Origin of the sequence: Moritella viscosa, from assembly GCF_900120065.1 — a bacterium.
Lineage (GTDB): Bacteria > Pseudomonadota > Gammaproteobacteria > Enterobacterales > Moritellaceae > Moritella > Moritella viscosa.
Map to the genome: position 1 here is coordinate 1 of NZ_FPLG01000055.1, position 43,601 is coordinate 43,601.

The 43,601-nt window shown below is 41.1% G+C and carries 36 protein-coding genes; 14 read left to right on the forward strand and 22 right to left on the reverse strand.

The features are described from left to right. Positions 1–33: 33 nt before the first annotated feature. Positions 34–1,116, reverse strand: a complete 1,083-nt coding sequence (locus BT797_RS09680; RefSeq protein ID WP_244534164.1) for a hypothetical protein — start codon at positions 1,114–1,116, stop codon at positions 34–36. Positions 1,117–1,432: 316 nt separating this feature from the next. Here BT797_RS09680 and BT797_RS09685 point away from each other — a divergent pair, with 316 nt between their 5' ends. After that, positions 1,433–2,308, forward strand: a complete 876-nt coding sequence (locus BT797_RS09685) for a DMT family transporter (RefSeq protein WP_075471870.1) — start codon at positions 1,433–1,435, stop codon at positions 2,306–2,308. 148 nt (positions 2,309–2,456) lie between these two features. Continuing rightward, complete coding sequence (locus BT797_RS09690; protein WP_075471872.1) at positions 2,457–3,350, forward strand: DMT family transporter; 894 nt, start codon at positions 2,457–2,459, stop codon at positions 3,348–3,350. Between the two features lie 53 nt (positions 3,351–3,403). On the opposite strand, the gene BT797_RS09695 is transcribed toward BT797_RS09690, so the two are convergent. From BT797_RS09695 to cobW, 8 genes are all read right to left on the reverse strand, one after another. After that, positions 3,404–4,183, reverse strand: coding sequence for a glycine betaine ABC transporter substrate-binding protein (locus BT797_RS09695; protein WP_045111622.1), 780 nt, complete (start codon positions 4,181–4,183; stop codon positions 3,404–3,406). A gap of 261 nt (positions 4,184–4,444) precedes the next feature. Continuing rightward, positions 4,445–5,047: a cob(I)yrinic acid a,c-diamide adenosyltransferase gene (gene cobO, locus BT797_RS09700; RefSeq protein ID WP_370429908.1), complete on the reverse strand. Its 603-nt coding sequence runs from the start codon at positions 5,045–5,047 to the stop codon at positions 4,445–4,447. Positions 5,048–5,064: 17 nt separating this feature from the next. Then, a complete protein-coding gene (locus BT797_RS09705; RefSeq protein WP_075471874.1) occupies positions 5,065–5,706 on the reverse strand; it encodes a histidine phosphatase family protein in 642 nt (213 codons plus the stop codon). 8 nt (positions 5,707–5,714) lie between these two features. After that, entirely contained in the window at positions 5,715–6,269 is a 555-nt protein-coding gene (gene cobU, locus BT797_RS09710) for a bifunctional adenosylcobinamide kinase/adenosylcobinamide-phosphate guanylyltransferase (protein ID WP_075471876.1), read from the reverse strand. After that, positions 6,266–7,051: an adenosylcobinamide-GDP ribazoletransferase gene (locus BT797_RS09715; protein WP_075471878.1), complete on the reverse strand. Its 786-nt coding sequence runs from the start codon at positions 7,049–7,051 to the stop codon at positions 6,266–6,268. The genes cobU and BT797_RS09715 overlap by 4 nt, the downstream gene beginning before the upstream one ends. Further along, positions 7,048–8,076 (reverse strand): nicotinate-nucleotide--dimethylbenzimidazole phosphoribosyltransferase, encoded by a 1,029-nt coding sequence (gene cobT, locus BT797_RS09720; RefSeq protein WP_075471880.1) that lies wholly within the window; start codon positions 8,074–8,076, stop codon positions 7,048–7,050. The genes BT797_RS09715 and cobT overlap by 4 nt, the downstream gene beginning before the upstream one ends. Positions 8,077–8,109: 33 nt before the next feature. Then, positions 8,110–12,048: a cobaltochelatase subunit CobN gene (gene cobN / locus BT797_RS09725; protein ID WP_075471882.1), complete on the reverse strand. Its 3,939-nt coding sequence runs from the start codon at positions 12,046–12,048 to the stop codon at positions 8,110–8,112. Next, entirely contained in the window at positions 12,048–13,142 is a 1,095-nt protein-coding gene (cobW, locus tag BT797_RS09730) for a cobalamin biosynthesis protein CobW (RefSeq protein ID WP_075471884.1), read from the reverse strand. Before cobW ends, cobN begins: the two co-directional genes overlap by 1 nt. A gap of 166 nt (positions 13,143–13,308) precedes the next feature. On the opposite strand from cobW, the gene BT797_RS09735 reads away from it, so the two are divergent. From BT797_RS09735 to BT797_RS09755, 5 genes are all read left to right on the forward strand, one after another. After that, positions 13,309–14,421 carry a sirohydrochlorin chelatase gene (locus tag BT797_RS09735; protein ID WP_075471886.1) on the forward strand — a complete coding sequence of 371 codons (1,113 nt, stop codon included), beginning with the start codon at positions 13,309–13,311 and terminating at the stop codon, positions 14,419–14,421. 419 nt (positions 14,422–14,840) lie between these two features. Next, a complete protein-coding gene (locus BT797_RS09740) occupies positions 14,841–17,243 on the forward strand; it encodes a TonB-dependent receptor domain-containing protein (RefSeq protein WP_045111629.1) in 2,403 nt (800 codons plus the stop codon). Between the two features lie 80 nt (positions 17,244–17,323). Further along, on the forward strand, positions 17,324–17,929 hold the full coding sequence (locus BT797_RS09745; protein WP_052678384.1) for a heme acquisition protein HasA: 606 nt from the start codon (positions 17,324–17,326) through the stop codon (positions 17,927–17,929). A gap of 156 nt (positions 17,930–18,085) precedes the next feature. Then, positions 18,086–19,831, forward strand: a complete 1,746-nt coding sequence (locus BT797_RS09750; RefSeq protein WP_075471888.1) for a type I secretion system permease/ATPase — start codon at positions 18,086–18,088, stop codon at positions 19,829–19,831. Next, positions 19,824–21,131 (forward strand): HlyD family type I secretion periplasmic adaptor subunit, encoded by a 1,308-nt coding sequence (locus BT797_RS09755; RefSeq protein ID WP_045111631.1) that lies wholly within the window; start codon positions 19,824–19,826, stop codon positions 21,129–21,131. The genes BT797_RS09750 and BT797_RS09755 overlap by 8 nt, the downstream gene beginning before the upstream one ends. Positions 21,132–21,216: 85 nt before the next feature. Here the strand turns inward: BT797_RS09755 and cobM are convergent, their stop codons facing one another. The 11 genes from cobM to BT797_RS09810 all read right to left on the reverse strand — a co-directional run bounded on the left by cobM (position 21,217) and on the right by BT797_RS09810 (position 31,967). Continuing rightward, positions 21,217–21,978 carry a precorrin-4 C(11)-methyltransferase gene (gene cobM, locus BT797_RS09760; protein WP_045111632.1) on the reverse strand — a complete coding sequence of 254 codons (762 nt, stop codon included), beginning with the start codon at positions 21,976–21,978 and terminating at the stop codon, positions 21,217–21,219. Then, a complete protein-coding gene (gene cobJ / locus BT797_RS09765) occupies positions 21,975–22,751 on the reverse strand; it encodes a precorrin-3B C(17)-methyltransferase (protein ID WP_075471890.1) in 777 nt (258 codons plus the stop codon). The genes cobM and cobJ overlap by 4 nt, the downstream gene beginning before the upstream one ends. Then, positions 22,748–23,539 carry a cobalamin biosynthesis protein gene (locus tag BT797_RS09770; RefSeq protein WP_045111634.1) on the reverse strand — a complete coding sequence of 264 codons (792 nt, stop codon included), beginning with the start codon at positions 23,537–23,539 and terminating at the stop codon, positions 22,748–22,750. The genes cobJ and BT797_RS09770 overlap by 4 nt, the downstream gene beginning before the upstream one ends. A 2-nt stretch (positions 23,540–23,541) precedes the next feature. Beyond that, positions 23,542–24,267 carry a precorrin-2 C(20)-methyltransferase gene (cobI, locus tag BT797_RS09775; protein ID WP_045111635.1) on the reverse strand — a complete coding sequence of 242 codons (726 nt, stop codon included), beginning with the start codon at positions 24,265–24,267 and terminating at the stop codon, positions 23,542–23,544. Continuing rightward, a complete protein-coding gene (locus BT797_RS09780; protein ID WP_045111636.1) occupies positions 24,260–25,579 on the reverse strand; it encodes a bifunctional cobalt-precorrin-7 (C(5))-methyltransferase/cobalt-precorrin-6B (C(15))-methyltransferase in 1,320 nt (439 codons plus the stop codon). The genes cobI and BT797_RS09780 overlap by 8 nt, the downstream gene beginning before the upstream one ends. Beyond that, a complete protein-coding gene (locus tag BT797_RS09785; protein WP_045111637.1) occupies positions 25,580–26,221 on the reverse strand; it encodes a precorrin-8X methylmutase in 642 nt (213 codons plus the stop codon). A 46-nt stretch (positions 26,222–26,267) separates the two neighbouring features. After that, positions 26,268–27,050, reverse strand: a complete 783-nt coding sequence (locus BT797_RS09790) for a precorrin-6A/cobalt-precorrin-6A reductase (RefSeq protein WP_045111638.1) — start codon at positions 27,048–27,050, stop codon at positions 26,268–26,270. Between the two features lie 5 nt (positions 27,051–27,055). Continuing rightward, complete coding sequence (locus BT797_RS09795; protein WP_045111639.1) at positions 27,056–28,153, reverse strand: cobalt-precorrin-5B (C(1))-methyltransferase; 1,098 nt, start codon at positions 28,151–28,153, stop codon at positions 27,056–27,058. Positions 28,154–28,157: 4 nt separating this feature from the next. Continuing rightward, complete coding sequence (locus BT797_RS09800; RefSeq protein WP_075471892.1) at positions 28,158–28,844, reverse strand: urease accessory protein; 687 nt, start codon at positions 28,842–28,844, stop codon at positions 28,158–28,160. 4 nt (positions 28,845–28,848) lie between these two features. Next, a complete protein-coding gene (locus BT797_RS09805; RefSeq protein ID WP_045111641.1) occupies positions 28,849–30,165 on the reverse strand; it encodes a cobyrinic acid a,c-diamide synthase CobB in 1,317 nt (438 codons plus the stop codon). 62 nt (positions 30,166–30,227) lie between these two features. Continuing rightward, positions 30,228–31,967 carry an ATP-binding protein gene (locus BT797_RS09810; RefSeq protein ID WP_075471894.1) on the reverse strand — a complete coding sequence of 580 codons (1,740 nt, stop codon included), beginning with the start codon at positions 31,965–31,967 and terminating at the stop codon, positions 30,228–30,230. A gap of 432 nt (positions 31,968–32,399) precedes the next feature. Here BT797_RS09810 and BT797_RS09815 point away from each other — a divergent pair, with 432 nt between their 5' ends. The 4 genes from BT797_RS09815 to BT797_RS09830 all read left to right on the forward strand — a co-directional run bounded on the left by BT797_RS09815 (position 32,400) and on the right by BT797_RS09830 (position 36,024). Continuing rightward, positions 32,400–32,993, forward strand: coding sequence for a histidine phosphatase family protein (locus tag BT797_RS09815; protein ID WP_052678386.1), 594 nt, complete (start codon positions 32,400–32,402; stop codon positions 32,991–32,993). Positions 32,994–33,001: 8 nt separating this feature from the next. Further along, positions 33,002–33,952, forward strand: coding sequence for an adenosylcobinamide-phosphate synthase CbiB (cbiB, locus tag BT797_RS09820; protein ID WP_075471900.1), 951 nt, complete (start codon positions 33,002–33,004; stop codon positions 33,950–33,952). Positions 33,953–34,045: 93 nt separating this feature from the next. Beyond that, positions 34,046–35,056: a threonine-phosphate decarboxylase CobD gene (gene cobD / locus BT797_RS09825; RefSeq protein WP_045111643.1), complete on the forward strand. Its 1,011-nt coding sequence runs from the start codon at positions 34,046–34,048 to the stop codon at positions 35,054–35,056. 371 nt (positions 35,057–35,427) lie between these two features. After that, the gene (locus tag BT797_RS09830; protein WP_045111644.1) at positions 35,428–36,024 is read left to right on the forward strand and encodes a lipopolysaccharide kinase InaA family protein; all 597 of its coding nucleotides are present in this window, start codon (positions 35,428–35,430) and stop codon (positions 36,022–36,024) included. 150 nt (positions 36,025–36,174) lie between these two features. On the opposite strand, the gene metC is transcribed toward BT797_RS09830, so the two are convergent. Beyond that, a complete protein-coding gene (gene metC, locus BT797_RS09835) occupies positions 36,175–37,362 on the reverse strand; it encodes a cystathionine beta-lyase (protein ID WP_045111645.1) in 1,188 nt (395 codons plus the stop codon). 199 nt (positions 37,363–37,561) lie between these two features. Beyond that, positions 37,562–38,935: an alanine/glycine:cation symporter family protein gene (locus BT797_RS09840; RefSeq protein ID WP_045111646.1), complete on the reverse strand. Its 1,374-nt coding sequence runs from the start codon at positions 38,933–38,935 to the stop codon at positions 37,562–37,564. Between the two features lie 421 nt (positions 38,936–39,356). Here BT797_RS09840 and BT797_RS09845 point away from each other — a divergent pair, with 421 nt between their 5' ends. From BT797_RS09845 to BT797_RS09855, 3 genes are all read left to right on the forward strand, one after another. Beyond that, a complete protein-coding gene (locus BT797_RS09845) occupies positions 39,357–41,057 on the forward strand; it encodes a methyl-accepting chemotaxis protein (protein ID WP_075471896.1) in 1,701 nt (566 codons plus the stop codon). 104 nt (positions 41,058–41,161) lie between these two features. Continuing rightward, positions 41,162–42,685 (forward strand): NfeD family protein, encoded by a 1,524-nt coding sequence (locus BT797_RS09850; protein ID WP_075471898.1) that lies wholly within the window; start codon positions 41,162–41,164, stop codon positions 42,683–42,685. Continuing rightward, positions 42,666–43,472, forward strand: a complete 807-nt coding sequence (locus tag BT797_RS09855) for a slipin family protein (protein WP_045111647.1) — start codon at positions 42,666–42,668, stop codon at positions 43,470–43,472. The genes BT797_RS09850 and BT797_RS09855 overlap by 20 nt, the downstream gene beginning before the upstream one ends. The last annotated feature ends 129 nt before the right edge of the window (positions 43,473–43,601 follow it).

Consider the following 43,601-nt stretch of genomic DNA (forward strand, 5'->3'; position numbering starts at 1 on the left):
TAAGCTAACAATCTTTGAGTGAGTCGACTAAATTTATTTATCTTTCAGCAACAATATCCGCGCTTCAAAATAATCAGGAAAGGTACGGTAAGTATTAATATAATCATCCCAGTTTTTAAAATAACCGCCAAGGTAGTCTAGCTGATATTGGTTATTTTCAAATGCTCCGCCCGTATCGGCTAATACGGTTAAACGACTTTCACCATTGTGGGTCAGCATAATTAACTTACCTAAGCCTAAATGCGCTAAATCACCTGCGACTGTCACTAATGGATAAACAGGGATCTTATGATTAGCATCTTTACCATAACCCATCACAGACTCGGTTTTCTTAAAATACCAGTAACGCCCCTGCTGCTCTTTTTTCAAGTTACGCTGGTAGCCAATGCCGTTATTACGATGGACATTAAAAAACTGACTCGTAACGCCATTAGAATCTGACTCTATATCGACTTTTACTGTACCCTGCATTAATGAATCTTCTAGGTCATAACGCGACAACCACACCATAGGCTCAGCCAAGCTATCTTTATCTAAAATACCCGTTAACACATCTTGCTTAGTTAACTGATGACGAATTAATCCACGCTCTGCATCGCTCTGCTCTAACGTTAAGCCTTGTTCATCATTTGGCAGTGCATATAATGCATAAGGAGTTTCAGGAGTTTGCTTTGCAGTCCCTTTTGCAAGTTTAATATAATATTTAGTCAGCAAAATTTTATCATCAGGGATATTTTTCAATAAGGGTTTATTTTTGGCAAAGCCCTGCGCTTGATTTTTATCTGGCATCCAACGGATCACATCAAAGTGTTCGGTAATAAAATCAGCATCCATTAAACGGCTTACAGTGCCCGCTAATTTATCCGCTTGCTGTACTTGGCAAATAAAATTAAGGGTCCGCTTTACTCTTTTTAAATCACCACCAAATTGCGCAGTCATACCGGCGGTAATAATACCAGGGTCGTAATTTTCACCTAAAGCAAGGTAATCCACCGTACCTTTAGCCACATTGCAGAGCTCTGCAGTAGATGGAGTAACCATTTTGCCAATAACAGGACTTTTTTCTAACAGGTAAATACGCTTTACTGATGATTTTACTACCGTATCTAGGTTCATGTTTTGGTTACTTGCAATTACAGTGCTCGCATAAGAACTCCAGGCCACCGAAACATTTATGGTTAAAAAAAATAAAGTACTGAATTTCATTGTTTTATAAATCTCGCTGTCATTGGTCGCTATAAAATATCAGTCATGGTGATTAACGCGAGTAAATGTTTACAAATGTTTATTTATCACACCGATGTAAATCTAATCATCAAATTTAAAAGACAAAACTGTAATGCAATTTAGACAAAATATAAACTCTAATGCTGTGAATTTACACTTTACTGACATCTATAAACCCATACAAAATTAATTAAGGTAACCATCAATGCACTTTTTAATCATAACAAACTTGGTATGGGCTTTTTCATTTAGCCTTATCGGCGTTTATCTGGCGGGTCAGGTTGATGCTTGGTTCTCGGTATTATTCCGTATTGGTTTAGCTATGCTGGTATTCATCCCATTCTTAAAACTGGGCAACTTATCACGTACCACGATTGCTAAAGTGATGGCGATTGGTGCTTGCCAGCTGGGTATTATGTACGGATTTTATTATCAATCATTCCTACTCTTATCAGTGCCAGAGGTATTACTATTTACCGTATTCACCCCGATTTACGTAACCTTAATTGATGATCTATTACATTCTCGTTTCAACCCTTGGTATTTAGGCACTGCTATCATCGCAGTATTAGGTGCTGTAGTAATTAAATACGCAGGTATTAACGAAGGTTTCGTAGTTGGTTTCCTTGTTGTACAAGGTGCGAATATTGCCATGGCGATTGGTCAGGTGGCTTATAAAAAACTATCTGAAAATGAATTAAAGGACGTTAAACATAGCGAAGTGTTTGGCCTGTTTTATATTGGCGCATTCTTGGTTGCCTGCATCGCATTTATGTTACTAGGTAGTACAGAAAAAATGCCCTCGACGACAACACAATGGGGTGTATTAACTTACCTCGGTATTATCGCATCGGGCTTAGGTTACTTCATGTGGAATAAAGGCGCATGTTTAGTGAATGCAGGGACATTAGCCGCCATGAATAACGTGCTCGTACCGCTAGGCTTGTTGGTTAACCTGGTGATTTGGAACCGTGATGCGGACTTAGTCAAATTGGCGTTAGGCGGCGGTATTATTTTGCTATCACTGATATTTAATGAAACAGTAGTTAAACAGAAAATAAAACAAAAAGCATTAACGTAATAGACTGAGCGTTAAAAGAATCTAGGTGGTCTCTCTTTAGATGGGATCACTTAGACTGCTTTATCTACCTATCACCCTACAAATAAGTACTTACCAATAACACTTTATTCTCTGCTACAATCGCTCTTTTATACGCAAGCAGATCTCCATGTATTTTTTACTCCCGCTACTTACCGTTATCATCTGGTCAGGCAATTCGATTGTTAATATCTTATCGACCAATGTTATCGCACCCGAAACAATTTCCTTCTATCGCTGGTTTATTGCCTTAATGACACTGACGCCTTTTTTGATCAAACCAGTATGGAAAAAACGCCAAGCGATTAAACCCTATTTACCTAAATTAGCATTTCTGGCATTACTGGGCATGGCGATCAATCAATCCCTCGCCTACTTTGCTGCAGCGACCACGACAGCAACACATATGACGCTGATTTTTGCCTTAGTCCCGTTATTAAGCTTGATGTTTAGTGTGCCACTACTCGGCATTTCACTGACTAAGAAAGCATTACTCGGCGCTGCTATTTCGATGACAGGTTTGGTGTATATGTTAAGCCACGGTCAAATCAGTAGTTTACTGTCTGAGGGTGTTAATATCGGTGATACCTACATGCTGATTGCAGCCAGCAGTTACGCCCTTTACGGGATTCTACTCAAACGCTGGCGCTTACCATTTAATAACTGGATTGCACTATATGTACAGATGCTATTTGCCGTCATCATTTTAATACCAGTACTGACGTACAACGGCCAGGTTAGCCTGAGCAGTAAATCATTACCGCTAGTGTTATATGCCGCGATCCCAACGTCGATATTAGCTGCTTGGTTATGGATGCAAAGTATTCATTATCTCGGCGCAGATAAGACTGCAATGTTCATGAATTTATTACCGGTATTTACTGCGATCATGGCGACCTTTATTCTTAATGAACAGCTATCAAGTGAGCAGTTTATCGGTGGGACATTGGTATTAGCTGGGGTAATAATGACGCAGTTAAAATCGAAAAATGTGGCAGGAAAAGTAGTTACAATTCCGTCTTAGTGTAAGCGACAAAAATAGTTAAGGGGTTCTCCCCTTAACTAAGTACTACATTATTATTTTTGTTCAGTTAACCATGCTTTAGTTACGTCATCCAAAGACTTTCCTTCGCGGGAGACCTGATAGTCGAGCGCTGCAATAATCTCATTTGAGAAGCGCAGTGAGTCTAATTTATTAATTTGGTCTTGGCTAAAATACGATGAACGATCTTGTCGAAGTAGTAATACTGCGCGGTCAACAATGCCCAATAAACCTTTTGGTTCGGCAATCTCACGGATCGTATATTTATGGTGTAAAAACTGAGGTTTCCATAGCGGAACTACCACCCACTCTTTATTCGCTACAGCTTGTTCGAATGCATTAAAGCAATCTTCTTCAGTACCTGTATAGAACTTATATCCAACATCATTGAGATTATATTCATCCATCATCTGAATCGAAAATCGCGTTATCCCTGCCCCAGGGTTAATGCCTTGGATGTCTTTTTTCATACGGGAAAGCACTTCAGGTTTAAGTAAATCATCAACCTCAGCAACCGCCTCTTCCGGTATATAGTCTGGTACCCCCCAAAGTGCATACGGTTTATAATGCAAACCTAATTCAAGCAATGGTTCAACCTCTTCGACATCGGATTTATAAATGCCATGACTGGACGGGAGCCAAGCGGAAGATAGCATGTCAACCTCTCCAGACTTCAACTTAGCAAAGTTTTCTTGATGCGGAGAATAAATACGCTCGACTTCAAAGCCCATATCTACCAAGACATTAGCAACAAGTGAAGCTGTTACACGGTGGAAAGAAAGATCGGTAACTCCAATGGTAATTTTATTTTGCATAATTGTATTCTCTTTAGGTCTTGGCGTATTAACGCAGTGACTAAATTAGTACTAGAAGGTATGCAGTTAAATTAGCAAAATTTTTGATCATCAAAAAGAGGGGATCGTTTGAATGACTATCAAAAATAATTTGATAGTCATTTGTGATACAGCTGGATATGCTAATGTTTGGATTATCACATTTGGTAAGATACACGACGAATATTTAAAGTCAGAGTATCTGCAGAATTCATTTAATAGGCTTAAACTATCTAAATAGAGCTACCAATCAACGCCTTTTCTAACTTTAATGCCAGCTCTGAATGCATGCTTAGTATCTTGAATATCACTCACTGTGTCAGCCATTTCAATTAACTCAGCACTTGCTCGTCGGCCAGTGACAACCACAGATTGCTCGCGCGGACGATTCTTTAATGCATTAAGGATTTCATCTTTCGGTAAATACTCATAACTTAACATGTACGTTAATTCATCCAGCAGCACCACGTGGATATCAGGGTCTTTTAAAAATAGCTTAGCCTGTTCCCATACAATCTTAGCAGCTTCAATATCGACCTCTCGGTCTTGGGTATTCCAAGTAAATCCGGTGCCCATCACTGCAAAAGGCACATCAAGCTTTTCTAACAGATTACGTTCACCGCAATCCCATTTACCTTTAATAAACTGCACCACTGCCGCTTTATATCCATGGCCGACACAACGTGTAACATTACCAAAACCCGCCGTTGATTTACCTTTACCATTGCCGGTAATAACTAGCATAATACCGCGTTCTTCTTTTGCTTTTTCTACGCCTTTCTCAACCTTGATTTTACGGTTACGAGACTTACGTAAATGCTTTTCTACTTCGGTCATTCCTGTCATTATTTTACCCTATCCTGTCATTCCATTTTTTGGCAATTTTGTTGTTTTTGAACCACAACTTTATTGGTATAACCCAATTGCGGAAAATGTTCGCCTTCGTGGGCGAATACGCTAATGTGGCTAATGCTGGCATACTCAATTTTAATCCGCTGAAATTGCACACCGTGCAGATAGTCTATTTTTAAACACCACGCGATTAACGTGCGTATTACCCCAGAATGTACAAACAAAGCAATACGTTTACCTTGATACTCTTGTAGTACATTCAGCAGCGCAACCTCAACACGTTGCGAAAAGTCCGCTAATGACTCCCCATTAGGCGGCGTATTATTAGCTGGGTCGATAAAGAAATTATGCATACCTTGCGGGAAATCATTATGCAATGCCTGATAAGACCGGCCATCCCAATCACCAAAATCAAACTCGACAAAGTCAGCGCTGATATGTAAAGGTAATTCCTGTTGCGCTGCGATGTGCTTAGCGAATAATGCACAACGCAGTAAAGGTGACGAGATCATCACATCAATATCAGTCAGCCCGGCACAATTGTCTAGCATTTGCTGCCAACCTAATTCAGACAACTCGGGATTAGTACGACCTAATAACGCGTTACGAATTTGTGGTTCACCATGACGCACTAAATACAACTCTGTCTGCATCCACCCCCCTAACCTTTTAACACTAACGGTAATCCAGCCACAACCAAGGTGCTTTTATCTGACACCTTAGCAATTGCTTGATTTAGCCAACCAGCATGATCAACAAAACTGCGGGACAACTCGCCCATTGGCACTATTCCACTACCGACTTCATTGCTGACAATGACACAATCGCCATCAAACTCAATTAAAGTTGCGATAAATTTCTGGCGTTGCGATTCAAATTCAGCAAAGTTATCAGAACAGATCCAATTGCTTAACCACAAGGTCATACAGTCAATTAAGACCACCGCATTGGTGCCCGATAATGTTTGCAAACAACTCGCCAGTTGCAAAGGCTCTTCCACCAGCGACCAATCCTGATCACGTCGTTGCTGATGTAAGTCAATGCGTTGCTGCATTTCATCGTCATAGATGGTTGCGGTCGCCAGATAAATTAATTTTTTAGCCGTACTTTGCTTATGAGGACAGTGCTTACCAAGGCTTTGGCTTAATTCACCAGCGAGGGTTTCAGCATAGACGCTCTTGCCCGAACGAGCACCACCAATGACTAAATGGATCATCCTTGTAGTCCTATAATTAATACCATATAAATTAATAACTCACTGAGTTGTTGCGCTAAACCAAGTAAATCACCGGTAATACCGCCTACTTGTTTATGCACAAAACGACGAAAACAAAACACAAAAATCACTAATATAAACAACATTGGCAAGATTAATTCAGGCAGCAGTAATAGCGGTAAAAAGCCTAATATTAAGCTGATATATAAATCATTGCGTTGCTTAGGTTCAGCGACAGATTTAGATTTAGTATCCGCAGTTTCACGTACGTAAGGTGAGATAAACATCATCACAGTTGCTACAGTCCGACTCAACGGATGAGCAATAAGTAATGCCAGCATGACGCTGTTATAACTAGAGAGACTGATGTTGCTATAATTCAATAACAACGCAAACTTAATCGTTAATACAAACCAGATGGCAATCGCTCCATAACTACCAACCCGCGAGTCTTTCATAATCGCGAGTTTTTGTTCACGCGTCCAACCGCCACCTATGCCATCAGCCGAATCGATTAGACCGTCTTCATGAAATGCACCAGTAAGCAATACGCCAGTAAACATGGCAAACAAGATCGCAATGTCGACACTAAAATAAAGTTGAGTAAAGTAATATACCGCACTGCAACAGCCACCAATTAGCCAGCCGACAACGGGAAAGTAGCGACAAGATTGATTTAACTTCTTGGTACTAAAATCCAAATTAGCAGGCACTGGAATACGAGAGAAAAACCCCAATGCTAACCAAAACAGCGCTAACTCAGCCTTGAGTCTATCTATCATACTGCGTCAATACCAGCGGCTTCAAAGCTCGCCATATCATTATAAAAACTGGCTGCTGCTTGTAATAATGGATAAGCTAATGCCACACCAGTTCCTTCACCTAAGCGTAAATCTAACGTAAGTAACGCATCAGCATTAAGGTGTTTAAGCATTAATTGGTGACCTTGCTCTTGTGATTTATGACAGAACACCATGTATTGCTGACAATTAGGCTCTATCATCACAGCTAACATTGCTGCAGCAGTGGTAATAAAACCATCGACCATGATTATGCTTTGACGCTGCGCCGTTGCTAACATAGCACCTGTCATCTGCACAATCTCAAAACCACCAACGCTGGCCATAATGCCCATTGCCGAATCAAGTTTACCTTCATGCAACGCCATCGCCTGTTTAATTAACGTAATTTTCTTAGCATAAGCGTCATCAGAAATCCCAGTACCACGACCAGCGCATTCTTCAACTGATAGCTGAGTAATAGCAGACATAATTGCAGCAGCAGATGAGGTATTTCCTATTCCCATCTCACCAAAGCCTAATACATTACTGCCATTATCCAAATGTTTAATCGCCACATCAGCACCAAGCTGCAAACCTTGCTCAACGCTAGCTAATGTCATCGCAGCTTGTTTGGTAAAGTTAGCCGTGCCATTACCTAGTGATTGCATGGTTAAACGCTCATCCGTTACAGGTAGTAAAATCCCCGCATCAATCACGTCCATGGTAATTTGATTACTGTGACAGAAACAATTAATTGCCGCACCACCGTTCAGAAAATTTAACACCATTTGCTGCGTCACAGCTGACGGTGCAATACTAATGCCTTCTTCTGCAATACCATGATCACCAGCAAACACCAAAATTGTTGGCTGCTTAAGACTAATTGTGTCTTTGCCCGTGATTAATGCTAATTGCAACGCTAATGATTCTAACGCCCCTAATGCACCTGGTGGTTTAGTTTTATTATTGATCTTGTTTTGAATAAATTCTTGGTCAGTGCGATCCAGCATTTTAACATCAAACATACGGTACCTTTCATCCATGTAAATAAAATCGTTTTAATTCGAGCTTTCTTTTTTTGCATCTAGGTCTAACAACAAGGATTGTAATTTTCCACTGTATTCGCCCGGTTCCTGCCATAATCCACGTTGGGTTGCTTCTAATAATCGTTCTGCCATTTCTTCTAACGCATTAACATTATTTTCTTGCATAAAGGCTTGGTTTTCTTGATCAAAAATCAGTGCGTCAGCCACTTTTTCATATTGATAATCATCAATCAAATTAGTTGTCGCATCATAAGCAAACATATAATCAATACTGGCCGCCATTTCAAACGCGCCTTTGTAGCCATGTTCACGCATGGCTTCAATCCATTTTGGATTTAATACACGAGAACGGATCACGCGGTTTAACTCTTCCTTTAAGGTTCTTATCTTAGGCATTGCCGGATTAGAGTGATCGTTATGATATACCACGGGCATTTCATCTTTTAATACCCGAACCGCATTGGTCATGCCCCCCTGAAATTGATAATAATCATCAGAGTCGAGTAAATCATGTTCACGGTTGTCCTGATTCTGCATCACCACATCAAGTTGCGATAAACGGTTTGCAAAGGCGCCTCTGGCAATCACGCCATCAACATCCTCAGCCAAACTGCCGTAAGCATAACCCCCCCAATTCAAATAAGCATCAGCCAAATCTGATTGCAGTTCCCAGCAACGTTCGTCAATCAGCCCTTGCAACCCCGCGCCATAAGCACCTGGTTTACTGCCAAATACCCGATATGACGCTTGACGTTTGGCATCATCGGCCGTCATACCTTGTTCAGACAACTCGCTTATCCGCTTTTTGATATTTTGTTGAATGGTATTTTGGGCACCGGGATCGTCATAATTCGCTAATGCCAATACCGCAGCATCAAATAACTTCATCACATTAGGAAACGCATCACGAAAAAAACCAGATACCCGCAGCGTCACATCAACACGAGGACGACCGAGTAATGCACAGGGTATAATTTCAAAATCGATAACTCGTTGTGAACCTTGCGCCCAAATAGGTTTAATACCCATTAATGCAAATGCCTGCGCAATGTCATCACCACCAGTACGCATGGTTGCCGTCCCCCAGACTGACAGGCCTAACTGTTTAGGATAATCACCATGCTCTTGTAAATGGCGCTCAATCACTGCTTGTGTTGAACGCTGACCAATCGCCCACGCTGCAGGTGATGGTATTGAACGATTATCTACCGAGAAGAAATTACGTCCTGTCGGTAAGGTATCCAATCGACCTCGCGTGGGAGCACCACTCGGCCCAGGTTTAACGAACAAGCCTGCTAACCCATCTAATAAGGCTGAAATTTCATTCTCTACACTTTGTTCTAATGCGATTAATAAGGTGTTTTTAACATAACTAAGCTGCTGTATCGTACGTGGCAACTCAGTCATTAATTGTTTGTATTTTTCAACATCTTTACGCTCATCAGAGATTAATACGAATGCACTGACTAATTGTATCGCTAACAACTCTAAACGTTCACGAGTATCAAACTCTGTTCGCCAGCTATCATCGCAGAGCTCAGCCAATATAGATGGTCTTGCACCTTGCCAAACATCACTACTGGCCGCAAGCGGATCAAATTCATCACTATTGTGGTGTGAATTAAGATTCTGTAAGTTAAGGTCTAAAGCAAGATTGTGTAATATGCCCTGACTATGAGCCTCTTTACCGCGTGGTAACCGTAATAAGGCCACGATGGTATCACTGAGTTTATCCGTTTGTGGCAATACCCCAAGAATATGCAGTCCGTGACGTATTTGCGCTTCTTTAATATCACACAAGTAAGTATCGAGTTCGGCAAACATATCATCGTCACTATCACCGTAGCTACCACTATCACCACCGAGTTCCTCGGCAACGTGTGAGCTTTTCACTGCATCAACAATCGCTTCACGTAACCAACGTTCGCGTTGTTCATCCATGCCCATCGCTTGGTAATATTCATCCACCAGCCCTTCTAACTCAGCCAGTTCACCATAAACTTCAGCTCGGGTCATCGGCGGCATTAAATGATCGATAATAACCGACTGAATACGACGTTTAGCCTGCGCGCCTTCTCCTGGGTCATTCACAATGAAGGGATAAAAATTCGGCATCGGTCCCAGTACTAGATCAGGCCAACATTTCTCAGATAGCGCATTGCCCTTGCCCGGTAACCATTCTAAATTACCGTGTTTACCCACATGAATAACAGCGTCAACTTGGTAGCAATGACGTAACCAAAAATAAAAAGCCAAATAACTGTGTGGTGGAATTAAATCGGGATCGTGATAATTAGCCGCTAAATCAATATTAAAACCACGTGCAGGTTGAATGCCCACAAATGTTTGCCCTAAGCGAATACCAGATAACATTAAGCGCCCGTCACGGTATTTAGGGTCTTGATCGGGACCACCCCACTTATCCCAAATTGCCTGCTGGTTCTCAATCGGCAGTTGTTGAAAATGCTGCATGTATTCATCTACAGTGATACTTTGCCAACAGCCTAAGTGATGTAAGGTTTCAGGGTTATTAGTAATTGACCCGAGCAACTCATTAATCAGAGCAGTGCCGTTTTCAGGTATATTTTCGACCGGATAATCAGCCGCAGCTAACGCCGTTAAAATATTCACAGTCGATTCGGGTGTATCTAAACCAACACCATTCCCAATGCGCCCGTCTTTGGTCGGGTAATTAGCAATAATCAATGCGGTGCGTTTATCTTGGTTGGCTTTTATCGATAACTGACAATATTTAAATGCCAAGGTCACCACAAATTCAGCCCGTTCGCGGTGTAACTGATATTTAACGATGGCGGTTTGACAACGTTCACTAAAATCAGCCGTCGTTTTAAAACTCACAGCCCGAGTCTGAATGCGACCATCCATTTCAGGCAGTACCACTTGCATGGCAATATCACGGCTGCGTAACCCCTGTTTGTAATCCAACCAATCTTGCTCTGTACTACTCGACAGCACTAACTGTAACACCGGAATATTTAAACTAAAGGGAGAAATAAATGAGCTAGGCTCTGCGCTTAAGTCTGGACTGGCGGCTCGATTACAAGAAAAGCCTGTGGTATTGATAATAACTTTAGCTTGTGTTTGTAAAAGTAACTCATTCACTAACCTGATAGATTCATCATCTTTCAACGATTGAATAGCAATCGGTAATGGCAACATGTTCAGCTGCTCAATACAATCGATAAGACCATCAAACATCGCGGTATTGTCACTTTGTAAATGACTTCGGTAAAATAATAACAAACAAATTGGTCGTTCTGATTCACTCACATCAACGCTGTAAGGTACTTGTAGCCAACGCTGCTGCCAGTCATTTAAGCTGACTTGCTGATAGTATTGTTGTTCACCTCTTAACACTGACTGTATTGCTTTTGGCATATACAGCATGCAGTTGGGTAACGTTTGTGGCTGTCGCCATGCATAATCTTGGTGAAGATATTGACTGGCTAGATGATGATACAGGTTACGAATATTCGCTTCGCCACCCTCACGCAAATAACGCCACACAGCCACCGCTGCATCACGGTCAACGCTTGATGCTGAAAACAGAACCTCATCCGGGCTGTCATCTCCAGGAACAATAATGAGCTGACGAGGATTTCTGACCGAACTAGCCGCTAACCAATCCTGTAATTGTTCAAAACCATACTGCCAATAGTTTTCACCGCCCAATAAAGACACCACAACCACTTTCGCGTGGTCGAGTACTTTATCTTGATAAAGATCGAATGCGGCAGGTTTTAATAGCTGCATCCAATTGGCTAACCGGATAGAGGGAAAATTAAGTTCCAATACCTCTACACCACTGGCTAATGCAGCCAGTGAACTATCGGCGGCTGACAAAATAACAATATCCGCAGGTGATTGCTCAAGATCAATGATACCTTCGTCATCAGTGAAACCACCGGGTTGCGCCGCCAATAAATGCATTAGGCAGTGACAGCTGTATCAATAACTGTTTGCTGTAATGCAGTTTCTAACACGCTACGGTCAAGGTGTTTGCCAATAACGACAAGTTGAGTCTGACGTACTTCATCAGCATTCCACATGCGGTCAAAGTGCACATCAAGGCGCTCACCCACAGCTTGCAATACCTGACGCATAGGTTTACCCGGTAATGCCGCAAAACCTTTGGCGCGGAAGATATTATGTTCGGTTAATAATTGCGTTAAAATCTGTTGTAAACGTGGACCATCCACTTCACCAAACTTTAAGACAAAAGAATCGAAGTGATCGTGGGCATGGTCGTGATGTGCACCATGGGCATGATGATGATCATGGTGGTTATGGATATGATTAATTTGCTCTTCAGCAGCAGCATCTAAGCCAATTATCACGTCGAGGGCAATTTCACCATTGCCGACATAAATCGTTTTAACTGCATCTGGTACCCTATTAGCAACGACGGTTTGAACCTGTTCACGCTCTGCTTCGGTAAGTAAATCGTTTTTACTCACGACCACTAAGTCTGCTGCACTTAATTGATCATCCAATAATTCTTGTAAACTTGGATCGTGATCTAAGCTTTCATCTGCCAAACGTTGTGCTTGAACCTTGTCTGCATCATTAGCAAAACGACCCGCTGCAACAGCTGGACCATCAATCAGTGTAATAACCGCATCAACGGTACAATATTGCTTTATTTCCGGCCAGTTGAATGCTTGAACCAGGGGCTTAGGTAATGCAAGACCACTGGTTTCAATAAGAATGTGGTCGATATCATCACGACGTGCGACCAACTCTTTCATCACAGGTAAAAACTCTTCTTCTACCGTGCAACAAATACAGCCATTAGCTAATTCATAAATACCGTTCTCACCCTGGCTTTGCGATGTTGCTTCATCGTCACAGTCCAATGGGCAGCTACGTAATAAATCCGCATCAATATCCAGTTCGCCAAATTCATTAACGATAACCGCGATACGTTTGCCTGCTGCTTGTTTTAAAATATTAGAAAGTAATGTTGTTTTACCACTACCAAGAAAACCGGTAACAACGGTAACGGGAATTTTGTTTAATTGCATGTATAGCTCCAAACTGCCATGTTGGTGAGCGAAAAGTGCTGAAATTATAATTTGAGACCTAGGTTATTACAATGTTTGTTTATTGCTATAAGTTGCAGCCTAACGCTATAAAGCATTATCAGTGTTTAACTATTTTGTCGTATACTTGCGCGCAGAGGTATTTATCATGACAACAATTGCAACATTGCCTGAAACTTCAGGTGTTCTTATTTGTGGGCACGGCAGCCGTGCGAAAATCGCTGAAGAAGAATTTTCTTTATTAGCAAAGGGACTAAAAGAACGTCATCCGGAATTGAAAGTTGAATATGGCTTTCTGGAATATTCTGCGCCGAATATGCATACCGCGCTGGATCGTTTAATGGCACAAGGTGTCACTAAAATCCATGCAGTACCAGGCATGTTATTTGCGGCAACCCATGCCAAAAATGACATTCCATCAGTATTAACAACATATCAAGCAAAGCACCCTAATTTAACTATCGAATACGGTAAAGAATTAGGTTTGCATGAAGAAATGATTTTAGCGTTCCAACAACGCATTCTTAATGCACTCGGTCACGACACTATCCCAGCTGCAGGTGAACTGTACGATACAATGCTGGTAGTGGTTGGTCGTGGTACATCGGTTGTTGATGCCAATGCAGATGCCGCAAAACTGACTCGTATTGCTTGTGAAAATCTGGGTTTTGGTTGGTCTGAAACCGTTTATTCAGGAGTCACTTTTCCGTCTGTAGGGCGTGGGTTAGAAATGGCATTAAAACTGGGGTTCAAAAAGATCGTGGTTGCACCTTATTTCTTATTCGGTGGCAAGCTAATCGACCGTATCTACAATTACGTTGATAAAGTGGCAAATGAAAATCCTGACGTGGTGTTTTTAAAAGCGGATTACTTACGTGCACAAGATCATGTGATCAATACTTTTGAACTACGTATCAATGAGACTATTACCGAACCTGTTCCAAACGTGACGCTAATGGCCGACTTCCAAGCGCGTTTAGCACGTGGTGAAGTTGATGTTCACCACCATCATGCTGAATTTAAGGCTGAAGGTGAGCACAGTCATGAGCACAGTCATGAACACAGTCATAGTCATGACCATTCGCACGACCATGACCACAGTCATTCCCATAGTCACGGCCATCATCATGCGCCTTACAAACATATTGCCCACCCACATGGTCCACGCACCATGGTGAATGACAATATTTGCGGGTACTTCATGAGTCAATTACCAGAGCATGTAATTGCCGAAGAAAAAGCAGTTGGTGAGAAAAACTAGAAGCAGTGATTTTTTTACATTACTGAATGACAGGTTTTGAACAGCATATGAAACGAGCTTAACGGCTCGTTTTTATATATTAACAGCCTCAATAAAACGAAACCTTAATACTCAGTAAGACAGCTAACACTCAATAATTTTTCCATAATTAATAACCGATCTATAAAAATAAATTACGCATTCAAATTGCACATTATTCAAAACTCCCTCCATTTATAAAATAACCATAATTGGTTAATTATATGATTGACATTACTTTCATCTAATGGCTTAATTAAGCCACTAAATACAAGTGCAAATAGATCGCATTCGCATTCAGGGGTCGTTAATATAAACATTAGCCGAATAGTATTACTGGCACCAATGTTACCGCTATCACTAATGCTGGTAAATATGGATATATAGGATTAACAACAATCATGTACAACAATAAATCAAAATTAATGCTCTGCATCAGTGCTGCTTTATGCACTAGCAGTATATTTTCACAAGCGTTAGCCAGTACGACAGTATCAACCGCTGACGAGTCTGCGAGCGTAGGACATACTCTTGTCACAGATACGCTAGATATCGACCATGTACAGGGCACAAAAAAAATAACGATCGACAAAGCAGAGCTGGATGCGACCTCACACCGTCATGCGGCAGAAATGCTGCAAGACGCAACAAGTGTTTATACTCCAATGAGCTATGCCAACCCGATGCTAAGCGTCAACATGCGAGGAGTACAAGATTTTGGTCGCGTAAATACCAATATTGATGATATGCGCCAAAATTTTCAGAAAAGTGGTTATCAAGATCAAAACGGGTCTTTAATGGTTGATCCTGAACTACTTCAGTCAATTGATATTAATAAAGGAGTGTCATCGGGTGCGGGTGGTTTGGGGACTATTGGCGGGCAAGTTAACTTTAGAACCGTTGATTTTGACGATGTGATCAAAGACGGTGATGATGGCGGTATTATTATCCGTGGTGAAACGGGTGTTGGTAAATGGTCAAACGGCAACAAAGTAAAATCAAGCTTAACCGCAGGTTACAATATAACAGATAACGTCGCTGTCATGGGTGCTATTACCAAAACCAAAACCGGTGATTACCGGATGGGAACAAAAGGCAAAAGCATGATAAGGCCGGGGGCAGTTGACCGCGTATTGAAGCGCAGGATTCCAACAGAATTTGCAGTGCCAGAACATCTCCTTGATACCTATAAAACAGGCTACTCAATAGACTCTATATTGGGTAAAATACGCTGGAATATTACTGAACAGCAAAGCCTTAAGCTCAGTTATATTAAAACAGAATCTGAATTTAATAACGTCAATTATATTGCGGATCGTGTAGATGAAAAATTGCATTACTGGGTTTTACAAGGTAATTCTCAAATAACTAATGAAAATATTAGCCTTGATTACAGTTTTAAATCAGATAGTCCGTGGTTGAATCTGAATGCTAAGGTGTATAGATCAAATACTAAATTGGATGAATTCTTCCCCAAATCATCGAATATTACTCAGATGGGGCAAGGAATGTGTCTATCAAATCCTGATGGGTATTACTTTATGACTGCTAAACGCTGCTCAGCCCAAACATCGACCTTTGAAACAGAAACTTATGGCGTAATTGTTAATAACCAATCCTTTATTGATTTTGGTGATACCCTCTTTAGTGCTAATTATGGTTTTGAAGGTCTGCGTGATACAACCAAACCACGGGAAATCAACGGACCCGACGGTGCAGCATCAGGTATCGCGTCCACACCAGACGGTCGTCGTGCATTAGCAAGTATATACTTAGATACTCGCCTTGATTATCAAGAATGGTTATCTTTATTTGCCGGTGTTCGCTACGACAGATACAATTTACAGGGTGATGCTCGTGTAAACACAAAAATGGGGGAGATAAACCCTACCGGTATAGATGAAACGTTCACGGTTGACAACACAGATACAGGCGTTTCTCCTACGTTTGGTCTATCATTACGTCCTTTTGATTTTATGGAAATAACATCTAATTATGGCAAAGGTTGGCGGCCACCAAGTTTAACAGAAACCCTTTTAGCAGGAGGAACGCCAGTTTCAGGTTTATTTGCAGCCGTTCTTATTCCAAGTACAGAACTTAAAGCTGAAACCTCTACAAACCTTGATCTGGGTTTAAAATTTAACTTTAAGCAAGTGTTAACACAAGATGATGCCTTAACATTCGCACTGTCTCATTACCGTACCAAAATTGACGATTATATGGTTATGCATTTAGGCGTGATAACTAATGATGTTGCAGCGACCACAACACAAGCGTTTGTGAATAGAACCGATCCAGTGAAAATAAAAGGATCTGAATTAGCCATTAATTATGATGCTGGCTTTATTTATGGTGGTTTAGCTGGCTCTGTCATTGATGTTGATGAGGGTGATCAGTGTTATAACCCGCACGTACTACCAAATACGCAAGGAACAATTCCACAAGCACCATGTGGTCGTACATTCTACTCACCTTTCCCTAGTCAAGATAAGTTAACCGCTTATTTAGGTACTCGTTTATTAAACAGAACTCTGGACGCCAGAATCACCATGCGGAGACTTTTCGATAGAGATAATCTCTTAGACATCAAACCTAAAGAAGAACGACTCCTCAATGAAACTTCAGGCATAGGTTATACCCTATGGGATTTAACCCTAAAATATACGCCTGTTGAATCACTTGCCATTAGCTTATATGGCCGTAACCTCACGGATCAACAATACAGCAGTGCTCTTGGTGCATATAGAGCTGTGATCCAAGCCCCTGGTCGCAGTGTTGCAGTTGGCGTTCAATATCAGTTTTAATTAAAACGAAAATAAAATTTTGATAATGATGAAAATCCCCCTGAATGTCTCAGGGTGGTAATATAAGGAAGGAGTAACACATGTCACTTAACTTAACTTTTACTGACACTTTTGTTAATACAGATTTCAATAATGACGGCATTAAAAACAATACCCTGAATGATTATTTTGGTTCACTTGAAGGAACCATGTCTTTTAGTCCGTTTGCATTATTTGGTTCATTTAATGGCGGTACCTTTTCGGGTTCTCAATTTGGATTAGAAACCAATAAATCAGGTTCAGATAATGCCTTTGTCGCTTCGGCTGCTGATGGTGAGAGCATAACCTATAGCTTTTTCTCTAACCCTAGCCATACCCTATACGGAGAGTTAGACAGTCTGGATTTTGGCGTTGGATTAGACAAATCAGGTCCAGAATGGAGCACTGACAGCTCTATGCTGGGCATTAATGGTTTATCTGAATTTATCAATGATGGGATAGACGATGCCGGCAATATCATTGACCGAACTACCGGTAGCAATGACGTGCATAATATCGTTTGGGGGTTAATGCACGGTGATACATCAGCACTCGCAACGGTAATGAGTGAGGCAGGCGTTGATCTTAATGGCGCAATTACCACGGCCGGTACCGTGAGCTATGCAGCTGCCGCAGACACAGTCGATTTAATGGAACTTGCTGCTTAATTGATACTAAGTTACTTCAAGATACTATATCAGAGACGAGTTGGGCAAGCCGAACGAAGGCATCTTCGGCGTTATGCTGATTGTGCATCTGGATGTAGCTTGACTATATCATGACAAAGCCAGCTAGTTTAGCTGGCTTTTATTATCTGAGATATTATGAATCAACACGGTTTTTTAAAAATATATCTGACACGCTCAAAGCGAATATTAGCGCATATCGCCTGCTTTACTGCTGTCACTAATATTCTTATGTTAGTCCCTTCTATTTATATGCTACAAATCTATGACCGCGTATTATCTTCGGGTAATACCTTTACTTTATGGATGCTCACGATATTAATGATGTCACTAATATTCTTGATCGGGGGGTTGGAATATATCAGACAAATTGTATTACTTTATTTGGGTAGCGGATTAGATAAAGAAACGGCACCACGAGTTTACAGTGCGGTATTTCAGCAGAAGCTCACTGGCAGTAGTCAAGCTCAAGTCAATGCGCTCGACGATTTAAGCACATTACGCCAGTTCATTACCGGACAGGCTCCCGCTGCATTTTTTGATCTACCTTGGTTTCCTATCTACCTCATTGTACTATATTCCTTCCATCCTTTACTCGGACATTTTGCATTATGCAGTGCAGCAATATTAGTATTATTTGCCTATCTCAATGAAAAACTTGCCGCAAATCATATGGAAAAAGCAATGTTGGTTGGAATGGCTGCAAATTACCAATTTCAAACTCAACTACAGCACGTTGAAAGTGCCCATGCGCTAGGGATCAGAAAAAATTTACAAACCCGCTGGCTCGGTTTTCAAGAAAGTTTTATCGGATCATTTGTCAACGGTTCTAAACGTATTACCGCCTTTACACACATGTCTAAAAGTCTGCGCATGATCGTCCAATCTGGCGTACTGGGTCTCGGTGCTTGGCTCGTGATTGAAGGTCAAATTACCGCGGGGATGATGATTGCAGCATCCATCCTACTTGGTCGGGTATTAGCACCTGTAGATCAATTAATTATGGCATGGAAACAGTGGATATCGGCCCGTCATGCTTATGCTAGGCTAAACAACCTTCTCTCAACTACCGAATTGAAAAAAGCTAAAATTGCGTTACCAGCCCCCACTGGAACACTGACAGTATCTGGATTAGTTTCAGCACCACCGGGCGTTAATGTGGCGACACTGCGCGGGATTAGTTTTGCATTACAACCAGGCGATATTTTAGCTGTTAGCGGTGATTCTGGATCAGGAAAGTCAACGCTTGCCAGAGTGCTATTGAATATCTGGCCCGCTGCACAGGGGAAGATCTATCTGGATAAATCAGAAATTAAACACTGGGACCAACAAGATCTAAGTCAATATCTTGGTTATGTATCACAAGACTCAGAACTGTTTTCAGGTTCAATACGAGCAAATATTTCGCGGATGGCCGATGATAACGATGAGGCAGTGATTAAGGCAGCTCAAGAGGCAAAAGCTCACGAACTGATTATGTCTCTACCTTTAGGTTATGAAACAATATTAGGTGAAAATGGCCGCGGCCTATCCGGCGGGCAGAAACAAAAAATAGCACTCGCAAGAGCATGTTATTTACACCCTAAAATCATCATATTAGATGAACCAGACACCAGTTTAGATAAGCAGGCACTTGCAGAACTAAAGCAAATACTACAGTCGTGGTCTAAACAACAGGTTACAATAATATTGATAAGCCATGATACAGACCTAATATCCATTGCCAATAAATCCCTAAACCTTAAGCAGGGAATACAAACCTTCTTTGGTGATAACCCTTTATTTAAAAAAACAACGAGGTCATTATCAACCAGTTATCCTTCCGCATCTAATATTAGCGTTAGCTTTAAACATGCATTACCTAAGGAAAAAGCTAATGGATAGTTCAAATGCAGTCACCAATACGATACAAAAATGGCTAATGTCTGGCTGGTATATTATATTGTTTGGTTTTTTAGGTTTCATTATCTGGGCAACACTTGCACCTTTAGATCAAGGAGTCCCTTTGCCTGCGTATGTTGTTGTATCAGGTGACAGACAAAATATCCAGTCTTTAAATCTTGGCCGTATAACAGCAATGCCTGTTCAGGAAGGACAATTTGTACAGCAGGGCCAGCTATTAATTCAGTTAGACGATGCTCAATTACATTCAAAATTAGACACAAATTTGGTTCAGTATATAACTAAGAATGCAGTGCAGTTAAGACTCGAATCAGAACAACAAACGACAAATAAAATCATTTGGTCAAAAACATTACAACAACTGGCAAATGAGTCTCTAGTTGGCCAAGAGATTATGAATCTACAACAAACACTTCTGTTAAGTAATCAAGGTAATTATAATAATTCTATCGATGCTCTTCAGCAGGAAATTAATAGCTTAATCGCCACCAAAGAAGGGCTGATTTTAAGCCTTAAAAGTCGTGAAAAAGAAAGTACCATTTTAAATAAACAGTTTAAAAGTTATCAATTATTACTTAAGAAAGGCTATGCCTCTGAATCCATAAAATGGGAAGCAGAGCGCACTTTGGCAAAAGTCGACAGTGAAATCGCAAATTTACAGGGGCAAGTAAATACCGTTATTCATAACATTGCCCGAGCACAAGCAAACCGTGAACAATTTAAAACCCATAAGCAACAGCAAATAAATGAGGAACTCGCCGAAGTTCGATTAGCCGCTGAAGTGCTCAAGGAACAGCGTAATCAACTACAGTTACAACTGGAAAATACCACTTTACGGGCCCCTATTGCAGGTACTATCGTCGGTTTAAAAGTATTTCGCGCTGGTCAAGTTGTGAATACTGGCGATATATTGATGGAGATAGTCCCCGTCGACTCGCCACTCGTCATACAGGCGCAACTGCCTATTTCACTGCGAGATAAAGTGTTTACTCATGCACCTGTAGATTTGAGCTTTGTTGCATTTAGTCAATCAACTACACCAAAAGTATCTGGTGTATTAACTAAAATAGCCGCAGACAGTTTACGTGATCAGTATACTGGAGAATATTTTTACCAATTAGAAGCGAAACTCAACGATGATGCAAAACAGCAATTAACACGTCTCAAAATAGAGCCCGGCATGCCGGTACAGATGTTTGTAAAAACAGGTGAACGTAGTCTCATGAATTATCTTTTGAAACCCTTGTATGATCGGTTAGATATAACATTTTCAGAGGGGTAAATATTAATAATTTTAGATAAATTTTATGTACTTAAACCAATTAAGACTCACTTAACTGGTCTAAGTACAATAAAAAATAGCGCTATTATTTCACTGGCGGGCGATAAATATGCGGTTGGTCTTTATCATATAAATACGAATCATCAAATTTATCCGTCCCTAATACATGGCCAACCAGAATAAGTGACGTCAAGGTAAATTTCTTCGCTCTAACCTTTTCGACAATATCTTTTAGCGTCCCAAGTACCTTGTCCTGATCTGGCCATGAGGTACGGTAGCAAACCGCCACTGGACAATTTTCACCGTAGAATGGAATAAGCTCATCGACAATCTTAGCAATTTTAGTTACGCCTAAATGGATCGCTAATGTAGCGCCACTGGCGGCTAATGCAGGTAAACGTTCACGCTCTGGAAACGGCGTTTTACCTTCATAACGGGTTAAAATAATAGTTTGTGATACACCCGATAATGTTAGCTCTTTACCTAACCAAGCCGCCGACGCAGCTGTTGCAGTCACACCTGGTATGACTTGATAATCAATATCCAATTGCTCTAAGCGGCGAATCTGCTCGCCAATAGCGCCATACAAAGAGGGGTCACCAGAATGCACACGAGCTACATCTTTACCAGCTGCATCCGCCAAACGGATATGTTCAATGATCTCATCCAAAGCAATTGGCGCGGTATCAATGATTTGCTCTACTGTATCTTCCACATCTGCAAATAAAGCGCGAGGTACCAGTGAACCAGCATATAAAATAACAGGACAGTTATTAATTAACTTCTGTCCTTTAACCGTGATCAATTCGGGATCACCCGGTCCTGCACCGATGAAATAAACTGTCATATTTTTTTATTATATCCTCGCGGTGTATAAATCCATTCTTTTTGACCATTAATAATATGACGAGACTGGCTATTACCCACCGTCACCATAGTAAACATATCAACATCATCAGAATGTAATTTGTCTAATGTCGTCATGGTAATACTTTCGTCTTCACGGGTAAGCTGACGACCCAATAATACAGGGGTATTTGCTGGGCGGTATTGCAATAAAATGTCACGGGCAGTATTAATCTGCCAATCACGTTTTTTCGATCTTGGGTTATAAAACGACACTACAAAATCACCCGTACCACAGCTATGGATACGCTTTTCGATAGTTTCCCAAGGTGTTAATAAATCCGATAACGAGATAGTACAGAAGTCATGACCTAGCATAGCACCAACACGGCTCGCGCCTGCTTGCATTGCCGAAATACCGGGTATGACTTCAATATCCACATCTAACCACTCAGGGTGTTCTTCTAAGCCTTGTAGTTGGCGATCTAATAATTCAAATACCAAGGTCGCCATCGCATAGATACCAATATCACCACTTGATACTAACGCAGTGTCTTTACCACTCGCAGTTAAATTTAGGGCTAAACGAGCGCGATCAATTTCTTGCCCAAGCGGTAAATCATGATGCGTTTTACCATCACAAACATCACCTAATAAATCCAGATACAAGCCATAAGCCACTAAGTCTGAACTGGCTTTAATAGCAGCCACAGCCTTTGGTGCAACCAAGTCTTTATCACCTGGACCTGTACCAATTAAAAATAATTTACTCATTTAATCACCTTTGTAACAGCGCTATTTTTGTTTGGATATGCTCTGGCTATTGCACAGGTAGCTACCGCTGATTTTTGCTTGGTTAAAATTAATTCGCCTTGTTGTTGTGTGATTTGCTGTACATCAAACAAGGCGGCTGATTCTGCGACTCCATATACACCAACAACGCTGTATACATAATCAGATTTGGTACTTAATAAATCTTCCATTTCTCGTAATTGGTGTTTGTCCCAAGTAAGAAAGGGTTTATTAATCTGTTTTGCTAATGCAATTAAACCGACTTCATCGGCTTTAATATCAATGCTATTAATGTGACTAATTTGCGCTAGAGTCAAGTTAGCTTGTGCTAAACAAGCCATCAGTAACTCATGCAATTTTTCCACGGAACAATGTCGTTCACAGCCCATACCAACACTGTATATAGGTGCTAGATAAGGATTAGCGGTAGTCATCACTAATTGCGCCTCAATCAAGGTCGCGACATTATCAGCCCAGTCATTAGCGCCACCTTCATGGCCCGATAATAACGGGATCACAAACTGACCCGCTTCATCTAATACTAAAACCGCAGGGTCTGTATTTTTATGTACTAATACTGGCGCTAATGTCCGCACGGCAATACCTGTCGCACAGATCAAGATCAGACGTTCTTCAGCTTGAAATGCCTGCTGAACAAGTGATGTGAAAGGTTTTGGTTTAAACCAAATCTCGCTTTGCTCAGGCAATATTTGCTGTATTTTTTTCGCTAGTTTTTCACCCGCGTCCGTTAACGCCACAATACGGATCATGGTTACCTCGTTGCAACGTTATGGCGAACCAAAAATAAAGAAAAATACGGCCCCGCTTCATGCGCCAACTTAGTCACGTCGTTCTCGATAATCTGTTGCTCACGGCTAATATATTCTAAATAGCTAGCATCTTGCATCCGTCCTGTTGCTGCCAATGCAGCTAAAATACGCGGACGAGATTGACCAGCCTTCATAATTACCACACTGTTATGCTCGCTTAAAGTTTGACGCAAAAATTCATCGCTATGACGGCCACTCACTACGGCAAAAGAATCTGTTAATGCCGTCAGAGGACTAACTAATGCTGATGAAGCCGCATTAATAGATGTAATACCAGGTACCACTTCACAAACAAATTGTGCTTCTAAGCGCTCTAGCAAATAACTAAATGAACCAAAGAATAACGGATCACCTTCACAGATGAACACGACATCTTTACCCAGCTCTAATTGCTGCTGAACACGTGCTGCGCCATCATCATAAGCTTGATTAGCCAAAGTGCGATCTTTACTCATAGGCATCACAATGCCGATCTCAATGGCTGGTGACTTTCTTGCGTCTATGGCGTCACTGGCAATCATTTTTGCCTGCGAGATATTATCGTTATTGGTTAAATAACAGATCACGTCTACTTTCTGCAGTAAACGAAAGGCTTTTAACGTCATCAGCTCTGGATCACCTGGACCAACGCCAACACCAATTAATTTACCTGGCTGGTTATTATTCATTATCTGCTTCTTCATATTTGGTAAATTTAAATAAGGTCACGGGAAGATTCGGTTTATACATTAACTGACCCGCTAATTTAGTGCCCTTGCTAATAGCGACTTGCAAAGTTTCCGTTTGCTCATCAGGCAACTGCTGAGCAAAATGCTGTAATTGGTATTTGGTCGTTTCAGTTACCGCACTAGCAACCAATACGCCACCAACGGGTAATTGCTGCCAACTTAGGGCTAATACCGACGCTAACTCACCATCACTGCCACCAATAAATATTTTATTCGCTATTGGTAATGCAGCTAATTCAGCGGGAGCTCGGCCTGTAATAATGGCTAAATTAGCCACCACACCAAAGCGCTGTTGATTTGCAACCAAACATCTTAATCGGGCTGAATGATGCTCAATTGCATACACTTTCGCGTCTTGCTGCCAATAGGCCAACTCAACCGCAACCCCACCACAGCCCGCACCGATATCCCAAATAACATCGCCTTTAGCAGGTTGCATCAGTGACAAGAGCTGCAAACGTACTTCACGCTTGGTGATCATGCCCTTGCCCGCTTCCCGGTCGGTCACAAAACAGTGATCTTCAATACCGGGAAAATTAGGCAATACGCCACCAGCGCCAAGCGGTTCAACCACAGATACATGTAATGGGTCAAAGCTTAAGTCCGGTGCTGCAATTAACTGCGCGACTGTAAACGCGCGAATACGCTGTTGGGCATAACCCAATAATTCACACACCCAGATAACCGACTGTGCAAACCCCGCATTCATACATTCTTGGGCTAAATGCTGAGGCTGACTGTGCTTATCTGTCAGTATCACTAAGGTTTGTTTAGTTTTAAGACGGGTACGAATTTTAGCAAGAGCTCGTCCGTGTAAACTTAATACTTCAACATCTTGCAGTGCTAAACCTAATGCGTGACAAGCCGCCTGAATACTCGAAATACCAGCATGAAACTGTAAATTTTCTTTACCAAATTTAGTCAGTAACCAACGACCAATACCATAATGTAATGGGTCACCCGAGGCTAATATCACCACACGCTGTTGCTGACATGAATCCAATAGCTCAAACAGCTGAGATAAAGGCGGTAACAGCACTTGTTTAGGTTGAGAATAAGATGTCTGCTTATGGTCGATATGACGCGTTAGCAATTGACTAATAACGGCTAATTGACGGTCAGAACCTATAATCACCTCAGCTTGCTGTATCGCTTTTTGTGTTGCGGGTGTTAATAATGCATGCTCTGCCACACCCAAACCAACCACATCAATACAGACTCGGCGACTTGCCTTATCACTATCTTGCATCATTTAATACCATTCGCCATTTACGCAACGTAACAAGGCATTTAAAGTCGCAGAGGTGACCGCACTACCGCCCTGACGACCGAGCAGCGTAATGCATTCAATCCCCAATGCTTCATGGGCATCCCATAATGCTTGTTTAGATTCTGCGGCACCAACAAACCCCACAGGCATGCCAATAATCAATGCCGGTTTTGGCGCACCATTGGCAATCATTTCTAATAATCTAAACAATGCAGTTGGAGCATTACCGATGAGGACAATGCTGTTAGCCAGATCTTGTTGCCAAAAGTCTAACGCAGCCATGGTACGAGTTTCACCTTTTTGTTTTGCTAAAGGAGGAACACGCGGATCATTAAGATAGCAAAGCGGTGGTTGCGAGATCATGCGCTTGGTAATACCGTGACGCACCATTTCTACATCACATAGAATAGGCGCTTGTGCATTAATAGCTTCGATGCCACTTGTGCAAGCATTACGGCTAAAATGAACTTGCTCACTTACCTCTGGCATACCAACACTGTGCACAATACGCATAACAACTTGTTGCTGCTCTTTGGTTAAATGGTCTAATGCGGTTAATTGGCGGATTTGGCGAAAGCTTTCTTGCTCAATTTCCTGTGGTCTAACTTCGTAATTATAATCCATATAATGCTGCTACTGCTTTTGTTAGTTGGTTAAACCAAGTTATAAATTAATCGGTTAAAAATTGCTGACAGACAAACGCATGACATTCGTCTCGGCTTATAAATTCAACATCCGCTGGCGGTAAGCTTGGTCGTGTTTGCATAAATACCGGTATTCCCAATATTCGAGCTGCGGTTAACTTTGCGATAGTCGAATCACCACCACTGTTTTTCGTGATCAGCGCATTGATACCATAATGTTCAAACAAGGTAATTTCATCATCAACAGCAAAAGGGCCAATAGCTTTTATCCACTGCATTGCAGGTAATAATGTCGCTTTAGGTTCAACTGCCGTGCGCACCAATTGTGGTAATGAGGCCAAAGAAGAGTCGGATAATAAGGTCAATAATTGCGGTTCCAACTGCCCAACAGTAAAGAACGGACGTAGCTGACAGGCCTGTTCCGACGCGAATGAAACTTGTTCTTGTAACAAGGTTAATAATTGCGGCCAAGTCGTGAATGACAGCCAGTTATCATCGTAATCATTCTCCCATTGTAGTCGATGAAAACGCCAATAAGGAATATCACAATCTTTAGCAATCTGTGCAGCAGTGCTACTCATCTTCTGCGCATAAGGATGGGTCACATCTAAAATTGCAGTAATATTTTGTTCTCGAATATAATGCTGTAATCCGCCAAACTGACTAAAACCACCGCTGACTATTTCACATCCGACATTCGGTACACGCACGAGTCCCGCGACGCTATAAATCAGTGGTATATGACTGGCGTGTAATTGTATTGCCAGTTTTCGGCCATCGGCAGTACCACCGAGTAATAATAATTTCATCCTGATTAATGATGATCAGCAAAGCCAATCAAATCTCCCTGTCGGTTAATAACCCATATTTCTAATTCTGTATGTGCCGGTATTTTACTGCTGACTTGCATGAATGCAGCCTGACACACAGCTGTGGCCAAATCAATTTTATGAGTATAACAATGGTTTAACGCTTCAATCGAAGTATTTGAATTGACCATCATTGTCATCAACTCAGGACTCGCACCTTGCTGCTGGGCAAGCTCTGCCAAAAAAGGTAAATCAATGGAAGAAACCTTACTGTGCAGGTTCCATTTACCCATGGCTAATTTACTTATTTTACCAAAACCACCACAAATGCTCAGTTTACTCACGGGCACTTTTTTGATGTGCTTTATTACAGCACCAACAAAGTCGCCCATCTCAATTAACGCGATATCAGGCAACTTATAATAGCCTTTGATTGCATCTTCACTGCGATTCCCTGTAGATGCTGCAATATGGGTGTAACCATTCGTTGTTGCGACATCCATTCCTTGAAAAATAGACGCTATATACGCAGAACAGGAAAAAGGGCGAACAATACCAGACACACCTAAAATAGATAAACCACCAACAATGCCCAAACGCCCATTCATGGTTTTCAATGCGATCTGTTCGCCATTTTCAACACCGACCGCTACTTCAAAGCCACCTTTATAATCGTGTTCAGCCGCCATAAATTGCAAGTGTTCAGTCATCATTTGGCGTGGCACCGGATTAATTGCCGGTTCACCCACAGCCAGAGCAAGTCCTTCACGAGTCACGATGCCAACACCTTTAGCAGCTTTAAATACAATGCCTGATTGTGACGTTAGCGTTAACTCAACAAATACTGTCGCACCGTGCGTCACATCAGGATCATCACCCGCATCTTTGATCACATCAGCACGCGTACTCAAGGGGGACAAAAAATGGTATTGAATAATACTAAGATCAACGACCTTACCTTTCGGCAGTGTCACATTGACTGTATCCGTGGTTATTCTGCTAAATAAATGGTCTGCTGCAGCAACACAACAAGCTGTAGCACAACACCCTGTAGTAAGGCCGGTTCTCAGTGGTTGTTTATTTTCTTCACTTTCTGGCCACATAAGATTAAACCGCCTGATACAACCAGAAACAGCCTAACAAAGTTGAAGCTAAGGCGATCACGCGACGACTCCAATAAAATAACATGTCATACCGCTGTTTTAATAACCCTTGCAGTGAGCCAAGACCTAAACCAAACGCCATCATAGATAACATAACGCCAACCGAGAACATCAGTAAATAACCGATAACCACAGATAATTCAGTTTGTCCGATAGCTGGGATCAACGCCAATGCAGGAGCACTCCCCGCTAAACCATGTAAAACGCCAACCATCACAGGTAAATGACCATCTTTGGTAGCCGCTTGTTCAGCTTCTTTACCATGCTCATCATTGTGCCAATGACTATGCTCTACATCTCCATGACAGTGTTTAGTCATCACTATTTTTTGTTGTCTAAATTGCCAAAATGAATATAAACCTAACACAATAAGTAATACGCCAACACTCATCTCTGCGACATGAATGAGTGCTTCTGGTAATGCAATACCAAGACCAAATAACAGCAAACCACTTATAACCAATACACCGCCATGACCAATCGCCCAGTTCGCACTGAACAATACCGTACGACGTAGGCTGGGTTTCTGATTACTTAAACCGGAAACAGCCATCACATGATCTGCATCCAACGCATGCATCATACCTAAGGTAAAACCCAATAAAATAATCGGTAACTGTTCAATTAACATAAGTCTAAAGCTCCTTAAAAAGTGCTGCGATAGCCTGTGGATTGGATGGGAAGAATAAATGTAAATAACTCGCGGTGATATTACCAACGCGATAAATAGACTCACCCGGCGCCGGATGTTTAGGACGACGACCGGTCGCAATTGGCTCTGGCGTATCAAAACTCAATGAACGATGATGAGAGTGACCACGAATATCACCTTCCGGTAATGGTGCCGTTTGCATTCCTTGACAACCACCACGTTCACGCATTTGACCTTTACCTTTCAGTAACCCCAACATAGTAAATGAATTATCCTGTAAGTCGCCTAACGACTCAAGGCAATATAAAAATCCACCACATTCAGCCAAAATCGCTTTGTCAGTTTGCGCAAAGTTACGAATCGATTGCAACATAGATAAGTTACTTGTCAATTTATCTACATGCAGTTCTGGATAACCGCCCGGTAACCACAACGCATCAGCTTCCGGCATCACGTCATCATGCATAGGTGAGAAAAATACATAGCTCGCACCCAGATCAGTTAGCAAGCGTAAATTAGCATCATAGATAAAGCTAAACGCAGTATCTTTCGCGATAGCAATTATTTTTCCGGTCAATACTGGCGCTATTGGTAATAATTTACCCTCAGTAACAGGATGAAACTCAACCGGCTTTATCACGTCAAGAATATGCTTTAAGTCTGACGCTTCAATCCAATCGATCCCAGCGGCTAATTTTTGTTTCAATTCTGCTTGGATTTCTTCAGCTTGCACCAAGCCGAGATGTCGCTCGGGTAAAGTGATGGTATCTGTGCGTTTTAATGTACCAAGTAAAGGTAAGCTTGCAGGCAGAGCATCACGGATCAATTGCGCATGGCGTTCACTGCCACAATTATTGGCAATCAGTCCGGCCACATTAAAATCATCGCGGAAATTAGCCAAACCCACAGCGATTGCCGCAGCCGTTTGCGCCATACCTTTTACGTCCATCACAATCGCAATCGGAATACCAAAATGCGCAGCAAGATCGGCACTTGATGGATCACCATCAAAAATTCCCATCGCCCCTTCGATTAAAATAATATCGGCCACCAGCGCCGCTTCATACATTTTTTGCTGGCAATATTCAGTGCCCCCCATCCATAAATCTAACGGTTCGACTGGTTGTCCAGATGCCTGCCGTAGTATTTGTGGATCGAGATAATCAGGACCCACTTTAAATACGCGCACAATTTTACCTTGCTTTGACAGCATTGAGGCCAATGCGGCAGTGATCGTGGTTTTACCTTGGCTAGACGAAGGTGCCGCTAATATTAGTGCAGGACAAAGAACTCTGGTCATTGATAATAACTCTTACAACAAGTGGTTATGTTAGGAAATACAGCTATTTATTTAAGCTAAATTTAAGCCGGTAGTACTAAATATTCACAATCGAGCTGCTGGGCAATTTCAGATCCACGGCCCCGTTTAATAGTACTGTCTTCAGTATCTATCAACAAGGTATGACCCGCTAATTTAAGATCATCAACATCTTGGTTAATGCGCCCATCAGTCAGTACATAATTACGAAAGGCTAAAGCGCCTTGTTGTTTCTGGCTATTGACTTGATAGGTACGCACTTGCGTTAACATTTCTCTGATTGGCGTTCCGCCACCAGCAGTAATACCATCAAGCCACTGCTGAATATATTTCGGCGCTTTTTGTTTTGGCATAACCGTTTCAATTACATCGTTACCAAAGCCAAAAATACACAATAACTCACGTTGCTTATAAGCCTGCTCTGCAATGTGCATAATGACCGCTTTTGCACGAGATAATTGCAGATTTTTTAATGTTGAACCCGAGGTATCCAACAAGATCATATGCAGTATTGGCTGGCCCATTTTGGCTTTTTTAAAGCGTAAACCCGCTGGCGGCCAACGTCCTAATGACGAAACTAAAGTAGCAAACCAGTCAGGTGAATGGGTTATTCTCTGACTGATCTTTTGCCCACCCAACACTGCACCGTTATGACTTTTTGATGTTAAAATAAGTTTATCTATTAGTTTTTTTTTAGCGTCTAGCGCTTTAACCGAAAGCTCTACAACCTGAGTGTTTGCCATCGGCTGAGAAACCGCAGGCATACTTCCCCACTCGCTATTTTCACTTTGCTGCTGCGTATTCGTTCCAGTCTGTTCTGGTAAAGACGATGGCCGCGAGGATGATGAATCAGGACGAGAAAATGGTGGTGGGGTTGATGGTTGTTGCTTATTTTGATTATTATTAGGTGGCGGAGGGGATTGCGATGAACCAGTATTACGACGGTGATTTAACACCAAGTCTTCAACAGCAAGAATATCAGTTTTCGTTACTTCGGAATGACCTTGCCAAGCCGCATGAGCAAGTGCAGTTTTAAACCAAACTATATCCGCACGTAGGCCATCAACATGCGCCTCATGACAACGCTGAGCAATAAACTGGCGTAATGCCATAGAACAACTAACTTGCCCCAGTGAAGCCTGTGCGTTAGCAATATCTTGTTGTAACTGCTGCTGTTGGTCTGCATACTTAGCTATGAACGCGTTTGGAGCTTTATCAAAATCTTCACGTAAACAAACAATTTCAACCCGTTCGTTAATACTGTACTGTGCAGATAACTCGACAGATAAACCAAATCGATCTAACAACTGGGCACGTAATTCCCCTTCTTCAGGGTTCATTGTGCCTAACAATATAAAGCGGGATTCATGTTGATGGCTGATCCCATCACGCTCAATATAATTAATACCACTGGCTGATACGTCTAATAATAGATCCACCAGCGAGTCAGCCAATAAATTAACTTCATCAACATACACAATACCCTGATGAGCCTTGGCAAGAATACCGGGTTTGAAGTTAACTTTTTGTTCGCTTAGTACCGACTGCAAATCCAGTGTTCCCACCAACATCTCTTCTGTCGCGGATAGAGGTAAGTTAACAAGGTTTTGTAATTCACTCGGTAATATATCTGCAAAACCACGGGCTAACGTAGATTTAGCAGATCCGCGCGGGCCATTCACTAATACCCCGCCAATACCGGGATTAATCGCCGCAAGGATCAGTGCTGTCTTAAACAGTGACTGACCCGACACGGCCGTAAATGGAAAATTAACTCGGGACATCAAAAATATTTAACCTTTCTCTTATTTAGCGTCACTAATGTTGGCATAAAAAGCATAGGCACGTCATTGTGCAGATGATGAATAAAATAAAATACTGTTTTAAAGGGCTAAAAAGTACTAACTGTCATGATAATATGCTCGTAAAACTACACTTATATAAGCCTCATATAGCCGCAAAATAATACTATTATAGTAGCTAACAAGCAAGCAAGCCCCCCGTTAGCTAACGATATAAACTCATCCACTATCAACAAGATAATTAACATTTACAGCATTAAACACCAAAAGAAAGACTAATGGTGAATTTAAAGGCCGTAATTAAAGGAACTCACGATTCAAAACTTCAAACCCGAATCTGATGATTGTTCAGAGTTTCACTATCATGATAAAATTATGACTTATTATATCTCGAAATATGTTGTCTAATTAATCATGAAAACGTTATTTTTTCTCGCCCGTCATGGTGAAACTCAATGGAATAAATTACAAAAACTCCAAGGGCAGCTAGACAGCCCCCTGACAAAAACAGGCCTAATACAAGCTAAAAGCCTCGCCCAGCTATTAGAAACACCAGTAATAGATCGTATTATTAGCTCCCCACTACCACGGGCGGAGTTGACCGCCAATATCATTAATCAAACACTTGCTCTGCCGCTGCAACAACACCCAGCACTTATCGAACGACACTTCGGTGATTGGCAAGGATCACTCATTACTGACGTCAACACACATTCCGATTACAATAATATATTCTTGCAGGTGACCGCAGATGCACCACCCAATGGGGAAACTGGCGAAGATTGTGCGCGACGTTTTAAAAATGCGTTAATTGAAATTGCCGAAACCTATCCACAACAAGCAATTTTGATCATGACCCACGGCGATATTTTACGTTGTTTCTTAGAGCAGGTTAATCAAAACTCCGCTAATGATGAACTGCCGCTGTACGCGAATTGTTGTGTATCTACCACAGAGTTTGATCATCTCGAACAGTCTTTTTCTATTAGCGATATATTGCAAGCATGAATGATTATATGAGCGTCAGCTTGATACTTGCTGCAGCATTTATACTGGATATTTTACTGGGTGAACCACATCGTTATCACCCCTTGGTAGGCTTTGGTAATATCACCAACAAGTTAGAGCGTTTGTTAAATAAAAAGAGTAACAATAAAAGTAATAAACCTTGGCAAGCCAGATTATTAGGCACCTTTAGCTGGGCTTTACTCACCCTTCCCCTACCCTTGGGATATTACCTATTGCATCAAGATACGTTCCTATTCTGGTGTTTAGACGCTGTTATTGTTTATTCTGCCATTGGTTATAATAGTCTGGTTAAGCATGCCAAACAGATAGCTGTTCCCTTGAACAATGGGGATATTCAACAAGCTCGGCATTTTTGCTCATACATAGTAAGCCGAGATACCAGCAATCTAACCGAACAAGAAATTGCACGAGCGACCACTGAATCCGTATTAGAAAATGGCCATGATGCGGTCATCGCATCATTAGTTTGGTTTGCCATTGGCGGTGCCCCCTTAGTTATCCTACACCGATTGGTGAACACACTTGATGCCATGTGGGGTTATAAGAATCCACAGTTTTTATATTTTGGTTGGTGTGCTGCTAGAATGGATGATTTACTCGGTTGGCCAACCGCGAAAATATCGAGTTTACTGTATGCAACTCAGGCTTTATTGACTCGCCATACCAGCATGTTCAACGCGCTACGTAACGGCTTATGCCAAGGTCGACAATATAAAAGTTTAAATGGTGGTTGGGCAATGGCAACAGGGGCTACCGTATTAAATATTTCATTGGGTGGACAAGGAATTTATCATGGAAAAATAATTGAATCTGTCACCCTAGGCCAAGGCCCGCAGGTAAATACTGCAGATATAGAACCCAGTTTACACTTAGTGCGTAATGCAGCGATTATCTTTATCATCAGCTATTTCTTCATTAGCCTGATTACTCATATGTAACTGGTTACTCTTATATCATTGATTATATTTAACAACGCAATCACTCTTGTTCAAATAGATAATATTTAACAAATTGTAAACAAGGAATTATAGATGACATTAGTCCACGGAGGGCAACTGCAACAAGTTGCACAACAATACGCCAGATCCATTAACGACTGGCTAGATCTCTCCACAGGTATTAGTCCATCTAGTTATCCAATACCAGCAATTCCAACGTATATTTGGCAACAGCTACCACAACCGAGCCAATCACTCATTCTCGCTGCCAGACACTATTATAGTACTAACAATATTGTTGCAACCAGTGGCAGTCAGGCCGTGATAAAGCAACTACCCAGCATATTTAAACAACACGTAGCTGAACATAGTACAGGTAAAATAACGGTATGGTTACCGCAAGTCGGTTATAAAGAACATGAAAGAGCATGGCGTGAACAAGGTTTTACTATTCAACAATATGTTGATTTACCAACAACAGAGCAATTAACTGCAAACTGTATTGTCGTGGTGATCAACCCTAATAACCCGACGGGAGAACTGCTCTCCCGTAATACGTTACTGGCATTACTCGATAACATTCAAACGCTAAAAGGCTGGCTAATCCTTGATGAAGCCTTTATGGATGTAGTAAAACCAAGTCAGTCGATTATCGTGCACACAAATAATCCGCACCTATTGGTATTACGCTCAGTGGGTAAATTTTTTGGTTTAGCAGGGATCCGCTTGGGGTTTTTAAGTGCACATCCGCAGTGGTTGCAAGCATTGGCACAATTATCCAGTCCGTGGGAAGTCAATGGGCCAGCACAATATATTACCGAAATAGCCTTGCTAGATACGCAATGGCAGCAACAGCAATCATTAAGCCTAACCACCTTATCCACCGCACTCGAACAATTATTAATGACGACTTTTGATTGTCCTATTGCAGGCTCTGCATTATTTAAAACAGTGCAGCTAGATAACGCTCAGGATATATATACATTACTGTGCCAGCAAGGAGTCTATGTACGCTTATGTGATGAGAAAAATGCGCTACGATTTGGGATACCAGACGAAAGTGGATTAATAAGACTAACCAAGGTACTTCAGCAATTATTCTGAGGCCATGGTTGTTACAAGTGAATGGAAAGAAAATAGGTTTAAGCTTATTTAATATTTATCAAAAGAACCAAACATCTATTAATATCATTATTTACGGCTATTAACCTGAAACTCAAGCTCACCAGATCAGTAAAAAATTAAGTTTTTAATTTATAAGCTGTAACGTTTAATATTTAAGGCCACCTCAATGTTTTAAAGTAGGGTTTTACGCTGAAACTATTTCAATTATATACGTTATACCCTTTATATTCTTTATATTAAGTTGAATGTGCTTTGTATAGGCACAACCTCTATTGTATCAAAAAATATCTGTTATCCTCACTTTCTTTATGAAATTTAGTTATATTTTCTAGCCCAACATCGAGATAGTCATGATTACAGATATAACCATTGATGGTATCAAAGAAAAATGTTTTATTTTAAATAACAAAAAAACCATGCCTTTAAATATTAAAACTATTGATCTACATCTATCTGAAAAAGTTCAATTTTCTTCCATTATTAAAACAAACGAAGAAAAAAATTTATTTATGAAAATAACGACTACTAAATATGGTAATACGAATAGTAAATTAAAGTTTTTTTTTCGTGAAATTATTGCAGAGCGCTTATTCCTAAACATTAAAACAATTAGAGAATTTAGGAATATTAAAAAACTTCATAAAATTGGTATTAATACACCTAAGGTTTATGGTGCAGGTTTTTTCATTACCAACATACGCAAATATTCAGGGGCCATAATTTACGAAAGAATTCATAATCAAGTCACCGCTAAAGAGTATATGTTGCGAGATGAGTCTGAAGAAAATAAAACTATATTGTTAGAAAATATATATTGTGACTATAGAAAAATGTCAAATAAAGGAATTCATTTTTACGATTTCCACTTAAGTAATGTGCTAGTAGATACTGAAACGTTAGATATTTATTGGATAGATCCAACATTAAGAAGAATATCTTACTTTTAATATTGGTTCTATCCAATGTTAAAAGATTCTATTGCGATAACGGATAAATATTACCCAGTAATATTTATCCGTTATGCGGATTCTAACCTTTGTGTTTAATAGGCTCTATACAATAATGGCGTAATTAAGCAGGCGTTTTACAAGAGCGCTTTATTTTAATCGAGAAAAACCCGCGTCTAAATCAGCAATAAGATCTTCAACATCTTCCAAACCGATATGTAAACGTACCAATGTACCAGTGAAATCGACATTGCCAGCAGGACGAATACGGTTAAGTTCAGAAGCTTGGTTAGCTAAGATTAATGACTCATAACCGCCCCACGAATACGCCATGCTGAAATGGGCAAAGTTATCTAAGTAGTTAGCTAGCTGTTCTTTGCTCAGTTGCTCTTTAAGAATGAATGAGAATAAACCATTACAACCCTTAAAATCACGCTTGTAAAACTCATGCCCTTTACAACTTGGTAATGCAGGGTGATTAACACGTTCGACTTCTGGACGGGTGCTTAACCAATTCGCCACTTTAATACTTGCCGCTTCATGCTGCTTTAAACGAATACCCATAGTACGTAAACCACGGCTCGCCATGTACGCTGTATCAGCATCAACCATTTGACCCATTAAGTATGACTGTTCACGTAATTGTGCCCAGCAACGTTCATTCGCAACGGCTGTACCTAACATGTAATCAGAATGACCAATAATATATTTGGTGCCAGCTTGAATTGAAATATCAATATCATGTTCAAAGGCTTTGAATAACACGCCTGCCGCCCAAGTATTATCTATCATGATAATAACCTCTGGATTTACCGCACGAACCGCTTTTACAATTGCCGGAATATCTTGTACTTCCATGGTAATTGAACTTGGTGACTCTAGAAATACCACGCTGGTATTCGCCTGCATTAATCCTACAATACCTTCGCCTAACATAGGGTCATAATATGTTGTCGCTACGTTCATTTTAGCTAACATGACATTACAAAAATCTTGCGTTGGTTCATAGGCAGCACTCGTCATTAAAATATGATCTCCAGCGCTCACAAATGACAAAATAGAGTTAGTGACAGCAGCTGCGCCACAAGGATAAAGGGCACAACCTTCGCCACCTTCAAGCTCAGTCATAGCTTGTTGTAATGAGAAGTGAGTTTGCGTACCACGGCGACCGTAAAATAACTCACCGTCAGCACGTTTTGCTGTTGCTGCTTTTTTCGCTTTAACTGAGTCAAATACAATTGATGATGCGCGCTGAACAACGGGGTTCACTGCACCGTGTGAGAATTTTTTATCGCGTCCTGCCGAGACAAGCTGCGTAGCTAATTTATTTGAACTCATATTAATGTCTTTCCCTGCTCATTCGTATTTTTATAAAATGACTATCTATAAAAACACATTAGCGAAAGATAGAGTGACAGGCAATAAATAATATTAGTTGTGGCAGGATAAAAACAAAACCCCGGCCCAATTTTCCAAAGAAAATCAAACTGGGGTTTAATCGTACTTGTTAGCAATCGAGCTTTAGAAAAGACTTTTACTACTTACGACTCTTAGCAGCTTCGCCTTGCTTGTCAAAATACTCTTTCGTTAGCTTGAATACCACAGGGCTCAGTAGCGCTAGTGCAATCAAGTTCGGCAGTGCCATCATTGCATTCAGCGTATCAGCAAGTAACCAAACAAAGCTCAGTGAACTTGTTGCACCAATTGGCACTGCAATGATCCACAAAATACGGAATGGTACAATTGCTTTAACACCAAATAGATATTGCACACATTTCTCGCTGTAGAAACTCCAGCCAAGGATAGTAGTGAAGGCAAATACTGACAGTGCAATCGCTACAATATAGTTACCCACACCAGGTAATGCACTTGCAAACGCTGCAGATGTTAATGCTGCCCCCGTATCGCCCGATGTCCAAGCGCCAGTAACGACAATCGCAAGACCCGTAATAGTACAAACGATAAGAGTATCAATAAAGGTACCTAACATAGCGATAAGACCCTGCTTAACCGGATCATTGGTTTGTGCAGCAGCATGCGCAATTGGCGCACTACCTAAACCCGCTTCGTTAGAGAACACACCACGTGCGACACCAAAACGAATAGCAGCCCAAACAGCAGCTCCGGCAAAACCACCTTGTGCAGCGACTGGTGTAAATGCACTTTCAATGATTAAAGCAAATGCGGCAGGAATTTCACTCGCGTTCATTATCAGCACTACACAGCCAGCGCCAATATAGAAAATAGCCATTAACGGTACTAATTTACCCGCCACATCAGCGATACGCTTAACACCGCCCATCAGTACTAAACCAACGAGTACCATCATCACTAAACCAGAGACCATTGGTGGGATACCAAAACTACTTGATAAAGCATCGGCAACTGAATTTGATTGCACTGTGTTACCAATACCAAAACCAGCAATTGAACCAAAGATAGCAAACGCAGTGCCGAGCCAAGCCCATTTACTGCTTAAACCATTTTTGATGTAATACATTGGTCCACCAACGTGGTTACCATTCTCATCCGTTTCACGATATTTAACTGCACATACAGCTTCGGCATACTTAGTTGCCATGCCCACTAACGCAGTACACCACATCCAAAATAACGCACCTGGTCCACCTAAAAAGATAGCCGTTGCCACACCCGCAATATTACCTGTACCAATAGTGGCAGAAAGTGATGTCATTAGCGCATTAAATGGTGTAATTTCACCTTTGTTTTTGTCGCCTGACGTCGTTGAACGTCCGGCCCAAAGTAGCTTAAAACCGGTCCCTAATTTTAAAATAGGTATTAATTTCAACCCTAAAGATAGGAATAGTCCTACCCCAAGGATCATAACGAGCATAGGTACACCCCATACAACACTATTTACCGCAGAAATAAACTCTGTTAAAGCTTCCATCAACATCCCTTCCTTAAGACTAATGATAATGTGAAACGCACATTATCAGGTTATATACCCAACAAACAGATAAACATAATACCCACAACTGATTAACATGCAACCAAATATCGTACAGTTAAAATAACAAGACATTATATTTCAAATGAAATAAGTGCAACAGAAAGGCTATGAATTGATTCGTAATATTCATAAAAATCAGTCTCAGCGCCTTCCAGCACAGGCTTTAACAAGAAAAAAACACAGTGTTATATACATTGCTATCTGCAATCTAGAAAAAACAGTTAAAAAAAACAGTTAAAAAAAACAAAAAATAAACACTCAGTTAACAATTTGAACATGTAAATATATAAAAATAGGTAAAAAGGTGACTTAATAAAAAAGACAGTCAGTCATCTTTAATGGAGTATAAGGTTAGGTCATGGATAATTTAAAAATGCAGAATAAATTACTACTGATTGCGATAGTTCCTATGGTTATTTCATTGCTAGCCACATTAGCAATAATTACTAATTTACAGACTAACTCAGTAACAACCATGATCCATGATCATGAATTGCTACTACGCACAGAACGACAAAAACAAATCAGTGATGCAGTAAAAATAACACAAAAAATAGTGCAACGAGAAATTACTAACGCTAAGGCGCAGAATATAACCCAAAAACAAACATTAGCAAACGTACGAGATATCCTTAAACACGCACGTTATGGTGACAAGAACCTTAGCTATTTTTTCATTTACGACAGTAAAGGAATCAATATCGCTGATGCAAGTAACGAAAAAAACCAAGGACAAAACCGATTTTCACTAAAAGATAAAAACGGCGTTTTACTTATTCAAGAATTAATAAAAGCCAGTCAGTCAGGTGGTGGGTTTGTTGAGTATGTATATCCTAAGCCAGGTACTGATACATTACAGCCTAAGTTAAGCTATTCCGCACCGATTACAGGCACAGATTGGTTTATTGGAACTGGTGTATATGTAGATGATATTGCTAATGATTTAACTACTTTTAGCCATTCAGTGTGGCAACAATTTTATACGCAAATAAAATTAGCGATTACGAGTGCCATTATACTCGTCATACTAACTAGTTTATTTATGTTATGGATTGCTAAACGTCTGGCAAAACCAATTAATGATATGCTCAATACGCTCAATGATATTGCAGATGGCGAAGGTGATTTAACCCGTCGATTAGATATCAAAGGAAGTGATGAAATAGCTTTACTTGGTGGTGCATTTAATCGTTTCACCACTAAATTACAACATATCATTAGCGCTGTGGCTGATGTCACCCATCAAGTATCAGACTCTGCCAATAACCTCAGCCAACAAACTAAAAAGACCACGGAACAACTAACGATCCATAATAATGAAACAGATCAAGTGGTCACTGCTGTCACCGAAATGAATGCAACAGCAAATGATGTTGCAGAAAACGTCATTCAAGTCGCCGATGCAACACAAATGGCAACGAAGGATTCTTTATTAGCGCAAAACAATGTCAGAACGTCTAGCACAGCCATCACTACTTTGGTTGATAATGTAGAGCAAGCTAGCGGGTACATGAGTTCCCTACACGACCAATCGCAAAAAATTGATCATGTATTACAAGTTATCGGGGCGATTGCCGATCAAACCAATTTACTCGCACTCAATGCTGCAATTGAAGCAGCCAGAGCCGGCGAACAAGGTCGAGGCTTTGCGGTTGTCGCAGATGAAGTCCGCAGCTTAGCAAGTCGCACACAAGAGAGCACACTAGAAATCAAGGTTATGCTCGATGGTTTACACCAATTTGTTGCCCAAGCCGTGAGTGCGATGAAAACCAGTCAAGAGACCAGCACCCACGCGATGCAATCATCAACCCAAATCAGCGGTAGCCTATCTGCTGTCACCGATGCTGTTGATGCAATTAATGAAATGACAAACCATATTGCTACAGCCGCAACAGAACAAAGCTCGGTAACCGATGAAATTAATCGTAACATGGTTAATATCCGTGATGTGGTCGCGCAACTACTAGAATCAAGCCATGAAACAACACAAGTTTCTACAGATTTATCTACCGCAGGAGAACAATTAGAAACATTACTTAGCCAATTCAAACTCGCATAAAGTGAATACAGCAAGGGTATGTGGATTGTTATTAACACCGGTAAAGACGCCGGTATGGTATTCATGATCTAAAATAGAGTTAATATGATTGTGAGGTATTACCTATGTATTACTGGCTGATAAGCATATTACTACTCTACAGTAGTATGCTAAATGCTAACCTAGCCGAACCTTCAGGAGCGGCCATTAATAAAGGTGGTACTCCAGTACCGGTATTAACAATCAAAGGCGCAATTGGTCCCGCAGTTAGCCATTACCTTACCAGCGAAATTGGCCACGCAAATAACCTGAAAAATGCTGAAAGAAGTGATAATGGTCATTCGACACCACCGTTAATCATCATTACCATCGATACTCCAGGAGGCTTAGTATCGAGCTTACGGGATATTAACCAGGCGATATTAAACTCAAATGTTCCCATCGCCTGTTTAGTGCATCCACCAGGAGCTAGAGCCGCCAGCGCTGGGACTTATATTCTCTATGCCTGCCATATAGCTGCAATGGCAACCACGACCACATTAGGCGCTGCAACGCCAGTCAGTATAGGTAACCCTTTACCTACAGGGGATAAGAAACCAGCAAACCCTTACCAACCAACAACCGAGCCAACACCTAGTACAAAACCAGACTCCAAATCAGATTCACCGAACACCGACACCGAAGAACAACAGCCCTCGCCCACATCATCTGATTCACCACAAGTGACTGAAAAAAGTGCCATGGAAAAGAAAGTGCTCAATGATGCAGTTGCCTATATTCGTTCATTAGCACAACTGCGTAAGCGTAATGTCGAATGGGCTGAATTAGCGGTGACAGAAGCCGCAACCTTAACGGCGGTCGAAGCTCTGGATAAAAACGTGATTAATCTGTTAGCGCAATCACCACAGCATCTCTTGCAAAAACTTGACGGTCAATACATAACCATCAAACAACAGCAAAGACTACTAACATTAACTAACAGTCCACTAGAACTACGCCAGCCTAATTGGCGCAGTAACTTTATTGGCACTATCACCGACCCTAATATTGCTTATATTCTGATGCTAATCGGGGTATATGGCATCTTACTCGAATTTTATAGTCCCGGTGTTGGGATCGCAGGTGTGACAGGTTCAATTTCCTTGTTTATTGCACTGTACGCCTTCCAGCTGCTACCCATTGATTATGTCGGATTAGGTCTCTTATTACTGGGGATAACCTTACTTGTTGCAGAATCTATGTCACCCAGTTTTGGTATCTTTGGACTCGGTGGAATTATTGCTTTTACACTCGGATCGATATTTTTATTTGATAGCGATCTGCCGCAATTTCAAGTATCGCTACAACTTATCGCTGCCGTGGCTGTACTCTCACTACTGTTTTTTATCTTTATATTTGGCTACCTCTGGAATATGCGGAAAAACAAAGTAGTCAGTGGTAGAGAAGCATTAATTGGTACTGAGGTAATCATAGATAAGGGCTTTATCGGCCAAGGGTATATTAATATAAACGGTGAACGTTGGTCAGCTTATTGCCCACACCAATTAATCACAGGGCAAGTAGTACAAATAGATGGCATTGATGGTTTAACGCTAATCCTATTGCCAATCTCTGAATCGGAGGTTAACGATGCAAGCAATCCTCAATAGCGGTATGCTATTTACTGGTGCAATTATATTTTTATTGCTCCTGTTAATCATTAGTATGTTTCGGATCTTACGTGAATATGAACGTGGGGTTATCTTTTTCCTTGGCCGTTTTGAAAAAGTAAAAGGGCCTGGTTTGATCATTGTCATCCCAATAGTTCAACAAATGGTACGTGTCGATTTACGTACTGTTGTCATGGACGTACCGAGTCAGGATGTCATCAGTAGGGATAATGTGTCAGTACGGGTTAATGCCGTCATTTATTTCCGAGTGATTGATTCACAAAAAGCCATAATCAATGTCGAAAACTTTCTGCAAGCCACCTCACAATTGGCGCAAACAACACTGCGCTCAGTATTAGGTCAACATGAACTGGATGAAATGTTAGCTAACAGAGAAATGCTCAATGTCGATATTCAGGCAATCTTAGATTCACGTACCGATGGTTGGGGGATCAAGGTATCTAATGTGGAAATCAAGCATATTGATTTAAACGAAACCATGATCAGAGCCATCGCACGTCAAGCGGAGGCAGAGAGAACACGACGGGCAAAAGTTATTCATGCTTCAGGGGAAATGGAGGCATCCGACAAATTAGTCCAAGCTGCGGCTAAGCTAGCCCAAGAACCAAATGCGATCCTACTGCGTTACCTTCAAACGCTAACTGAAATCGCCAGTGAGAAAAACTCCACTATCTTATTTCCAATGCCGACGGAATTACTTGCTAATTTAATGCCCAGTAAAACAGATAAAGCTGATAGTAAAACAGAGAGTAATAATAACGAGTAAATAGAAGGCGCCCTTGTTACGACTCATTACAACATGGATCGACGTGGTGGTTCCAGCTAAATTTATTTGGTGATTGTCACTTTCATTATTGATGTCTTTAGTCACCTCAACTCAAAGATTGTTAGCTTA

Excerpts from the sequence above, each read along its gene's own strand:
- BT797_RS09735 (WP_075471886.1), top strand. The coding sequence starts at position 13,309 with ATGACAACAATTGCAACATTGCCTGAAACTTCAGGTGTTCTTATTTGT.
- BT797_RS09745 (WP_052678384.1), top strand. The coding sequence starts at position 17,324 with ATGTCACTTAACTTAACTTTTACTGACACTTTTGTTAATACAGATTTC.
- metC (WP_045111645.1), bottom strand. The coding sequence starts at position 37,362 with ATGAGTTCAAATAAATTAGCTACGCAGCTTGTCTCGGCAGGACGCGAT.
- BT797_RS09680 (WP_244534164.1), bottom strand. The coding sequence starts at position 1,116 with ATGAACCTAGATACGGTAGTAAAATCATCAGTAAAGCGTATTTACCTG.
- cobT (WP_075471880.1), bottom strand. The coding sequence starts at position 8,076 with ATGTTTGATGTTAAAATGCTGGATCGCACTGACCAAGAATTTATTCAA.
- BT797_RS09780 (WP_045111636.1), bottom strand. The coding sequence starts at position 25,579 with ATGATGCAAGATAGTGATAAGGCAAGTCGCCGAGTCTGTATTGATGTG.
- BT797_RS09740 (WP_045111629.1), top strand. The coding sequence starts at position 14,841 with ATGTACAACAATAAATCAAAATTAATGCTCTGCATCAGTGCTGCTTTA.
- BT797_RS09845 (WP_075471896.1), top strand. The coding sequence starts at position 39,357 with ATGGATAATTTAAAAATGCAGAATAAATTACTACTGATTGCGATAGTT.
- BT797_RS09755 (WP_045111631.1), top strand. The coding sequence starts at position 19,824 with ATGGATAGTTCAAATGCAGTCACCAATACGATACAAAAATGGCTAATG.
- BT797_RS09850 (WP_075471898.1), top strand. The coding sequence starts at position 41,162 with ATGTATTACTGGCTGATAAGCATATTACTACTCTACAGTAGTATGCTA.
- BT797_RS09805 (WP_045111641.1), bottom strand. The coding sequence starts at position 30,165 with ATGACCAGAGTTCTTTGTCCTGCACTAATATTAGCGGCACCTTCGTCT.
- cobD (WP_045111643.1), top strand. The coding sequence starts at position 34,046 with ATGACATTAGTCCACGGAGGGCAACTGCAACAAGTTGCACAACAATAC.
- cobN (WP_075471882.1), bottom strand. The coding sequence starts at position 12,048 with ATGCATTTATTGGCGGCGCAACCCGGTGGTTTCACTGATGACGAAGGT.
- BT797_RS09695 (WP_045111622.1), bottom strand. The coding sequence starts at position 4,183 with ATGCAAAATAAAATTACCATTGGAGTTACCGATCTTTCTTTCCACCGT.
- cobM (WP_045111632.1), bottom strand. The coding sequence starts at position 21,978 with ATGACAGTTTATTTCATCGGTGCAGGACCGGGTGATCCCGAATTGATC.
- BT797_RS09685 (WP_075471870.1), top strand. The coding sequence starts at position 1,433 with ATGCACTTTTTAATCATAACAAACTTGGTATGGGCTTTTTCATTTAGC.
- cbiB (WP_075471900.1), top strand. The coding sequence starts at position 33,002 with ATGAGCGTCAGCTTGATACTTGCTGCAGCATTTATACTGGATATTTTA.
- BT797_RS09790 (WP_045111638.1), bottom strand. The coding sequence starts at position 27,050 with ATGAAATTATTATTACTCGGTGGTACTGCCGATGGCCGAAAACTGGCA.
- BT797_RS09785 (WP_045111637.1), bottom strand. The coding sequence starts at position 26,221 with ATGGATTATAATTACGAAGTTAGACCACAGGAAATTGAGCAAGAAAGC.
- cobW (WP_075471884.1), bottom strand. The coding sequence starts at position 13,142 with ATGCAATTAAACAAAATTCCCGTTACCGTTGTTACCGGTTTTCTTGGT.
- BT797_RS09750 (WP_075471888.1), top strand. The coding sequence starts at position 18,086 with ATGAATCAACACGGTTTTTTAAAAATATATCTGACACGCTCAAAGCGA.
- BT797_RS09810 (WP_075471894.1), bottom strand. The coding sequence starts at position 31,967 with ATGTCCCGAGTTAATTTTCCATTTACGGCCGTGTCGGGTCAGTCACTG.
- BT797_RS09855 (WP_045111647.1), top strand. The coding sequence starts at position 42,666 with ATGCAAGCAATCCTCAATAGCGGTATGCTATTTACTGGTGCAATTATA.
- BT797_RS09800 (WP_075471892.1), bottom strand. The coding sequence starts at position 28,844 with ATGTTAATTGAACAGTTACCGATTATTTTATTGGGTTTTACCTTAGGT.
- BT797_RS09690 (WP_075471872.1), top strand. The coding sequence starts at position 2,457 with ATGTATTTTTTACTCCCGCTACTTACCGTTATCATCTGGTCAGGCAAT.
- cobJ (WP_075471890.1), bottom strand. The coding sequence starts at position 22,751 with ATGAGTAAATTATTTTTAATTGGTACAGGTCCAGGTGATAAAGACTTG.
- BT797_RS09840 (WP_045111646.1), bottom strand. The coding sequence starts at position 38,935 with ATGGAAGCTTTAACAGAGTTTATTTCTGCGGTAAATAGTGTTGTATGG.
- BT797_RS09795 (WP_045111639.1), bottom strand. The coding sequence starts at position 28,153 with ATGTGGCCAGAAAGTGAAGAAAATAAACAACCACTGAGAACCGGCCTT.
- BT797_RS09830 (WP_045111644.1), top strand. The coding sequence starts at position 35,428 with ATGATTACAGATATAACCATTGATGGTATCAAAGAAAAATGTTTTATT.
- cobO (WP_370429908.1), bottom strand. The coding sequence starts at position 5,047 with ATGACAGGAATGACCGAAGTAGAAAAGCATTTACGTAAGTCTCGTAAC.
- BT797_RS09815 (WP_052678386.1), top strand. The coding sequence starts at position 32,400 with ATGAAAACGTTATTTTTTCTCGCCCGTCATGGTGAAACTCAATGGAAT.
- cobU (WP_075471876.1), bottom strand. The coding sequence starts at position 6,269 with ATGATCCATTTAGTCATTGGTGGTGCTCGTTCGGGCAAGAGCGTCTAT.
- BT797_RS09715 (WP_075471878.1), bottom strand. The coding sequence starts at position 7,051 with ATGATAGATAGACTCAAGGCTGAGTTAGCGCTGTTTTGGTTAGCATTG.
- BT797_RS09705 (WP_075471874.1), bottom strand. The coding sequence starts at position 5,706 with ATGCAGACAGAGTTGTATTTAGTGCGTCATGGTGAACCACAAATTCGT.
- BT797_RS09770 (WP_045111634.1), bottom strand. The coding sequence starts at position 23,539 with ATGATCCGTATTGTGGCGTTAACGGACGCGGGTGAAAAACTAGCGAAA.
- cobI (WP_045111635.1), bottom strand. The coding sequence starts at position 24,267 with ATGAATAATAACCAGCCAGGTAAATTAATTGGTGTTGGCGTTGGTCCA.